We start from the raw sequence: 56,131 nt of genomic DNA, 5'->3' as shown, positions 1-56,131 counted from the left end.
CAAAAGCGGCCAGCAATGCGGCGACGCTGCGATAGAACCGCGCCTGCGGGTGCGCGTTCACTGCATCGCACAATTTCTCGACCCAGGGCTGCAGGTGCCGCGCGTAGAAGCGCTGCTGCTCGCCGAGGTTGGACACCGACAAATCATCGCCTGCCACCAGGAAGCGCATCACCTCGCACACCGTGGCGATGTGGTCTTCGGTCTCGCTTACGCCGTCGTGGCGCTCCAGGCCATAGCGGGCCAGGTCTTCGCGCAGCGCCACCAGGGGGCGCTCGTTGAGAAAGCCGGTCAGGTAGAACGAGCCATAGAGGAACACATCCTGCCGGCCCACGCCGACGAATAGTTGCCGGTATTCCTCCTCAGCCTCAGCCGCCGTGGTCTCGGCTGCTGCGTCGCACAACGCGTTCCACGCCTTGCCCAGTACCGTATCGGCGTCTTCGCCGACGGCGCGGTTAGCCGCGATGTGGTGCAGCAGCGCGGCATCGGGGGGACGATAGAACAGCGTGGCCAGCAGGCCATACAGGTCGGCGCGTGCGGTGTCCTCGGCATCGTCGGCGGGCGGTGCGGCGGTAAGCTGGATCGGCTGGAAATCTGTCATGTCGTGATGAATTGTGTCGATGGCGGCTCAGCGCAGCGTGGCCCCGCTCACAGTGCCCGTATCGTGCTCCATCATGTCGACCACGCGGCAATCCGGGCACATCTTCAGCCGTTCGGCGGCGGCGCCGGCAAACGCCGGGTGGCCGGCCAGCCGGACCAGCATCGATTCCACCATCTGCGCCGTGCCGAACGGCTTGGCGCAGCGCACGCAATGGAACGGCTGGGTCTCGTTGAGCGTGACCGGGTGGCGTGCGGCCTCGCCGGCCAGCAGGCGCGGCACCAGCGTGATCGCATCTTCCGGGCAGGTTTTCTCGCACAGGCCGCACTGCACGCAGTTGCGTTCGATCAGGCTGAGCACCGGGCGCTCGGGGTTGTCGCGCAGGGCTTGCGCCGGGCAGGCGCCGACGCACGCCATGCACAAGGTGCACTTGCCGGTATCGACGGCAATCGCGCCAATCGGCGCGGCCGCCGGCAGCGGCACGATGTCGGCGGGCACCGGCGCGTGGCGCACCAGATGCTCAAGCACGAAGTCCAGCATCTCGCGCTTGGCCGCAACGGCGCCGAACGGCGCCGGCGGCAGCGCATTGCGGCCCGGACGCAACGCGGACAGGCCCGCATCCAGCTTCGGCGTATCGGCCGCCTCGACCAGCGACAGAACTTCGGCGTCGTAGCCCAGTCCCGCCAGCAATGCGCGGCCGACTTCCATCTGTTCACGCAACGCGGTGCGGTACTGCGGCGCCTCATCGCCGGTTAGCAGCACCGCCACGCGGCTGGCGCCCCAGCATAGCGCGGCCAGCCACAGCTCCAGCCCGGCCGCGGCCGGGTGAAACAGCGACAGCGGCATCACATTGGCGGGCACGCCGTCGGCACGACCCGCGCGCGCGGCGCGGCCCAGCGCCAGCAAGGCGGGCGTGCCATATTCCTCGCCGTGCAGCAACACGATCGGGTCGCGTGCGCCGGCCTTCCGGTAAGCGGCCAGCAGCGTACGCAGACGCGTGCCGGTCGTCTCCGGACCGGGATAGCCATAGCTGATGGCACCGCTGGGGCACACCGTGGTGCAGGCCCCGCAGCCCATGCACAGGCTGGGCGTGACTTCGATGCGGCCCTTGCCGTCATGCCAGCGCGACTGGATCGCCCGGGTCGAACAAATGTCGATACAAGCCGTGCAGCCGGTGGTCTGGTTGCGGCCATGCGCGCACAGGCTGTCCTTGTAGCGAAAGAACTTCGGCTTCTCGAACTCGCCTACCAGGCCCGCCAGCGTCAGCGCCAGCGCTTGCTGCCGCGCCGGATCGGCGCCGGCGTGCAGGTAGCCTTGCGGCGGCTGGTGCATGGTGAAGGCCGGTTGGTCGCACAGGTCGAAGACCAGGTCGAAGCGGCCCTGCACGGTGCCCTGCGGCCGGTCGAAATCGATGGCCGCGGCCGCGCCGCAGGCGCGCACGCAGTCGCGGTGCGAGCGGCACCGGGACAGGTCGATTTGATAGCTGAAATCGATCGCATTTTCGGGGCAGGCGTCGATGCAGGCATTGCAGCGGGTGCACAGGTCCAGGTCAATGGGGTTGCTGCGTCCCGCGCCGGTTTCCCAGCTGGCCTCGAAGGCACCAAGCCATCCGGCAAGCGCGGACAGCCGTCCACTATGGACCGGATAAGTACGCCCGAAAGGCTGCGCGGCAGCGGCCTCGCCCGGCGCGCTGCCCGTCAGCAGTACCGTGACTTCGAACTGCATGGACGCAAGCCGTTCGGCCCAGGGCAGCGCGCGCTGCGCGGGGCCCAGCACCAGCACCGAGCCGTCGCAGCGGTAGTCCACCACGGGCACCGGCTCCGGTTCGGGCAACGCAGCCACCGCCAGCAGCGCGGCGATCTTGGCATTGGCGGTACGCGGATCGCGCCGCGCGCCCTGCGACCAGCCACCGGTCTCGCGGATATTGACGAAGCGGACCGGCGCGGTCACCACCGGCCGGCCATCCTGGCCTTGCGCGGTCTGCGCGGCGACTTCGGTAAACAGCGCGCGCTCCTGCGTGCAGGCCACGATGACATCGTCGGTGCCGTCCAGCGCAGCGGTGAAGGCGCCAATTTCGCGCCGGCACAGCAGATGGTGGACCTTAAGCGGACCGTGTTGCGAACCTTGTTGCGGGCCCTGACAGGCTTCCGACAGCGCCGCCCCGTCAAGCGGCATGGTGTCGTTGCAATTGCAGATCAGCGTCGGCATGGCGAATGCGGCTGACCGGTCCGGACGTCCTTCTTGCGAGGATCTGCGGCCCGGCGGATTGTGGGATGCCTATTGTAGGCTGCGCTGCCCGGTCGGGCTACGCGCACTTATCCTGATCTTGCGGGTCTTGCGGGCCCTGTTTTGCGCTTTGACTGGCCACCGGCGGCGGCGTTTCGGAGGATGCGGGTATGTCCGTAGCAACGGCCGGGTCGCTGGCCAAGGCAGGCGCCGCCGGCGGTACATCGTCCGCCTGGGCGTCCGGTTTAGCGTCCGCTTGTGCATCCACGTGGGCATCCGCTGGCGCGTCCGGCTGTGCGGCGGCGGCCGCCTGGGCTGCCGCGCGCTCCTCGTCGGTCGGCTCGAACAACCCCAGCGACTCGGCCTGGCGCAGCTGGCGCAGGATCTCGGGCGGGATCGGGTCGGGCCTGCTGTAGTCGTCGATGTAGGTATCGAGGCCGTCCATCACATTGAAGTGCGGATCGGCAAACAACGTCTTGAGCGCGGCGCGCTTGACCGTTTCATCGACGCCGCGCGCCACGAAGCGCGCAATGTTGTCGCCGGGGTGCAGCGCCGCCACGTCCGCCAGGGTCGGCGGCGGAACTTCCGGCTCGGCCTCCGGCACCGCGGCCGCAGCTTCCGGTGGCACGGGCAACGATGGCGTCTCGGCAGGCTGCGCCGGTTCCGCCGGCACGGCCACACCCTCCCGCACCGCGGCCTTGCGGCGCGACCAGCGTGACAGGAAGGACGAATCGCTCATCGGCTTACGGGGGCTTACGCGGATAGCAGGATCAGTAGCGCGCGCGGTCCTGCGGCGCCTTGAAGGATTCGGGCCGGCGCCGCTGCTTGGGTTCGGGCCGGTAATGCTCGCTGACGTAGGCCTGCAGCCAGTCGCGCTGCTCCGGCGCCAGCGGCACGTTCTCGACGATCTCGCCGGCGTCGAGCCAGCGGCCGGCTTCGTTGTACGACAGCGTGACCGTCATCGGCACCGGATGAGCGTCTTCACCGGTGCCACCGCCGTCCTCGTCCTCGGGCATGCGCCACAGCACGAACCAGCATGGCGTGGTCGAGGTCAGGTTCAGGTAGTAGCCCTCGCCCTGGTCGCGGAACAGTTCGACCTCGAAGCCGGGATACAGCCAGCGCGCGCCGTGTTCATCGTGTTCCAGGCAGACTGCATGCGTGCCGAACTCGCCCAGGTCCGGCAGCACCGCATCGAGCTGCCATTTCCATGGCTGCCAGCGGCTGGCCAGCGCAATTTTACGCATCACCACCGCCATGGTGACGGCGGGACGGGCGCCGGGTGGCGGCGACTTCGGCACGGGCGTGGTTTCGGCTTCCATGGCTCTCTGGCGCGGCAAGCCGCGCGCTCAGGTGTTCTGCACGACGATGCTCGGGAACTTGCTGGTCATGTCGCGCGCCTTGTCGGCGACCTTGATCGCCACCTTGCGCGCGATGCCACGGTACAGCTCGGCCACGGGACTGTCGGGCTCGGCCACCACGGTGGGGCGGCCCGAATCGGCCTGCTCGCGGATCTGCAGGTTCAGCGGCAGGCTGCCCAGCAGCTCCACGCCATAGTCGGCGCACATCTTCTCGCCGCCGCCCTGGCCGAAGATATGCTCGACATGGCCGCAGTTCGGGCAGCAGTACACCGCCATGTTCTCGACGATGCCGAGGATGGGGATGCCCACCTTCTCGAACATCTTCAGGCCCTTCTTGGCATCGAGCAGCGCGATGTCCTGCGGCGTGGTGACGATCACCGCGCCGGTGACCGGCACCTTCTGCGACAACGTCAGCTGGATATCGCCGGTGCCCGGCGGCATGTCGACGATCAGGTAGTCGAGGTCGTGCCAGTTGGTCTGGCGCAGCAACTGCTCCAGCGCCGAGGTGACCATCGGCCCGCGCCACACCATCGGGTTGTCCTGCTCGATCAGGAAGCCGATCGAGTTGGCCTGCACGCCGTGGCCTTCCAGCGGCTCCATGGTCTGGCCATCGGCGGATTCAGGGCGGCCGTCGATGCCGAGCATCATCGGCAGGCTGGGGCCGTAGATATCGGCATCGAGCATGCCCACGCGCGCGCCCTCGGCGGCCAGCGCCAGCGCCAGGTTGACGGCGGTGGTCGACTTGCCCACCCCGCCCTTGCCCGAGGCGACGGCAATCACGTTCTTCACGCCCGGCAGCAGCTTGACGCCCCGCTGCACCGCGTGCGCGACGATCTTCATGGTCACGGCCACGCTGACATTGGTGACGCCCGGCACTTCCCGCACGGCAGCAACCACCAGCTTGCGGATCGGGTCCAGCTGGCTCCTGGCGGGATAGCCCAGTTCGACTTCCAGCGAAACCTCGCCGCCGTCGACCCGGATGTTCCGGGCCGAGCGCGTGGACACCAGGTCCTTGCCCGTGTTGGGGTCGATGACGGTGCGCAGGGCTTCGGTGACCTGCTCAGTGCTGACGCTCAAGACAAACTCCGCTTGGTTTTTCTGAATGTGGGGGATGGACCGTAGGCCGGCGCCACCGGCTGGCCTGGCACCTAATGTATCAAAGTATGAAGCAACGGCCATGGGCAGCCGGAGAAGCGCGGGCAAACCCCTGCACCAGGTGTGGGATTACAGACATTTACAAATCTCACAACCTTGCACTTGTGCGCGGGCCGCCATATCCATATTGTAGTGCGGTTGGGCGGACACGCACCCGGCATTGGCCACCGAGCCGGTCGCGCCGCCGCAAACGCGTACAAAAGGGTTATCCGCGGTATCGCCATGGAGTTACCATCCGCATGCGGTACCAGGAACATTTACGGGATCATCAGAAGGAGAACGCATGAAGATCAAGCTCGTCACCGCCTCGCTCGCCGCCGCCACCCTGCTGGCCGCGGGTTGCGCCACCGAACAGCAGACCCACACGGCGGTCGGTACCGGCGTAGGCGCCGCAGTGGGCGCCGGGCTTGGCAACCTGATCGGCGGCAATACCACCGGCACGCTGGTCGGCGCGGCCGTGGGCGGTGCCGTCGGCGGTGCGACCGGCTATAACTGGAATGCCATCCGTGGCAAGCTGAACAAGGACACCGCCGGCACCGGCACCCAGATCACCGAGCAGCCGGACGGCTCGCTGAAGGTGAACATCCCCAGCCAGGTGACCTTCGATACCGACAGCGCCAGCATCAAGCCGTCGTTCCGCTCCGTGCTCGACCAGGTCGCCCAGACGCTGGGCCAGCACCAGGATGTCAGCGCCAGCGTCGTGGGCCATACCGACAGCACCGGCAACCCCAACTACAACATGCAGCTGTCGCAGCGCCGGGCCCAGAGCGTGGCGAGCTATCTGGGTGACCGCGGCGTCGCACGGAACCGCCTGACGGCCGAGGGCCGGGGCCAGGCCCAGCCCGTTGCAGACAACGCCACCGAGGCCGGCCGGCAACAAAATCGCCGCGTCGAAATTTTTTTGAAACCAATTCAGGGATGACCTAGTCATAGAAACAGGTACCGCTTGCCACCGTTGCTGGCTCGCGATGGGTGGCTGACCTCCCGGGCGGTGCCTGATTTCTCCTCCTTTTCCGTTGTGGAAAGCTGCGCCGGCACTGACCGGCGCTTTTTTTTGACCGCTTGCAGCCAATCCCCCGCGCCATTTCGGAGGATTCCGCCATGCGGAACCGGCGCACCTGCGGCACGACGTTGCTAAAATACCCCTCCCCGGCACGCGCCCGCGCCGCGCGCAGCGCCGTCGCCACTGATATTCCCCGCTCCTGACCGGCCCTCCGTCTATGACCGCACGTCGCATCCTCGTCACATCCGCCCTGCCTTATGCCAATGGCCAGATCCATATCGGCCACCTGGTGGAATATATCCAGACCGATATCTGGGTGCGTTTCCAGCGCATGATGGGCAACGAGGTCTACTACGTCGGCGCCGACGACACACACGGCACCCCGGTGATGCTGCGTGCGGAGAAGGAAGGCATCACCCCGAAGGAGCTGATCGATCGCGTCTGGACCGAGCACAAGCGCGATTTCGACAGCTTCCTGGTGTCGTTCGACAACTACTACAGCACCGACGCGGAAGAAAACCGCGAGCTGTGCGAGAAGATCTACCTGGCCCTGAAGGCCGAGGACCTGATCGCCGAGCGCGATGTCGAGCAGTTCTTCGACCCGGTCAAGAACATGTTCCTGCCGGACCGGTTCATCAAGGGCGAGTGCCCGAAGTGCGGCGCCAAGGACCAGTACGGCGACTCGTGTGAAGTTTGCGGCACCACCTATGTGCCGACCGACCTGAAGAACCCGTATTCAGTCGTGTCGGGCGCCACGCCGGTGCGCAAGTCGTCGACGCACTTCTTCTTCAAGCTGTCCGATCCGCGCTGCGAGACCTTCCTGCGCGAATGGGTGGCCGACCTGGCGCAGCCCGAGGCTGCCAACAAGATGCAGGAATGGCTCGGCGGCGAGGGCGAGGCCTCGACCCTGTCCGACTGGGACATCTCGCGCGACGCGCCCTACTTCGGCTTCGAGATCCCCGGCGCGCCCGGCAAGTATTTCTATGTGTGGCTGGACGCGCCGATCGGCTACTACGCCAGCTTCAGGAACCTGGCGCAGCAGCGCGGCATCGACTTCGACGCCTGGGTCGGCCCGCACTCGACCGCCGAGCAGTACCACTTCATCGGCAAGGACATCCTGTACTTCCACACGCTGTTCTGGCCGGCGATGCTGCGCTTCTCGGGCTACCGCACCCCGACCAACGTGTTCGCGCACGGCTTCCTGACGGTGGACGGCGCCAAGATGAGCAAGTCGCGCGGCACCTTCATCACCGCGCAGAGCTACATCGACACCGGCATGAACCCGGAATGGCTGCGCTACTACTTCGCCGCCAAGCTCAATGCGAGCATGGAAGACCTGGACCTGAACCTGGACGACTTCATCGCCCGGGTCAACAGCGACCTGATCGGCAAGTACGTCAATATCGCCAGCCGTGCGGCGGGCTTCCTGGTCAAGCGCTTCGAAGGCAAGGTCGACGAGGCCGCGCTGGCGCATCCGCTACTGGAGCAGCTGCGCCAGGCCGCGCCGCAGATCTCGCAGCTGTATGAAGCACGCGAGTACAGCAAGGCGCTGCGCCAGGTGATGGAGCTCACCGACACGGTCAACGCCTTCGTCGACACCGAGAAGCCTTGGGAACTGGCCAAGGACGAGAGCAAGCGCGCCGCGCTGCACGCCGCGTGCTCGGTGTCGCTGGAAGCCTTCCGCCTGCTGACGGTGTACCTGAAGCCGGTGGTGCCGAACGTGGCCGCCGGCGTCGAACGCTTCCTGAACGTCGAGCCGCTCGACTGGCGCGCGATCGACAAGCAGCTGTCCGCGGCCAACCCGGTGCAGGCCTACCAGCACCTGATGACGCGCGTCGATGCCAAGCAGGTCGACGCACTGCTGGCGGCCAACCGCGAATCGCTGCAGGCCACGGCGGCGCCCGCCGCCGCGGCACCGTCGATCGAGCCGGTGGCCGAGACCATCACCATCGACGATTTCGCCAAGGTCGATCTGCGTGTGGCGAAGATCGTCGAGTGCCAGAAGGTCGAAGGCTCCAGCAAGCTGTTGCAGCTGACGCTGGACCTGGGCGAGGGCAAGACCCGCAATGTTTTCTCGGGCATCCAGTCGGCCTACACGCCGGAGCAGCTGGTCGGAAAGCTGACCGTGGTGGTGGCCAACCTGGCACCGCGCAAGATGAAGTTCGGCATGTCCGAGGGCATGGTCCTGGCGGCATCGGCCGCTGACGAAAAGGCCGCCCCGGGCCTGTACATCCTGGAACCGCACGGCGGCGCCGTGCCGGGCATGCGCATCCGCTGAAACGGATCGCCAGGGAAAAACGGCGGCGCCTTCGGGCGGCCGCCGTTTTTTTTTAGCCCTGAGGAAGCCTCAGCCGCCCTGCATCTTCGACGGATCGTCGCTGCGCGAAGTCGTCGTCACCGTGCCGTCGCTGTTGAAATGCACATTGAAGAAAGCCTTGTCGGTCGAGGTCTCCATCCAGCGGTAGCCCCACACCTCTTCCTTCTTCAGCGCGAAGGCCTCGACCTTGGTCGGCTTGCCCAGCAGGCGCCGGATATCGTCCTTGCTCATGCCGGCGCGCACGCGCGCGAAGTTCTCCGGCGTCAGCACCTGCTCGATGCGCGCGACCTTGCCATCGGCGCCGATGGTGACCATCCACGTGGTGGTGCCCTCGGGCCCGCGCGGGTATTCCAGCCGGCGGCCGCCGTCGGCCTCTTCCCAGATGATCTCGGGCTTGCCGGCCTGGCGCCGCAGCTCTTCCTCGGTGGACTGGCCGGGCACGATGCCCTTGAACAGCTCGCTGTCGGGCTTGATCGCGTTCCAGGTGTTGCGCGCGGTCTCGCCCGCCTTCTTCATCGCTTCATCGACCTTGCGCTGGTCGCAGCCGAACAGCGCAAGCACAGAGGCAATCAGTCCCATGGCGGCAAGGCGTCGCGGCGACGCGTAGTTGGCTAAGAGGGGCTTGTCGCGCATGTCAGCGGCGCACGGGTTCGGCGATGACTGCCGAAGCGGCCGCCGCCGCACTTTCCGGATCGAGTGTCTGGCCGTCATCCTGGCTCCTGCTGGTGCCGCTGCGGTTCGAGGCGCCCGAGAACAGGATCGCCCAGCTGTCGAAGCGGCGGTTGAACAAGACCGACAATCCGTTGATGGAGCCGCCCTTTGCAATCAGCGACCAGCGCCGCGAGAACTGCCAGGTCAGCTTCACCACGTTGGAAGCCGAGGTCAGGCTCTGTTCGTAGCCCACCGCGATCTGGTCGGTGATGGCCTTGCCCATGCTGACCACCTGCTGGTCGTTCAGGCCAGCGGTGCTGGGCCCGATCGAGAACTCGTCAATGCCGAAATGCGAGACGATACCCTTGCCCGCCTTGCCGCCGATCAGGCCGAGCGCCGCGCCGCCCAGCGCGGCACCGCCCAGTTGGCGCTGCTGCCCCGCGGCGGCGCTTTCGGCGCCGTAGCCGAACATCAGCCAGGACAGCTTGTCTTCGTCGGGCACGTTGGGCTCCGACACCAGCCGCACGCGCGGCAGCCGCACCGTGCCGGTCACCTCGACGCCCGCCTCCACTTCCTGGTTGCGGCGCATGGCCCGGATATTCATGTTCGGGTTGTCGATCGGCCCGTTGAAATTGATGATACCGCGCTCGATGTTCAGCTTGCGGCCGAACGCCTCGTAGGTGCCATCCGTCACGCGCACCGTGCCGACGGCCTTGAGCGGCACCAGCGGTTCGCTCTTGACCCCGAGCTGGCCGGCCAGCAGCAGGTCGGCGCCCGCACCGCGGAAGCGGAAGTCGTTGCCCAGGTCAACGGTCAGGTCGATCACCGGGCTGAACTTGCTCGCCGGCTTGGTCTCGGGCACCACCGGCGTCGCGGCGGTCTTGACCGCGCGCTGGTCCTTGCGGCGGATTACCACCACGTCGTCGCCCAGCACCGGCGCGCCGGCCTTGGGCAGATCGAACAGGCCGCGGTCGACGCGGAATTTGCCGCGGATCACGATCTGCTTGTTCTCGTTGGCGATGCTGGCGTCGCCCGACACCACCAGCGTGCGTTCCGGGCTGGCAAACAGTTGCAGCTTGTCGGCGACGATCTTGCCGGTCAGGTTGGGATCGGCTTCGCCGAGCTTGACGTTGCCGGTGGCGGTGATCTTGCCGTCGCCGCCGTGGAACTCGACGTGCTTCAGCTCCACCGTGTTCTGGTCCAGCGCCACGCGCACGGTGCCATCGGTCAGGCGCAGGCCCAGGTCGTACAGCGTGACGGCGAGGTTGTCGCCATCGACGGTGCCGGCCAGCAGCGGCGCGCCGACCGTGCCGCCCAGCCGCAACGCGGCGGCAAGGCGCCCGTCGAAGGCATACTGCGGCCCGGTCAGCGCCTCGAGCGATTTCAGTCGTGGCACGTCGACCGTGACAGTGCCCGCCAGCGTCGACGCCGGCCCCACCGTCTGCAGGCCCTGCTCCTGCACCAGCCCCGCCGAGGCATCGACCGCCACCTTGCCGATGCGCCCCGACACCATGCCCCCGCGCAGCGCGATGCGGTTGCCGCCCGCTTCGGCGCGCAGGCTGGTCTCGCCCAGGCCCATCGTGGTAAAGCCGCGGCCGGCATTGACCGACAGGTCGCCGCTGCGCCGGCGCACTTCGGCAAACCCGCTCGCGGTCTCGGCCAGCGCCAGGTTCCAGCGGCCGTCGATGACCAGGTCGGAGCGCACCGGCGGCTTCTCGCCGGTGATGGTTTCCATCAGTTCGAGCACGTGGCCGACTTGCAGGCCGTTCAGCGCGCCCTGGCTGCGGATGCGGCCATGGTCCCAGTCGAAGCTGTCGATGGCGAGCGTGGCGTTGTCCAGCACCAGCCGCGTGGCACCGAGGCGCACGCGCTGGTCGGCGACCAGCAGCTGCGTCGGTGCGGCCAGCCGCAGGTTGACGGTGCTGCGCTCTTCGAGCGTGCGGATGGTGCCGTTCCAGCCATCCTTGCCTTTCCACGCGCCCTGCCCCGCCAGCGCCAGCTGCAGCGGCCGGCGGTTCAGCGTGCCGGCCGCCTTGACATCGAAGACGTGGCTGGCCTGGGTGCCGTTGAGGGTGGCATCGAGCGTGCTGAGGCTGGCCTGCGGCCCGCGGTAGTCGCGCGCCGCAAGCTGCACCGACAGCGGTCCCTCCAGCCCGCCGCGCACTTCCGCGCGGCCGCTGGCGCTGGCCACCTTGTGCGGCCCGACCTCAAGCGCCTGCGCGTTGTAGTCGGCCACTACCTCGGGCTTCTTCAGCGTTCCCGTGATGATGGCATCGAGCTTGAGCTTGCCGGCCACGCCGAACTTGAGCCGCTCCAGCTGCGGCGCGTCGACCGCCAGCCTGAGCTGGTCGCCGCGCGCGCCGAAGCTGCCGCGCAGGTTGGCCTGGTTGCCGGCCATGTCGAGCGCGGCCTCGCTCGGCAGCAGCCGCTCGCCGGCGAGCCGGACCTTGCCGCCGCCGGTCATGGGCAGGCCGGCGTATTCGCTCTCGTGCACGGCGAAATCGAGTGCCACGCCAAGCACCGGAGCAATCTCGCCACTGACGCTGAAGTCAGCGTTGATGCGGCCCGCAGCCACCTTGGCCAGCCGCGACGGATCGAACGACGCCAGCTTGCCCTTGAAGCTGAAGGGCTGCTTGTCCTTCAGCCCGAGCTTGCCTTCCGCGCTCAGCACGCCGGGGCCGACGGTCGCGCGCAGCGTGCCCAGCGTGACGGTGTCGGCGTCCATGCTGGCATCGGCGAACAGCTTGAGCGCGGCGCCGGACAGGTCTAGCGCCACGCTCTGCCGGCCGGGCTCCATGCGCAGCACCACCGGGCCGGACAGGCTGGCGCTGGTGAGCGAGCCATGCAGCGCCGCGGGATCGAGCCGCCGCACGTCAAGGTCGAAGCCGCCACGGCCATCGCGCAGCGTGCCGCCGCCGGTGATTTCGGCCTTGCCGGTCAGCGCCACGCGCAGGTCGCTGATGGCCTGCGTCATTTCGCTCAGTTCGACGTGGGCGCGCACCGAATGCACGGGCAGGCGCTCCTTGTCGAGCGGGCCGGCTTCGAGGTTGAGGATTTCGACATCGCCGGCCACGGCAAGCGGCGCGGGCGGCGGCACCGCGGCAGGTGCGGATGCGGGGGGGACGGATGCTGCGGGTGCGGATGCGGGCGCCGCCGGAGTCGCCGCCGCGCCATCCACCGGGCGCAGTTCGGCATGCACCGTCAGGTTGGCCTGCGGCGCGGTGGGGCTGAACAGCCGCGGGTTGATGCGCTCGCCATCGACCAGCAACTGGGTGAACGGCACCTTGCCGAACGGCGTCAGGTCGGCGCCGGCGCGCGCATGGATGCGGTCGCCGTTGGCCTGCAGCTCGGCGCGCAAGGCTTCGAGCGTGCCCCTGGCGGTGGCGTTGACGGCAAAGGATTCCTTTTGCCAGCTCGCTTCCAGCAGCGCCTCGGCGCTGAGCGGGAAGGGCGCGCGTGCGCCGATCTGGGCATTGGCCGCGAGCTTGCCGTACGGCGTCTCCAGCTTGTCCACGCTGACGCGATGGTGCTGGCCGTCGCTGTGCAGCGCGCCGGCCAGGTTGGCGAACACCATCGGCTCGGCAGCAGGCGCCGTGCCCTGCAGCAGCGCCAGCCGGTCCAGCGTCAGCGCGTCGACGTCGATCGCCAGCGGCAGTTCCAGCGACTTCGGCATCTGCGCCGGTTCGGTGCTCGGCTCCGACGGACCCAGCCGGACCTCGGCCTTGCCGATGCGCAGGTATTCGAAGTGCAGGCGGCGCGGCTGCCACGTCATGGCCCAGCTGCCATCGACGCGGTCCACCGTCACGCGGGTCTGGCCGCTGGCGAAGACCACGTCGCGCAAGCGCAAGCCGTGCGCGACCGTGCCGCCCTCGAGCCGGCCGTTGAGCATGCCGGCCGACAGCCGCGTGGCCAGGGTCCACAGGTGGCGCGTGCCGGCCTCGGTGCTCAACGCCGCCACGCCGGCGCCGATCAGCGCGATCACCAGCACCAACAGGATGCCAAGCAACCAGGCTAGCGCGCGCCAAACGCGCCGGCGCTTGCGCGGCGCGGGCGGGTTCGGCTCCTCGGGCGTGCCCTCGCCGGGCACGTCGGGCAGGTCGTGGGCGCTCATGCCGGCATCCCGGGCGCGAGGGCGGCCATCAGAACGCGACCCCCAGCGAGATATGTGGCCGGAACTGCTGTTCCTGGATGCCGTAGCCGACGTCCAGCTGCAGCGGGCCCACCGGCGTGCGCCAGCGCACGCCGACGCCCACGCCGTTATAGATCGTCACGCCGCGCAGGTTGTCGGCGGCCGTGCCCAGGTCCCAGAACACCGCCACGCCCCAATCCGGCTTGAACCAGTACTGGTACTCCAGGCTGCCGGTGCCGAGGTACTTGGCGGGCAGAATGCTGGAACCGCTGGGCGTGCCGATCGACTGGTAGGTGTAACCGCGGATCGAATCGGTGCCGCCGGCGCGGAAGCGCAGCGTTGCCGGGATCTGGCTCGAGCTGTCGCCGGTCAGGTCCGCGCCCAGTTCCAGCCGCGCCACCACCAGGTCGCGCTTGCCTACCGGGATGTACTGGCGGATACGGCCATACAGGCGCAGGAAGGTGGCATCGCTGAGGAAACCCCGCGCGGCCACGCCGATCTGGGTGCTGATCACGTTGCCGCGGCGCGGGAACACCGGGTTGTCGACGTCGCGCCGGGTCCAGGCGAAGGCGGGCACCAGTGCCTTGCTGATCTGGGCGGCCTGGCCCTCGGGCAGCAGCTTGTCGTAGTAGAAGTCGAGCGACGTGGTGACATCGTACTTCTCGCGCGAGCGCGAGCGCTTCAGGCCCGCGCGCAGGCTGGTGGTGTCGGTGTTCTCGATATCGATGGTGCGCTCGTAGCTGCTGTACACGCTGTTGCGGTAGGCGCCGCGGGACGGCGGCATCGCGGCCTCGGCGAACATGTAGGTGCGCTTCTGTTCGATCCGCGCCTGCGAGTCGAAGGTCCAGGCGCGGTTGAACAGGTTGTAGTAGGAATAGCGCCCCTCCACCTGCGCGCCGGTATCGGTGGTAAAGCCGACGCCGCTGCTGAGCCGGTGCACGGGGTATTCGCGCACGCGCACCGACACCGGCGCGGTGACGACGCCATCGGGCGCCTTGTCGGCATCCGGCGGCGGTTCCAGGTCGACCTGCACGTTGGAGAAATACGGCTGGTTCTGGATCGCGCGCTGCAGCTCCAGCAGCCGCTCCACGCGGTACGGCTCGCCCTCGCTGAGCGGATTGACGTTGTAGATGATCTGTTCCGGGTAGCGGCGCGTGCCCTTCACCGTGAGCGGCCCCAGCAGGTAGGCCGGACCGCTGGCGTAGTGCGCGGACAGGTCGGCGCGCAGGTCGTCTGGCTCAACCCGCGCCTGCGACGCGGCCAGCCGCGCGCCATAGTAGTTATGGCTCTGCAAGGTCACCAGCGCGTCTTCCTTGGCCTTGTCCCAGTCCGCCTGGCGGAACGGGTCGCCCACCGGCAAGCCCCACTTGGCCTGCATCTCGGCCACCTGCTCGGGCGAGCGCGTCGCCGCCGGGCCGGTCACCTGGACATCGACATTGCGGATCAGCGTGCGCGCGCCAGGGTCTACCGCCACGTGGACCACGCGCTTGTCGCCTTCGCCCTCGACGCGGGTGGTGGTGGTCGGGTCGAAATAGCCTTCGGTCGAGGTGAACTGGCGCACCTGCTCACCCACGGTCTCTACCATGTAGTCGAACTGGTCCTGCGACAGGTCGGTGCGGTCCTTGTAGCGCGACAGGTCCAGGTGCTCTTCGAGCATCTCCTTGATCGGCTTGGGGGCTTCGACCTCGACCTTGTAGGCGCCCTGAGCCGCGGCCGGCATCAGCAGCATCGCGGCGAGCGCATACGCCGCCGCGCGCGCCCGCACGGGAAGCGGGGCGATGGGGGCGATAGACGCCGGATGCGCCGCATCCGGCATGTCGGGGCGGCCCGGGCGGGCTGTCGTCCTGGCCAGGTCGATCCTCATCCGTGGTTGTCGCCCGGCGCCTCGGGCGCCGGGTCAGCAGTGATAGCGGTGTCTTTCGGCATCGCCCTTTGTCCACACATACGAAGTCGGTATTTGACCACACACCGCACTGTGGCCGGAATCTTCTTACCCCCGGAAAGCGTGCCGGGGTCCAAATGCGACCCCGTGCCGGGCCGATACTGTAAAATCCTGCCCCACTGCATCCATTACACGCCCACGCGGCGCATACGGTTTCACCATGGCCATGTACGAGTCCGAGATCACCCAGTTCCTGAAGCAGCTCAAGCAAGAGCGCCCGACGCTCGAAGCCGAGCAGCGCGACGGCCGCGCCCTGCTGTGGGACAAGGCGCCGATCGACCTGGAAGAGCGCGCCCGCGCCCAGGCTTCGCGCGTGGCCCAGAAGCCGTACGTCTACTCGCAGGACAACTGATCCCCGCCAGCGCGCCCTGCCACCGGCGATGAGCACAGCCGACCAGGACAAGCTGTCGCTGCCCGCCGTGGCTGCCGTCGGCGCCGACAACCCTGCCGCAGCCGCGGGTCCCGCGGACATGGTCGACGGGATGGCCTTCGCGCGCCTGTACGGCGAGCCGCTGTTCAAGCTGCCGCAGGACCTGTACATCCCGCCCGATGCACTCGAAATTTTCCTGGAAACGTTCGAAGGCCCGCTGGACCTGCTGCTGTACCTGATCCGCAAGCAGAACTTCAACGTCCTCGACATCCCGATGTCGCAGGTCACGCGCCAGTACCTGTCGTACATCGAGCAGATCCGCAAGACCAACCTGGAGCTGGCGGCCGAATACCTGCTGATGGCGGCCATGCTGATCGAGATCAAGTCGCGCATGCTGCTGCCGGTCAAGAAGGCCGATAGCGACGAAGACGCCGAAGACCCGCGCGCCGAACTGGTGCGCCGCCTGCTGGAGTACGAGCAGATGAAGCTGGCCGCGCAGCGGCTGGACACGGTGCCGCAGCTCGGCCGCGACTTCCTGCGCTCGCAGGTCTATATCGAGCAGAGCCTGGCGCCGCGCTTCCCGGAAGTCGAGACCATCGACCTGCAGGCCGCCTGGGCCGACGTGCTCAAGCGCGCCAAGCTGAACCAGCACCACAAGATCTCGCGCGAGGAGCTGTCGGTGCGCGAGCACATGAGCCAGATCCTGCGCCGGCTGCAGCATGCGCGCTTCATGGAGTTCTCGGAACTGTTCGAGGACGCGGTCCGCTCGGGCAAGGGCGTGCCGGTGGTGGTGGTCAACTTTATCGCCATGCTGGAGCTGTCACGCGAGTCGCTGGTCGAGATCACCCAGGCCGAGCCGTTCGCGCCAATTTATGTGCGATTGGCGTACAGCCCTTCCTGACCCACCCGTAGGGCAGGGTCCGCCCCCGTCCCACTTGATCTACAATCCGCCGACAGCCGAAACGATACGCCCGGAAGGCAGAACGCCCCGAGGCCCGGCAAGTCACGGCGCCGCCCCCCGGAGACCGGCGCCACGGGTCACACCCTCACGACAGCACACCTAGCCAGATGAAAGTCATTTCCTCCATCCAAGAGCTGCGGGACCAGCTGCGCGGCCAGAACCGCGCTGCCTTCGTCCCCACCATGGGCAACCTGCACGAAGGCCACCTGTCGCTGATGCGCCTGGCGCGCCAGCACGGCGACCCGGTCGTGGCGTCGATCTTCGTGAACCGCTTGCAGTTCGGCCCCAACGAGGATTTCGACAAGTACCCGCGCACGCTGCAGGACGATATCGAGAAGCTGCAGAAGGAAGGCGTCTATGTGCTGTTCGCGCCCTCCGAGCGCGATATGTACCCGGTGCCGCAGGAATACCGCGTCGAGCCGCCGCACGACCTGGGCGACATCCTGGAAGGCGAGTTCCGCCCCGGCTTCTTCAAGGGCGTGTGCACGGTGGTGATGAAGCTGTTCTCGTGCGCGCAGCCGCGCGTGGCCGTATTCGGCAAGAAGGACTACCAGCAGCTGATGATCGTGCGGCGCATGGTGCAGCAGTTCGCGCTGCCGATCGACATCATTCCGGCCGAGACCATTCGCGACGAAGACGGCCTGGCGCTGTCGTCGCGCAACCGCTACCTGAGCCCGGACGAACGCGCCGAGGCGCCGGTGCTGTACCGCACGCTGCATGAGGTGCGCGACACCGTGCTGGGCAGCGACCGCGCCGGGGCCGACCTGCTGGCGGTGGAGGCCAATGCCGTGGCAGCGCTGGCCAAGCGCGGCTGGAAGCCGGACTACGTGTCGATCCGCAAGCAAGCTAACCTGCAGGCGCCGACGCACGAGGAGTTCGTCGCCGGCGAGCCGCTGGTGGTGCTGACCGCGGCCAAGCTGGGCGCGACCCGCCTGATCGACAACCTGGAAATCTGAGCCGGGGCCGCGGGTTCGCGGGTTCAAAAAAAGCAGGCCGCCGGCCTGCTTTTTTCATGCCCGGCGCATGGCCGCGCGCTGCGCCGCTTTCACGACGTGGCGGCGGTGCCCGCGCCGCCGCTTCCACCAGATCAGCACGCCGGTCAGCGCAAAGGCCAGCGGCGCCAGCCCGAACAGCGTGACGAAGATCCGTCCCGGCAGGCCGAACGCCTCGCCGGTATGCAGCGGGAACAGCCAGTTCAGCAGCGTGTCGCCGGCAGGCGCATCGTGCGGGTCCTTCACGCCCAGCCGCGTGCCGGTCCAGGCGTCGAGCCAGAGCCGGGTCGCGCCGCTGTCTTTGCGCACCTCATCCGGCTGGCGCAGCCGGACTTCGAAGGCGTCGCCCGGCTTGCGCGGGAAGCTGATGCGGGTCACCCGAGCGTCGGGATACTGGGACCGCGCCGCCGCCATGATCTGGCCGGCGTCGAGCGGGCGCGCGTCGGACGCGGGCGGCGCCGAAACATGCTTCGCCGGCGGGGTCACTGTCATCACCCCCGCTACGATCGGCGTCACCCACTTCGGCAGGTTCAGATACCAGCCCGAGAAGGCAATGATGGCCAGCACGGGAGCCGCCAGGATGCCGCCGGCCCGGTGCAGCGAATAGTTGAAGCGCGACCACGAGCCGCCATGGCTGATCCGGAACGCCTGCCCCCATGCGCGCAGTTTGGTCTTGGGCCACCACACCACCACGCCCACCAGCGTGGTCAGCAGCAGCAGCATGCCCGCCACCCCGATGACGGTCTTGCCGGTCTCGCCGCTGAGCAGGTAGCGGTGCAGGTGGAACAGCGTCGGCAGCAGCTGCCGGCGCGAAACGCCGGGCTCGCCCCACACGCGCTCGCCCTTCACGGCCAGCGTCACCGGATCGACCATCACCTGCCGCGAGCGGCCCTGCACCACGCCCTCCGGCCCCTTGACGGGATACCAGGCGGTGAAGACGCCGTCGTCGTGGGTCGGCAGCATCAGCAGGTTGGGCCTGCCGTACGGCGGCGCGGCCAGGCGCTCGGTCACCGCCTTGACGGTGGCGGGCGTAACGGGGCCGGCAGCCGGCGCCGAGGCGACCAGCAGATCCGGGTTGAGCCAGGCATCGAGCTCATCGCGCCACGCAATGGCCATGCCCGTCAGGCCCAGCAGGACAAAAAGCAGGCCGAGAGTCAGCCCGATATAGAGATGCAGCTTGACGAGGACGACGCGCAGGCGGCCGGTGACCATGGCTTGAGTTGTGTAGGTGAAGCGCTGCAGCGTGCGGCGATATGACCTGAAAGTCATATCGAGACGGAATGCAAATGGGAAGGATTCGCGATTCTAACAGGGAGATGTTGCGTGGAGTCGGCACGATCCGCGCAATGGCGGATCGGCAACATGCGCTCAGCGTTGCAGCGGTGCGAACATTGCGCCGAGGTCGAGGTGCGCCGCCAGGGTGTCGGCAAGCCGCTCGATCGATGCTTCGCGCAGCGCATCGAGGTCCACTGCCTGCGCGCCATCCAGTCCTGCCCAGCGCAGCAACGCCTGGCAGCCCGCCGGGTCGTCGAACAGGCCATGGACGTAGGTCGCCATGACCTGGCCATCGGCCGAGCAGGCGCCGTCGGGGCGCATGGTGCCGTCGCCGCGGTCGAGCCACACCGCGGGCCGGTCCAGCCCGGCGCCGGAGGTGACGCCGAGATGGATCTCGTAGCCCCGCACTGGCGCGTCCGTATCCGCCAGCCGCCCGCTGACCTGGCGCAGCTGTTTCTCGGCGGCGAGCGTGGTCTCGTAGTCGAGCCATCCCAGGCCCGCGCTGCTGCCGGCAGGGCCTTCGCGGCCATCGGGGTCATGCACCTGCCGGCCCAGCATCTGCATGCCGCCGCAGATGCCGACCAGCTTGCCGCCGTAGCGCAGGTGCCGCTGCAGCGCCGCCTCCCAGCCGTTGGCGCGCAGGAAGGCCAGGTCGGCGCGTACGCTCTTGCTGCCGGGCAGCACCACCAGGTCGGCGGGCGGGACCGGCATGCCGGGACCGATGAACTGCAGGTCCACCTGGGGATGGGCGCGCAGCGCGTCGAAATCGGTATGGTTGGCGATGCGCGGCAGCACCGGCACGATCACGCGCAGCCGCTGCGCTCCGGCCTTCGCAGCCTGCGTGCCGACGATGGCGTCCTCCGCATCGAGGTGCAGGCCGTGCAGGTATGGCAGCACGCCGAACACAGGCTTGCCGGTACGCGCGGTGAGCCAGTCCAGCCCCGGCTCGAGCAGGCCAATGTCGCCGCGAAAGCGGTTGATGATGAGGCCGGTCACGCGCGCGCGTTCGCTGTCCGACAGGCAATCGAGCGTGCCGACCAGGTGCGCGAACACCCCGCCGCGATCGATATCGGCGACCAGCACCACCGGGCAATCGACCCGCTCGGCAAAGCCCATGTTGGCGATATCGCGCTCGCGCAGGTTGATCTCGGCAGGGCTGCCGGCGCCTTCCACCAGCACCACGTCATAGGCCTGCTCCAGCCGCGCGTGCGAGGCCAGCACCGCCTTCATCGCCTCGGGCTTGTAGGCGTGATAGGCGCGGGCATCGAGGTCGAGCCGCGCGCGGCCGTGGATGATCACTTGCGCGCCGGTGTCGCTGCTGGGCTTGAGCAGCACCGGGTTCATGTCGGTATGCGGCGCCAAGCGCGCGGCCTGCGCCTGCAGCGCCTGGGCACGGCCAATCTCGCCCCCGTCCGCTGTCACCGCGCTGTTCAGCGCCATGTTTTGCGGCTTGAACGGCGCCACCCGCGTGCCGGCGCGCGCCAGCACGCGGCACAGCCCGGCGACCACGGTGCTCTTGCCGGCATCGGAGGTGGTGCCCTGGACCATCAGCGTGCCGCGCAGGGCACCCGGCGGCAAGGAAAGCGGGGAATCGGTATGCATCGGCGGATTATCGCATCGGCCTTCATGCGAGGGCGGGATGCGAGGGTGGGATGCGAGGGTGGGATGCGGCGGCTACAATACGCGGATGGAAACCCCGGCCATCGCCCCTGAACCCGCAACCGCCAGCGCGGCGAAGCCGCTTGCGGCCGGCACATCCGGCGCGCGGCAGCTGACGCTGGTGCTGGGCGGCGCGCGCTCCGGCAAGAGCCACTACGCCGAACAGCTGGCGAGCGACCATGCCGGCATCACCGGCGGGCCGGTCACGTACATCGCCACCGCGCGCCAGGATCCCGCACTGGCCGACCAGGAACTCGAAGTCCGCATCGCGCTGCACCGCGCCCGCCGCCCCGTCGACTGGCGCCTGGTGGAAGAGCCGGTGCGGCTGGCCGATGCGCTCTATGCCAACGCGCGCCACGACGGCTGCATCCTGGTGGACTGCATGACGCTGTGGATGAACAACCTGCTGTTCCCCGACGGCCGCAGCTATCCCGATCATGGCGTGATCACGCCGCCCGATGCCTTCACCGAAGAAATCGAGTCGCTGCTGACCGCGCTGCCCACGCTGCCCGGCCACGTGATCCTGGTCTCCAACGAGATCGGCTTCGGCGTGGTGCCGATGGGCGCGATCACCCGCTTCTACGTCGATGAACTGGGACGCCTGAACCAGAAGCTGGCCGCCGCCGCGGACCGCGTGCGGCTGCTGGTGGCGGGCATCCCGGTCCCGGTCAAGGGCGCCGATCCCGCATGCTGATGCAAGCCTGGCCGGCTTGCGTGGCCGCGGCGCTGGCCGGCGTTCTGCTTGACCAGTGGCTGGGCGAGCCGCGCCGCATCCACCCGCTGGTGGGCTTTGGCCGCCTCGCTTCGGCCCTCGAACGACGCTGCAACGATCCCGGGCGCCGCGGCGCGCCATGGCGGCAGCGGGTGGCGGGCCTTGCCTGCTGGTGCGTACTGGTGCTGGCGCCGGCGGCGCTCGCATGGTGGCTGGTCGATGCGGCAGCAAGCTGGCACCCGCTCGCGGCACTTGGGCTGCACGCCATCGCGCTGTACGCCGCGCTTGGCGCGCGCAGCCTGCACCAGCATATCGCCCCGATTGCCGGCGCCCTTGCCGCCGCGGACCTGCCTGCCGCGCGCACGCTGACCGCGCGCATCGTCTCGCGCGATACCGCCGATGCCGATGCCGAAGCGCTCGCGCGCGCCGCCTGCGAATCGGCGCTGGAGAACGGCAACGATGCCATCTTCGGCGCGCTGTTCTGGTTCCTGCTCGGCGGAGCGCCGGCGGTGATCGTGTTCCGGCTGGCCAATACCCTCGATGCAATGTGGGGCTACCGCACGCCGCGGCTGCAATATTTCGGCTGGGCGGCGGCACGCATCGACGATGTGCTCAACCTGGTTCCCGCACGCCTGACCGCGCTGTCGTACGCGCTGCTGGGCGCCACCACACAGGCGCTGCGCTGCTGGCGCACGCAGGCGCCGGCGTGGTCCAGTCCCAATGCCGGTCCGGTGATGGCGGCCGGAGCCGGCGCGGTCGGCGTGCGGCTTGGCGGTCCCGCGCGCTATCACGGCGAGATGGAACAACGCCCGCAGCTGGGTGCCGGCAGCGCGCCGCAAGCGGAACACGTGATGGCGTGCCTGCGGCTGGTCCATCGCACCTTGTGGCTGTGGCTGGCGCTTGCGGGCGCCAGCGCGCTGGCCGTTCTTGCCGTGTCCGCACCGACGTGAGCCCTGCCCTTCCCCCGATCCGCCATGGCGGCAACCTGTTGGCCGCGGTGCGCCGCTACGGCCGCGCTGAAGCCGACTGGCTCGACTTGTCCACCGGCATCCATCCCGACGGCTATCCCGTGCCGGCGCTGCCCGCTTCCGCGTGGCAGCGGCTGCCGCAGGACGAGGATGGGCTTGCCGAGCTGGCCGCCCAGGCATTCGGCGCGCCGCAAGCCTTGCCGGTGGCCGGTTCGCAGGCCGCGATCCGTACGCTGCCAGGCCTGCTGCGGCCGGGGCGCGTCGGGATTGCCGCGCTCGGCTACAGCGAGTACGCACCGGCCTTCGCCGCGGCCGGTCACACGGTGGTGCCGCTGGACGAGGCGGACTTCGCCCGCGCGGACCTGGCCGATGCGCTCGACCATCTGGTCGTCGTCAATCCCAACAACCCGACCGCACGGCTGCTGCCGCCGGCAACGCTGCTGCGCTGGCATGCCGCGCTTGCTGGACGCGGCGGCACGCTGCTGGTCGATGAAGCATTCATCGATTGCCTGCCCGCGGCATCGGTCGCCGCCGACAGCGGCACCGAAGGGCTGGTGGTGCTGCGCTCGATCGGCAAGTTCTATGGCCTTGCCGGTATCCGCTGTGGCTTCGTGCTGGCGCACCAGCCGTTGCTCGATACGCTGCAGGAGCGGCTGGGCCACTGGACCGTCTCGGGGCCGGCGCGCGCCGTCGCCCGGCATGCGCTGGCGGACCGCCAGTGGCAGGCGGCCAACCGGGCGCAGCTAGGCCTGTCCGGCGCGCGGCTCGGCACGCTGCTGGCGCGCCACGGGCTGACCGCCGTGGTCCATCCGTTGTTTTGCTGGGTGCCCCATGCCGAGGCGCTGGCGCTGCACGAAGCGCTGGCGCGCCATGGCGTCTGGACCCGATACTTCGAAGCCGCCGGCGGTTGCCTGCCCAGCCTGCGCCTGGGCCTGCCGCCTGACCGGCCGGCATGCTGGCAACGGCTCGATGCCGCGCTGGCCGCCATGGCCGCTGTAATCGCCTGACCCTTACCATGCACGCCTTGAAGTTCGCCATAGCCCCGGCGCTGGCCGCCACCGCCCTATTTGCCGCACCCGCGGCGCATGCCGCCGTATCGGTGGTCGACGATGCCGGCCAGACCATCACGCTGGCGCAGCCGGCGCGCCGCGTGGTCTCGCTGGCGCCGCACGTGACCGAGATGATCTTTGCCGCCGGCGGCGGCGACCGCATCGTCGGCACGGTCCACTACAGCGACTACCCGCCGCAGGCGCGCGACATCCCGCGCGTGGGCGACAACAAGGCGCTGGACCTGGAGCGCATCGCCGCGCTCAAGCCTGATCTGATCGTGGTCTGGCGCCATGGCAATGCGCAGAAGCAGACCGACCGCCTGCGCGCCCTCGGCATGCCGCTGTTCTATAGCGAGCCGCGCAAGCTGGCATCGATCCCGGAAAACGTGGAGAAGCTGGGCACGCTGCTGGGCACGGAAGCAACCGCGCGGCGTGCCGCCGACAGCTTTCGGCAGCAGGTGGAGACGCTGCGCAAGACCTACGCGGCGCGGCCGCCGGTGACCGTGTTCTACCAGGTCTGGCAGCAGCCTCTGATGACGCTCAACGGCCAGCACCTGGTCAGCGACATGCTGGCGCTGTGCGGCGGGCGCAACCTGTTCGGGGCCGAGACGCCGCTGGTGCCGACCGTGTCGGTCGAGGCGGTGGTGGCCGGCAATCCGGAAGCCATGCTGACCGCGGGCATGGGCGCCACGCGCTCGGACCAGCCGCTGCCCGACTACGCGATGTGGCAGCGCTGGAAGCAAGTCACCGCGGTGGCACGCAACAACCTGTTCGTGATCGACGGCGACCTGGTCAATCGCGCCGGTCCGCGCGTGGTGCAAGGCATCGAGCAGATCTGCAAGGACCTCGACGTGGCGCGCAGCCGGCGTCCGGCGCGCTGACCGGCCGGCGCGGCTTCATCCGCGATTCGGTTCTACTCTCGATTCCACCATTCGAGCCGCGCTCCATCCGGGCCCAGCCGGAAGCGGCAGCTCGCGCCGAAGCCCAGCGCCCAGTTGACCGTCACCGACAGCGGCACGCCGAGCCAGTGCGCGGCCAGCATGCGCATCGGCCCGGCATGGCCGACCACCCATACGCAGCAATCGTCCCGCACATCGAGCGCGTCGGCCCAGCCGACCACGCGCGCCATCGCCTGCGCCGGCGACTCGCCGCCATGCGGGCGCGCATGCAGCAGGTCCGCGGCCCACTGATCCAGCGCGGCGCGGTCGATCGCGTCCCACGCTACGCCTTCCCAGCTGCCGAAGTCCAGCTCGCGCAACAGCGGTTCAGTGGCAATGGCCGGCACGCCGGCCGGCAAGGTTTGCACCAGCGCCTGTGCGGTCCCGAGCGCGCGCGTCAGCGGGCTGCTGACGATGCGCGCAGGCGCCGGCAGGCCCGTCGCGATCTGTGCGGCAAGCGGCATCAGTGGCGACACCAGCGGCAGATCGAGGCAGCCGTAGCAAGTGCCCGCAGCCACCTCCGGCTGCGCATGGCGGATCAGGACCAGGTCCATGCCGATGCCACCAGGTAGATCAGGATCTCCGCGCACTGCTGGGCCATGCCGAGGCAGTCGCCGGTATAGCCACCGATGCGGCGCACGAAGTAGCGGCCGAGCAGCACGCGCAACACCAGCAGTGCCACTACGGCCGCCGCAAGGAACGACGGCGATACCAGCCACAGCGGCACCAACCCGCACAGCAGCGCGAACGCCAGCCCCGCGCCGGCGAGCCGCTGCGCCACCGGCTTGGCCTTGCCTTCCGCGCGCACGTACTGCAGCGTGGCGAGGTAGCTGACCGCCATCGCGCGGCTGGCGGCGTGCGCGCCCACCAGCACCGCCAGCAATATCGCCGGCCCGCCTTGTATGCCGATCGCCACCAGCAGTTGCCACTTGAGCAGCAGCGCCATCACCAGCGCGATGGCGCCAAACGCGCCGATGCGCGAGTCATGCATGATGCGCAGCACGTCTTCGCGCTGCCATGCGCCGCCGAAGGCATCGACGCAGTCGGCCAGGCCGTCCTCATGGAAGGCGCCGGTCAGCAGCAGCGTGGCCGCCATCCCCAGCAGCACCGCCACGCCGATCGGCCACCACTGCAGCGCGCCCCACGTGACCAGCGCACCGGCGCCGCCGACCAGCAGGCCTACCAGCGGGAAATAGCGCGCTGCGGCATGCAGGTAATGCGGCTCGAATCCGACCCATCGTGCCAGCCGGCCCGGCAGCGGCACACGCGTGAAATAGCCCAGCGCGGTAAAAAAGTAGCGCAGCTCGCCACCAGGGCCGGCAGGCGTGGGCGCGGGGTCGGACGGCACAGTCATGCCGAGGCCGTGCTGACGCCGGCGCCGCTGAAGGTCGCCATCTCGTTGAGGAACGCCACCGCGGATGCCAGCAGCGGCCACGCCAGCGCGGCGCCGGTGCCCTCGCCCAGGCGCAGATCCAGCGCCAGCAGCGGCTCGACGCCAAAATGGTCCAGCAGCGCGCGGTGGCCGCGTTCGTGCGAGCAATGCGTGAACACGCAGTACTGCAGCACGTTGGGGTCAAGCCGCTGCGCCACCAGCAGCGCCGCCGAGGCGATAAAGCCGTCGACCAGGATCACCATGCGGCTGGCCGCGGCGGCGAGAAAGGCGCCGGCCATCATCGCGATCTCGAAGCCGCCGAACGTCGCCAGCACATCGAGCGGCGCCTGCGCATCGGCGTGCAGCGCGAGCGCGCCTTCCAGCACCTCGCGCTTGCGTGCGAGGCCGGCATCGTCCAGTCCGGTGCCCCGGCCGATGCAGTCCGCCAGCGGCAGCCCGGTCAGCCGCTGCATCAGGCAAGCGGCGGCGGAGGTATTGGCAATGCCCATCTCGCCGAAGCCGATCACATTGCAGCCTTGCTGGGCATGCCTCAGCACGCGCGCCATGCCCGCGGTCATCGCCGCCGCGGCCTGTTCCGGCGTCATCGCCGGTTCCTGCGCGAAGTTGCGGGTGCCGTCGGCGATGCGGCAGTTGACCAGCCCGGGTGCCGCCGGCAACGGCACGCGCACGCCGGCGTCGACGATTTCCAGCGCAATGCCGTGCTGACGCGAGAACACATTGATCGCCGCGCCGCCGGCGAGGAAATTCCGGACCATCTGCGCGGTGACCTCGGCCGGATAGGCGCTGACGCCCGTGTCGGCCACGCCGTGATCGGCGGCAAAGACGATCACCGTCGGCCGCTGCAGCACCGGCCGCTGCGTGCCAAGGATCAGGCCGAGCTGCAGGCCCAGCGATTCGAGCCGGCCGAGCGCGCCGAGCGGCTTGGTCTTGTCGTCGATGGCGGCCTGCAGCGCGGGACGCAGCGTGTTGTCGAGGGGAGTGATTTCGGGAAACTGCATGATGCTGTGGCTCTGGAAGTCTGTATCGGGGCAACCGGGCTTTACATTTCCACGCCGCGCTGCGCCTTGATGCCCTGTTGGAAGGCGTGCTTGACCGGCGTCATGTCGGTGACGGTATCGGCCGCCTCGACCAGTGCCGGCGGCGCGCCGCGTCCGGTGATGACCACGTGCTGCATCGGCGGGCGCGCGCGCAGGTCGGCGACGACCTGGTCCACATCAAGATAGTGCAGCTTGAGCGCGATGTTGAGTTCGTCGAGCAGCACCAGCCCGATCGCCGGGTCGCGCAGCATGCCGCGGGCCACTTCCCACGCAGCTTCGGCCTTGGCCACGTCGCGCGCGCGGTCCTGGGTGTCCCAGGTATAGCCCTCGCCCATCACGTGGAATGCACATTCGTCGGGGAAGCGGCGCAGGAACATCTCTTCGCCGGTCGGCTGCGCGCCCTTGATGAACTGGACCACGCCGGCGCGCATGCCGTGGCCGAGCGCGCGCACCACCATGCCGAAGCCGGAGCTGGACTTGCCCTTGCCGTTGCCGGTGGTGATGACGATCACGCCGCGCTCGTCCTGCGCGGCGGCGATTTTGGCGTCGATCACTTCTTTCTTGCGCACCATGCGCGCCTTGTGGCGCGCGTCGCGCTCCGGGTCGTCGGTGGCGGGGTTGTGGGAATCGGTCATGGGTTCGGGTCTTGCGTAAAGAGTCGCGGCGCCGGGGCGCCATCGGGAATCAGTGCAGTATGCACGCCGTCGCTGACGCTGACGATGCGGGTGCGCAGCGAGCGCGAGCAATGTTCGGGAGTCAGTACCTGTGCCGCCGGGCCGTGCAGCGCGGTGCCGTCCTCAGCCATCAGCAAGGCGTGCGTGGCGTAGCGCAGCGCCAGCGTCAGGTCGTGCAGGATCACCACAATGGCGTGGTGACCGGCGTGGGCCAGCGCGGCAAGCCGCTCCAGCACCAGGATCTGGTGGCGCAGGTCGAGGTGCGAGACCGGCTCGTCGAGCAGCAGCAGCGGCGCCTGCTGCGCCAGCGCCGCTGCCAGCGACGCGCGCTGCCGCTCGCCGCCGGACAGCGTCAGCACGTCGCGGGCCGCCAGTGCCTCGATATCCATGGCGCGGATCGTGTCGCGCACCACGCGGTCGTCCTCGCTGCCGGTCCAGCCCCAGCCGGACAGGTGCGGGTGGCGGCCTACGCGCACCGCATCGAGCACCGACATGGAGAACGTATCGTGCACTGCCTGCGGCAGGTAGGCACGCTGGCGCGCCAGCGCCGACGGCGCCACCTGCACGGCAGGCTTGCCGTCGATCTCGACAGCGCCGCCATCCACGTGGCGCAGCCCCGCCAGCGCGGTCATCAGCGTGGACTTGCCGGCGCCGTTGGGCCCGGCGATGCACCACAACTGGCCGGGGCCGATGTCCAGCGTCAGGTGCTCGACCAGCACGCGCTGGCCCGTGCGCAGCCGCACCTCGCGCAGCGCCAGCACGGGGCAGGCCGCGAGCGGCTGCGACCAATCGGCGTTCGCGCTCATCGCGGCCTCCGCAACAGCAGATACAGGAAAGTCGGCACGCCCAGCAGCGCGGTGATCACGCCCACCGGCAGCTGCGCCGGGGCGATCACGGTGCGCGCGATCAGGTCGGCCGCCATCAGCAACGCACCGCCCAGCAGCACCGCCGCCGGCAGCAGCAGGCGCTGGTCGTTGCCCCACGCCAGCCGTACCAGGTGCGGCACGACCAGGCCGACAAAGCCGATCGAGCCGGCAGTGGTGATGGCCACGGCAATGCACACCGAGGCCAGCAGGAAGGTCAGCAGCCGCACCCGGCCCACGCGCACGCCCAGCGACTGCGCCACGGTCTCGCCGAGCAGCATCACGTTGAGCGCACGCGCCATCGGCATGGCCAGCAGCAGCGCGACGATCATCGTCGCCAGCGGGCCGCCGTAGCTGGCGGTGCCGCCAAGGTCGCCGGTCAGCCAGAACAGCATGCCGCGCAGCCGCGATTCCGGCGCCACGGCAAGGATCAGCGTGATCACCGCGCCCCACCCTGCGGCGAGGATCACGCCCGTCAGCAGCAGGCGCGCGCCCGCTTCGCGATGGCCGCCCTGCACCTGCGGGTGCAGCAGGTCGCGCCGCGCCAGCGTCGCCACCAGCAGCATCGAGCACAGCGCGCCGACGGCGGCGGCCGTCTGCACGCCCCACCACGGCGCCAGCACCAGCATCGCCAGCAAGGCGCCGACCGACGCGCCGCCGGAGACGCCCAGCACATAAGGCTCGGCCAGCGGGTTGCGCAGCAGCACCTGCATCAGCGCGCCGGACAGCGCCAGCAGCCCGCCGCAGGCAAAGGCCGCAGCCGCGCGCGGCAGGCGCAGTTCGCGCACGATGGCGCCGGCGGTACCGGTGTCGGCGCCGCTGAGCGCCTGCCACAGCTCGCGCGCATCGAGCGAGACGCTGCCAAGCGCAAGGGAGGCCGCGAAGACTGCGGCTGACGCCAGGGCAAGCGCCAGCCACACCGCCAGGGCGCGCCGGAACTCAGACATGGCGCGCCCGTGCGCTCATCGCTGGCGCCAGCCCAGCGTGATGAAGCCCGCGCGCCCCTGCGTGTTGTAGGGGTAGGCGAGCTGGTAGTCCTTGTCGAACAGGTTTTCGACGCGGGCGGCAACGAACCATTGCTTGTCGAGGTTGTAGCGGGCGTTGAGGTTGACGATACCGTATCCGCCCAGGCGGCGCGAGCCGGCATCCATGCGCGACGACGATACCAGCCATTCGCCGCCGAAGCGCCAGTTGCCAAAGTTGCGGCCCACGTCCAGCGCGGCGTGGCGGCGGGCGCGGCGCAGCAGCTGGGTGTTGTTCTGCTCGTCGACCGGATTCTGGAAGGTCACGCTGGCGCCGAGGTCGGTGCCGTAGACGGTGGCGCGCCACGAGGCCTCGATGCCCTGCACCTTGGCCTTGTTGACGTTCTCGGCCAGGAACATGCCGTTGGGCTGCAGCGCCGACACGATCAGGTCGTCGTAGCGGGTCTCGAACGCGGTCACGCGCAGCAGCCCCGCCGTGGCGGTGGTGTACTGCACCCCCGCCTCGACCGACTTGGCGCGCTCGGGCTGCAGGTTGGGCTGGCCGAAATTGGGGAAGTACAGCTCGTTGAAGGTCGGCGCGCGGAAGGCGTTGCTGACGTTGGCGATCAGCTTGAACGCATCGGTCACGTTATAGCCGTAGCCGGCGAAGAAGCTGCCCTGGTTGCCGAAGTCGGAATAGTGGTCGTTGCGCGCGTTGAGCTGCAGCTGGTGCTTGCCGATGCGCCCGTCATAGCCGCCGAACACCGAGAAGACGTTGCGCGTGGGCGCGCCGTAGGCGCTCGAAACCAGCTCCTGCTGCAGGTAGTCGGTACCGAACAGCAGCGTGTGGTTGGCGGCGACCGCGTACTCGTTCTGCCAGTTGAACTGGCGGTTGCGGGTATTGAAGGTGCCGTTGGCGCGCCCGTTCAGGAAGGTGTCGCTGTTGTCCGCGCTCTGCGACAGCTTGAAATGCGTGGTCCAGTCGGCGCCGACCTTGCCGTTGACGAAGGCCGACAGCGCGTACAGCTCGCTGTTGGTGCGGTTGTCGTCGGTCGGGCGGCCGAAGGCGCTGTCGAACGACAGCTTGCTCTTGGAGTAGTAGCCGCTGAAGCCCGCATCCCAGTCGGGCGTGAAGCGGTGCTTCACCTGGCCCGACACGCTCTGGTTTTCGTACGGGTTGTCGTTGGGGTTGGCGCGCGGCGCCTGCTGCGTATTGATCGACGAAAAGCCGTCGGTCTTGAACGCCGAACCGGTCAGGTTGAACGAGGTGTCGCCCACCTGCCCGCCGTAGCCGACCGTGCCCTGGCGCGTGTTGTTGCTGCCATACTCCACCGACGCATTGGCCGCCGGGGCCTGTCCCGCACCGCTCTTGGTAAAGATCTGCACTACGCCGCCGATCGCGTCCGAGCCGTACAGTGCCGACACGTTGCCGCGCACCACTTCGATCCGGTCGATCTGGTCGGGCAGGATGTTGGCCAGCTGCGCGGTGCCGCTGCTGGCCGATGACACGCGCACGCCATCGATCAGGATCAGCGTCTGGTTGGAATTGGCGCCGCGCATGAACAGCGTGGTGTTGCTGCCCATGCCGCCGTTGGCCGAGAATTCCACGCCGGCCTGGTTGCGCAGCAGCGTGCGCAGGTCCGGCGCTTGCGAATTGACGATATCTTCCTGCGTCACCACCGTCGTGTGCGGCAGCGCCTCGGTAATGGATTGCGCGGTGCGGGTGGAAGTCACCACCACCGGGGCCAGCTGTTGGGCGCTGCCGCTGTCGGCGGCTTGCGCGAACGAGGTGGCCGGGACCAGGGTGAACGAGGCAATGGCTGCCGCAATCGCAGACGAGGTTGCGGGCACGAGCGGACGCACCGCCGGGGCTGCCGGGCGGGTCGACCTGTGGAGCGATGAACGCATGATGCAGGACTAGGTAGGAACGGCCGGGCCCGTTCCCCCGCGGACCATATGGCGATGAGGCGTGCCGCGCACGGCGGCAGCCCGCGTTCAGGCCGGTATCCGGGCTGGCGACTCGGAACCGGCGCCTTCCCGAACCTGAGGTTCAGTGGCGTGTGGCCGGTCCTGCGTGGACATGTGGCCGGGATCGGATCCCGGTCGTTGCCGGCGGCCCTTCCGGCAGGCTGGCTGCGGAAGTGGCTGGCGCTGGCGGATGCGCACGCGGTCGCTTACCGTTGCGGGGGCAGCACAGGTTGGCCCTTCCGGCGCGCGGCTGGCAAGGCTCCCTGTTTCCCGTTGAACTGCCCTTTCGCCAGGGACGAAAAGGGCGAGCACCTGGAACGTGCGCGAGTGTAGGGAGTTTCGCTACCTGCGTCAACGCGGCGCCCATAGTGCTTTGTCACAACTCTGCCGGGGTTTTGGGTGCAGAAGGCTGCAACTTCCATGCAGGTACCCGGTCACAAACGCTTTCCTTCGCATTGTGCGCGCCGGCGCATCGGCTAGAATCGCGTTACCTGACTTTTATCCCATCATGACAGGCCCTATGCTCAACGAACTCGAACAACTGGCCGCGAAGATCGGGCGCGTGCTGCACCATGCGGACACCCTGGCGGCGGAAAACCAGCGGCTGCGCGACGAGATCGCCCGGCTGGAGGGTGAAGCCGCGCTGTTGCGCAGCGAGCGCGAGGCCATGGCCGCCGACCGCGAACTGCTCAACATCAAGATCGAGGAAGCGCAACTGCGCATCCAGTCCATCCTTGACAAGCTGCCGACGGCCAGCGACACGCGCCAGCTCGACCTGCTGGGCGAGGGCGCCACGGCAGGCGCAGAGCCGCACAAGGCCTCCGGAGAACACGCATGAGCAACAAGCAAGTCGAAGTCAATATCGCCGGCCAGCCGTACCGCTTTGCCATCGCGCCCGAGAACGAGGCCGCGCTGCTCGAGGCCGTGGCACTGGTCGACACGCAGATGAACAAGCTGCGCAACGGCATGGCCGCCAAAGGCGTCGAGCGCGTGGCGGTGATGGCCGCGATTTCGATCGCGTCCGATCTGCTGGCCTTGCAGCGCAAGCAACAAGCCGAGGGCACGATCCCGGTCGAGGCCATCCACGCTCGCATCCGCGAGCTGAACGACCGCGCCGACGAAGCGTTGCGGCAGTACGCGCACGTGGGTACCGGCACGCGGGGCTGAAGGGGCCGGTTGAAACCCGGCCTGGCAGCCCCATATACCGTGAAAATGGAGGATGTGCAGCGGATGCCGCGCTGTCGCGCAAAATGTAACGATACGCGCGTGTGGACTTGGTAAGGCCTGCGACGCGGTGTATAGTGTAGCCAGACTGCACGAGGCACCACAGAAGTGCAGCTGACTGGCCAGGTTATCGCGCCCGGCCGCCGTTTTCATCCCATCCTAGTTAGAAACGGCAAACGTCTGACATCCCGCAGGCAGGTCACCTACCCGACCGGTCGAAGCGGTTGTAGCGTCAGACGTTTGACAGTTTCCCTGCCTGGTTCGTGAGGGTCATAAACTCCTTGAACCGATATGCATTGCATGGTGCGGGATCATGTCGCGTGGGCGAGCGCGTCGTCGCATTCATAGTCCGGGCCTGGCTTGGACTCCCTGAGTGGATGATGTACCCGAAATGCGACTTCCGCAGCCACTCTGAACCTCACTTGGGTTCAGGATGCCGACCCAGCGGCCGAGGCGGGGACCCCCTAAAAAGGCGGTGGTTTTCTGAACCATCGCCTTTTTTCTTTGCGCACGCGCGCGGCCATGCCCGCGCACCCCGACCCCTTCATCCACGAACCGCGCCGTGAGCCCGAACCAGAACAAACGCGCCCGCCAGTACTGGCTGATGAAATCGGAGCCGGACGAGGCCAGCATCGACGACCTCGCCCGCGAGGGAACGCTGCCGTGGACCGGCGTGCGTAACTACCAGGCGCGCAACTTCATGCGCGACACCATGCAGATCGGCGACGGTGTGCTGTTCTACCACTCGTCGTGCCCCGAGCCCGGCATTGCCGGCCTGGCCGAGGTCTGCTCCACGCCCTACCCCGACCCGACCCAGTTCGATTCCAGGAGCCCGTACTACGACGCCGCGTCGAAGCCCGATGTGCCGCGCTGGCTGCTGGTCGACGTGCGCTTCGAGCGCAAGAGCGCGCTGATCCCGCTGGCGGCGCTGCGCGAGCATGAAGAACTGGCCGACATGGTGGTGCTGCGCCGTGGCAACCGGCTCTCGATCACGCCGGTTACGCCGGCGGAATGGCGCTTCATTACCGGCAAGCTGATGCGCTGAAACCAGCGCGCTGACCCATGCAGCTTGCCACCCTGCCGGTGCTGGTTCCCGCGCTGCTGGCCCTCGGCGCCTTTACCGGCTTCTGCGCCGGACTGCTCGGCGTCGGCGGCGGCATGATGATGGTGCCGTTCCTGACGCTGCTGTTCACCGCGCTGGGCTTTCCCACGGAAGCCATCGTCCATATGGCGATTGCCACGTCGATGGGCACCATCCTGTTCACGTCGCTGTCGTCGGTGCGCGCGCACCACAAGCGCGGCGCGGTGCGCTGGCCGGTGGTGCTGGCGCTGGCACCGGGCATCGTGCTGGGCGGCATGATCGGCGGCGGCAAGGTCTTTGCCGCGCTCAAGACCAGCTGGCTGTCGCTGGCCTTTGCCGTGTTTGTCGGGTTTTCCGCGCTGCAGATGCTGCGCAGCCACCGCCCCGCGCCGAGCCGGCAACTGCCGGGCGCGGCGGGCATGCTGGGCACGGGCGGCGTGATCGGGTTCCTGTCGAGCCTGGTCGGCGCGGGCGGCGCCTTTGTCTCGGTACCGTTCATGACCTGGTGCAACGTGCCGATCCACAACGCGGTGGCGACGTCGGCGGCACTGGGCTTCCCGATCGCCGCCGCCAGCGTGGCGGGCTATGTCTGGAGCGGCTGGCAGATGCCGGGGCTGCCGTCGGGGTCGATCGGCTACATCTACCTGCCGGCGTTGCTCGTCATTGTCGCGGCCAGCATGCTGACCGCGCCGCTGGGAGCGCGCACCGCGCACCGGATGGATGTCGGGCAGCTGCGCAAGGCCTTTGCGGTGCTGCTGCTGTGCCTGGCGTCCTACATGCTGTGGAAGGCTTGGCAGGCGTTCTGACAGCACCGGGTCCGCAACATTCGTTTGCAATCTCGCGGAACGTTTCAGGCGCCGGTTCCGTCTGATAGCCACTACGTTTTTTCGGGAGAACAAGATGAAACAATGGCTTGCCGCCACCCTGCTGGGCACCACCGCCATCGTCGCTTCGGCGCATGGCGGGCCGGCCGAAACGCCGTCCGGCGTGCTGTCACTGTCGGCACAGGCCGTGAGCGAAGTGCCGACCGACATCGTGCACCTGACGCTCGCCGCCGAACAGGAAGGCGCAGAGCCCGCGGCGATTTCGACGGCGCTGTCCACGCGCACCCAGGCCGTGCTGGCACAGGCCAAGCGCACGCAGGGCGTGACCGCGGAATCGGGCGGCTTCACCATCCACCCGAGCACCGACCGCAACGGCCGCATCAGCACATGGCGCGGGCGTTCCGAGGTCATCCTGAAGTCGCGCGATTTCTCGGCGGTGTCGAAGCTGGCGGGTGAGCTGGCCAGCCAGATGCAGGTGCAGAACATCGCGTTCTCGCTGTCGCGTGAAGCGCGCGAAGCGGCCGAGGCCAAGCTGGCCGAACAGGCAGTGGCGTCGTTCCGCAACAAGGCGCAGTCGACCACCAAGCTGTTTGGCTACAACAGCTACACCATCCGGGAAGTCAACGTGAGCGAAAGCGGCGTGGTGCCGCCGATGCCGCGCATGTATGGCGCAGCCAAGGCAATGATGGCCGATGCCGCGGTGCCAGTCCCGGTGGAAGGCGGCAAGACACAGGTGACGGTATCGGTGAACGGGTCGGTGCAGATGCTGAAGTAAGCCGGCGGGGCACCGCTTGCGTGCTGCCTCTCCCGCAAGCGGGAGGGGCAGCAGACCCCGGAACGTCAGAGCGTCGCGAACTGCTGCCGCAACACGTTCTTCTGCACCTTCCCCATCGTATTGCGCGGCAGCTCGTCCACCACATGCACGCGCTTGGGCACCTTGAAGTTGGCGATGCGTCCCTTGAGCGTACCGATCATTTCCGACTCATCGATCTCCGCACCCGGCTTCGTCACCACCACCGCCACCACTGCCTCGCCGAAGTCCGCGTGCGGCACGCCGATCACGGCGCTCTCGGCCACGCCCGGCATCTCGTCGATAAAGCTCTCGATTTCCTTCGGGTAGACGTTGTAGCCGCCCGAGATGATCAGGTCCTTGCTGCGGCCGACGATGGTCAGGTAGCTGTCCGGCACCTGGCGCTCACCCGCCTGGCTGACGATGGCGCCGCCAAAGCGGCCGACATCGCCGGTCTTGAACCAGCCGTCCCCGGTGAACTCTTCCCTGGTCTTCTCCGGCATGCGCCAGTAGCCGTGAAACACGTTGGGGCCCTTCACTTCGACATTGCCGATCTCGCCCGGCGCGCACGCCTTGCCTTCGCCATCGACCACGCGCACCGACACGCCCGGCAGCGGCATCCCGACGGTGCCGCCGATGCGCTCGCCCAGCGCCAGGTCATACGGGTTGGACACCAGCATCACCGTCTCGCTCATCCCGTAGCGCTCCAGGATGGTATGGCCGGTGCGTTCGCGGAAGGCGTCGAAGGTTTCCAGCAGCAGCGGCGCCGAGCCTGACACAAACAGCCGCATGCGGCGGCAGGTGTCGTCGTCGAAGCGCGGCTCCTGCAGCAGGCGCACATAGTAGGTCGGCACGCCCATCATCACGGTCGAGCGCGGCAGGAATTTCAGCACCTGCGCCATGTCGAGCCGGGGCGTCCAGATCATCTTGGCGCCTGCCAGCAGTGCGCCGTGCGAGGCCACGAACAGGCCGTGCACATGGAAGATCGGCAGCATATGCAGCAGCACGTCATCGCTGCGCCAGCCCCAGTATTCGTGCAGCGTCTGCGCATTGGAGGCCAGGTTGCGGTGCGTCAGCATCGCGCCCTTGCTGCGGCCGGTGGTGCCCGAGGTGTAGAGGATGGCGGCGAGATCATCGTCCTCGCGCGCGACGGTGGCAAAGTTGTCGCGCTTGCCGGCGGCGCGTGCCAGCAGCGAGCCGCTGCGGTCATCGTCCAGCGTAAAGACATGGTTGACGCCGTGGCGGAACGCGACCTTGGAGACCCAGGCGAAATTCTTGCTGCTGCACACCACCACCGACGGCTCGGCGTTGCCGACGAAATAGTCGATTTCCGCCTCCTGGTAGGCGGTATTCAGCGGCAGGTAGACGTAGCCCGCGCGCAGGGTAGCCAGGTACAGGAACAGGGCCTCGGGCGACTTCTCGACCTGAACCGCCACGCGCGCGCCTTCGGGCAGGTTCAGCGAGGCCAGCAGGTTGGCCAGCTTGGCGGTGGCGCGGTCGAGGTCGTCCCAGCTGTAGTACAGGCCGTCGTGGGTCTCGATGCAGCAGGCGGTGCGGTCGGCGGGAAAGCGGGTTTCGAACAGGGCGAACAGGTTGGCGTTCATGATGTGGATCGAACGAAAGGCTTGGAACGGTATGGGTCACGCAGGGGCAAAAGCCCCCGATGCCAGATGGTGCAGGCATGGCAACCCCGCATTCTGGCAGATTTGCCGGACTACTCCCCCCGGAATTGCGGCGGCCGGCGCGCCAGGAAGGCGGCCACGCCCTCGGCATGGTCGGCGCCCTCAGCATAGACGAAGTGCGCGTCGAGCTCGGTCGGCGACAGCGGCGCCGGCATCGGCGCCAGGCGGCGGATGGTGGCCTTGTTGATGCGCGCCGCGGCGGGTGCGCCAGCCGTAATGCGACGCACCGTGGCATCGACTTCGGCGGCCAGTGCGCCTGGCTCCACCACGCGCGTCAGCAGCCCCTTGGCACGCGCCTCGGCGGCGTCGAAGACACGGCCTTCCAGCAGGATTTCTAGCGTGGCGGCGCGCCCGGCCAGCGCCAGCAGGCCTTGCAGCTCGCCCGGCGCCATCGGGAAGCCGAGCCGGTTGATCGGCACGCCGAAGCGGCTGTCGGAGGCGGCGATGCGCAGGTCGCAATGGCACGCGATCTCCAGGCCGCCGCCTACGCATACGCCCTCGATCATCGCCACGGTCGGGTGCGGGCATTGCGCCACCGCGGCCAGCGCCGGCGCGATGGTGGCCATGTGGTAGTGCCGCACCGCAGCCTCCTCGCCACGTTCGGCGGGAAACTCGGCGATGTCGGCGCCGGCGGCAAAGTTGCCGTCGGCGCCGCGCACCACCACGCAGCGCAGCGCGGGATCGGCGGCCAGCCGGGCGAAGCCCGCCGCCAGCTCGCGCCACATCTGCGCGGAAATGGCATTGAGCTTGCCGGCGTGCGACAGCGTCACGGTCGCCGTGGTGCCCTGTGTGGCAAACAGGACGATGCCGCTCATCGCGGCGCCCCGGTGCATCGGATCAGCATGGCCTCGCGCTCCGTCAGTCCATCTTGGCGCCGGACTGCTGCACCACCTGCGCCCAGCGGCGGATCTCGGCACGCTGGAACTGCGCGAACTGCTCCTGCGTGAAGACCGGCGTCTCGGAGCCGTTGTTGAGCCAGACTTGTTTGATTTCCGGCGTGTTCAGCGCCTTCTCGGTCTCGGCGTACAGGCGCTCGACGATCTCCTTGGGCGTACCCTTGGGCACCCACATCGCATACCAGGTCGAGACCTCGTAGTTCGGCACCCCGGCCTCGGCCGCGGTCGGCACATTGGGGAAGGCTGCCGAGCGCTTGCTCGATGCCACCGCCAGCGCCTTGATGCGGCCGGCACGGATATGCTGTGCCGACGAGCCCAGGCCGTCGAACATCAGGTCGACCTGGCCCGCGATCAGGTCGGACAGCGCGGGGCCGGCGCCCTTGTACGGGATATGGGTGATGAAGGTCTTGGTCTGGATCTTGAACAGCTCGCCCGCCAGGTGGTGGGCCGAGCCGTTGCCGGCCGAGCCGTAGTTGAGCTTGCCGGGATTGGCCCTGGCATAGGCGATCAGCTCCTGCAGCGTATTGGCCTTGACGCGGTTGGGATTGACCACCACCACCTGCGGCGGCTGGGCGATCACCGTCACCGGGATGAAATCCTTCTCGATGTCGTAGTCCAGCTTCTTGTAGAACGACGGCGCGATCGCATGGTGCGCACCGCCGATGAACACGGTGTAGCCGTCCGGCGCGGCCTTGGCCGCCACGCTGGCACCGACCGTGCCGCCGGCGCCGCCGCGGTTGTCGATCACGAACTGCTTGCCCAGCTGCTTGGACAGCTGCGCGGTCAGCGGGCGCGCAAAGGCATCGGTGCCGCCGCCGGCCGGGAACGGCACGATCACGGTAACCGGCTTGGACGGCCAGGCATCGGCATGTGCGGCGGGTGCCGCGAACAGCGTGGCGGCGCCGATGCCGGCCACACCCAGTGCCATGCCCGCTGCGCGCGCGCAGGCGGCCAGGCTGAACTGACGACGATTCATCTTGCTGTCTCCTCTCTCTCTTTTCTTCGGAAAGTCGATCGAAATTGCCACGAGCAGGCGCCGTGGCATGGGTCTACTGCCAAGTCCCGACAAGGAAGCGCGGCGCGCAGCGTCGCGCTGGCGGGGGCCATCCCCGTGACCGGACCAGGGTCACAGCAGCTTCCCGACGCTACGGCCGATGCGCGGGTTGCCAGCACCCAAGCGTGCCAGATTGTCATCCAGCGCCTCGGGCACGTAAAGGTAATTCACCATCATGCCGCAGCTCTGGCTTCGGCCTTTTCGCGACAGGTCGGCAGCCCAGTTGAGCCGCTCGACACAGGCGCCGTTGCCGAGATGGAAGCGTGCCACCGGGTCCGCCGGCAGCGCCTGGTGGCGCTCGCGCACCAGGTAATGCGCGGCCAGCGCCATCGCGGTATCGCGCGTCAGCGGGTCGGCATCGGCGGGCGCTTCAGGCGACAGCGCCGCCAGCCACCCTGCCCCGTCCGCCGGCGCCTCGCCGTGGCGCTCGCGCCAGCGCGCCAGGCGCTTGTCGCCGAGCGCGCGCGACACCGCATCGGCATCCTGCTTGCGCAGCCAGTCGGCAAACCCGGGAATCGGCGACAGCGTGGCGAACTGCTTGACCTTGGGGAATTCGCGCTGCAGTTCCTCGATCACGCGCTTGAGCAGGAAATTGCCGAAGCTGACGCCGCGCAGGCCGGCCTGCGTGTTGCTGATCGAATAGAAGATGGCCCACTTCACGCGACGCAGGTCTTCCAGCGGCGCGGCCTCGTCGAGCAATGTCTGGACATTGGCGGCCATCTCGGGAACGAACGCGACCTCGACGAAGATCAGCGGCTCGCGCGGGATGCGCGGATGGAAGAAGGCGTAGCAGCGGCGGTCGGAGTCGAGCCGGTTGCGCAGGTCTGTCCACGAGGCGATCTCGTGCACGGCCTCGTAGCGGATCAGCTTCTCCAGCAGCGAGGCGGGCGAGTCCCAGGTGATCGGCTGCAATTCCAGCAGGCCCACGTCGAACCAGTTGGAGAACAGCGCCTCGAGGTCGTCGTCGAGCACGCGCAGCCCAGGCACCCGCCGCTGCCAGCGCAGCATGTCGGCGCGCAGCTGGATCAGGAAGTGCAGCCCGCAGGCGCTGCTGCCGCGCTGGCCGTGGAGAGCGGCCAGACGCTTGAAGAAGCGGATGCGGGCGCTGGACAGGGCGTGGGTAAGCCCGGAATGGCCGCCCTTGCCGTCGGGCTTCGCGTCAGCCTTGGCTTCCCCCTTGGCTTCCCCCTTGGCTTCACCCTTTCCATCACCCTTGCCCTCGCCTTTGGCGTCCGCGGCCTTTTCGCCGCTGCTGCTGGCGACCTCCGCGAGCAGCTCCAGCATGGCACGCCGGGTGGCCTCGCCCGCGGCCTCGTACTCGGCCTGCCATGCCTGCGCAGCGGCATTGGCGGCACCGTCGGTCAGGCGGGCATCGAAGCACAGCCGCAACTGCTCGCGCTGGCGCCGCGCCACGCGCGTTGCCAGCGGCACTCCGCCGTCGGCGTGCGCCACGCCGTTGGCTGCCTTGGTCGCGGCCTCGGCCTCGCCTTTGCGGCCCCACCAGCGGCCCAGCCGCGACAGGAAATTACTGCCGGCCGGCTCGCTCTCGCCCAGCGGCGCGCTGATTTTCTGGTCACCCGTGTCGAAGGAGTTCATGCGGTACCTGCCTTGTGCAACGATCGGAACGTGGAACGTAGAGGACTTGCCATGCTGCGGCGTGAAGCGTGGGCAGCTAGTCGTCGCCGCTGGCCACGCGCAGCGCCGGCGGCGCCCGGGTCGGCTGCGCCGCGCCGGCGGCGTGATCGAGCGCCTGCAGTGCCGCGCGCTGGCGCAGCAGATGGGTCTTCATCATCGCCTCGGCGCCTTCAGGGTCGCGCGCCTTGAGCGCGGCGAACACCGACAGGTGCTCGGCGCAGGACTCGTGGATGCGGCCCGGCAGCTTCAGGCTTTTGTGGCGCGACAACCGCAGCACCTTGCGCAGGTCGCTGATCAATCCCGACAACCAGCGGTTGCCGGCCAGGCGCTGGATCGCCTCGTGGATCTGCGCGTTGGTCTCGTAGTAGGCGTCGATATCGCCGGCCTGCGCATAGCGAGCCAGGTCGGCGTGCAGGCCTTCCAGCGCGTCCAGGTCGGCACGCGTGGCATTGCGCGCGGCCTCGTAGGCGCAGCGTCCTTCGAGCAGCGCCATCAGCGGGAAGATCTCGTCCAGGTCCTGCTCGGACAATTTATTGACAAAGCAACCGCGGCGCGGCTCGAGCCGGACCAGCCCTTCCGCAGCCAGCACCTTCAGCGCTTCGCGCAGCGGCGTGCGCGAGATGCCGAGCGACTCGGCCATCGCGCTTTCGTCGATCCAGGCGCCTGGCGTCAGCGTGTGGGCATCGATCATGGCGCGCAGACGGTCTGCGACCTCGAGGTACAGGGCTTGCTGGACGATACGCATTGCCACCCCCGGTTGAGGAATCCATGGCCGGAACCATGCGTCCCAGTCGCCATAATTCATAATTATGGATTAGGGCGGCGACGAGACAAGGGATTTCGATGTTGCAATGCGGAAGAGGGGATTCAAAACGGAATCAAGCGCTGAATGGACGCGCTCTCGTACCTGCGCGAAAGACGCCGGCATGGCGCGAAGGAGGTGCGGCGGGCGTTTCCATGCCTCCCTGCAAAGAAACGCCCGCGCCTGAAAATGACAACTGAACTGCCTACATCGCCTGCGGATACGCGTTGCATCCACCCGCGTGGGTCATCATGGAAACCTGGCGCTGGCCCGGCGCCCCCCTTGAAACGCGCTTGCGCGCGGATTTTCCCGTTGCCCTGTTCTATAGCGTGAAGCATCCGACCCCAGTGGTCCTGACGGACCCTCCCTGCATGCTTCCGTGGCGGCTGTGGCTTGCCGCTCATCTTGTAACAGTATCGTTAGCGATTACCGTGCCAGTGGATCTAAGTCCTTGAATTCATTGATGACACGCATCCGAAACTTGTTACAGATTACGATCAGTGTAACAGGATGTTTCTCGATTGTTACGAGGGTTTTCCCATGACGCCAACGAGACAAACCCGACTGTCGGCAATTGCATATGCAAAATGTGCCGCGATCTTAATTTATCGATGCGAGAATGTGCACGACACACCGCAATGGCCTGATTTCGATCGGTTGCATATCTGATACAAGCGCGCAGAGATATTTGCCGCATTTCGTTCGCCAAAACGCATTTCCATTTTCCCGGGAGCCTGCCCATGCACGCCGGCAGCAGCGATTTTACGTTCTCCTCGTCCGCGGCCTTTGACACGGCGCCGGCATCGCCGCAGCCTTTGCGGCTGTCCTTCACCGGTTCGGGATCGGAGTATTTCCGTATCTGGATCGTTAACGTACTGCTGACCATCGTCACCTTCGGTATCTATTCCGCCTGGGCCAAGGTGCGCACGCTGCAGTATTTCTATCGCAATACGCGGCTCGATGGGGCCAGCTTCGATTACCACGGCAAGGCCTCCGCCATCCTGAAGGGGCGCGCCATCGTGTTCGGCCTCGCGCTTGCGTTCCAGCTGGCCTCCAATGTATCGCCCTTCCTCGCGCTGGCGATGCTGGTAGCGCTGCTGGCGGTGTTTCCGCTGCTGCTGGTGCGCTCGCTGCGCTTCCGCATGGCCAATTCCAGCTACCGCGGCCTGCGCTTTGCCTTCACCGGCGGCGATGCCGGGGCCTACAAGGTATTCGTGCTGTGGCCGCTGGCAGCAGTGTTCACGCTGGGGCTGCTCGGGCCGCTGGCGCACCAGCGATTCAAGCAATACCAGCACAGCAACACGCGCTTCGGCACGGCGCCGTTCGGCTTTGCCGCCGGCGCCGGCGAGTTCTATGGCGTCTACCTGCGGGCGTTCGGCGTGGTGCTGGCCACGGCTGTCGCCGGCATCGTGCTGAGCTTTGTCCTGGGCGCGGTGGTGGCACCCGGGGCCAAGGGCCTTGCCGCCGCGGTGATCCTCGGCTTCGCGATTGCCGGCTTCTACCTCGGCCTGCTGGCGGTCAGCCCCTACCTGATGGCGCGCCTGCAGAACGTCGTGTGGAGCCACACCACGCTCGCCCCGCACGCGTTCCGCAGCCAGGTCGGTGCGGGCCGCATGATCTTTATCTTCGTCACCAACCTGATCGCCATCGCGCTCACGCTGGGCTTGTACCTGCCGTTCGCGCGGGTCCGCGCCGCGCGTTACCGTGTCGAAAGCGTGACGATGCTGGCCGCCGGCCCGCTCGACAGCTTTGTCGCCGGCGAGGTGCAGCAGGTCGGTGCGCTGGGCGATGCCGCAGTAGACTGGTACGACATCGACATCGCGCTGTGATTGCCGCGCCCGCCAGCCCTGGCACCATGATCCCAGTCACCTATTTCGATGGCCGCACCTCGCGTGCGCACCCCGCGACCCTGGCCGTGGAAGCGCGGCAGGCCGTGCTGCGCGACCCCAGCGGCGCCGAACTGCGCCGCGCCGCGCTGTCCGATGTGCGCGTATCCGAACGCGTACGGCGCGCGCCGCGGCTGGTCACGTTCGCCGACGGCGCCTTCTGCGAAATCAATGACCACGCCGCCTTCGACCACATGCTGGCCGCCACCGGCCACCGCGAAGGGCTGGTGTCGCGCGCGCAGAACAGCTGGCGCCTGGCGGGGATGGCGGTGGCGGCGCTGGTGGCGGTGCTGGTGCTGGGCTACTACGTGCTGCTACCGTGGGGCGCGGGCGTGATGGCGCACACGGTGCCGCCGGAAGTGGAAGCCCATCTGGGCAGGCTGACGCTGGCCAGCCTGGACAACGGCGTGGTCAAGCCGACGCAGCTGCCGCAGGCCGAACAGGAACGCATCCGCCAGGGCTTTGCCGCGCTCAGGCGGCCGCCCGACGCGGGACACGACTACCTGATCCTGTTCCGCCAGGGCGGTGAAATCGGCGCCAATGCCCTGGCGCTGCCAGGCGGCATCATCGTGGTCACCGACGAGCTGGTCGGCCTGGCCGGCACCGGTGCCGGCATGATGGGGGTGCTGGCGCACGAAGCCGGCCACGTGGCGCGCCGCCACGGCCTGCAGCAGGTGATCCAGGCCTCGGCGCTGGGCGCGCTGTCGGCCTACCTGTTCGGCGACATCTCGACGGTTCTGGCAGGAGTGCCGGCCGCCATGCTGACGCTGCGCTACTCGCGCGACCACGAGCGCGAAGCCGACGACTTCGCCATCGAAGTCATGCAGAGCAATGGCCTGCCGCCCGCGGCGCTGGCCGATGTGCTGGTCAGGCTGGAACAGCGTGCGGGCGCCGGTGCGACATCGCCAGCATCGGAAGCGCCACCGGAGCGCGGCCAGGACTTCCTGTCGACGCACCCGCATACGCAGGCGCGCATCGACGCGCTGCGCCGCGCCGGGAGATAGTCCGCCGCGGCGGCCGTGTTCAGGCCGCCGGCTGCGGCGCGCCGGCGCCGGGCTGGCGGCGGTAGGCCCAGATCACCATGGCGATGCCCGCCAGGATCATCGGCAGGCTCAGCCACTGCCCCATCGACATCTTCAGCGCCAGCAGGCCGAGGAAGCTGTCCGGCTCGCGCGCGAACTCGGCGGCAAAGCGAAACGCGCCATAACCGATCAGGAACACGCCCGAGACCGCACCCATCGGCCGCGGCTTGCGCGCGAACAGCCACAGGATGATGAACAGCGCCACGCCCTCGCCGGCGAACTGGTACAGCTGCGACGGATGGCGCGGAATGTTGTCGCCCGCCTGCGGGAAGATCATGCCCCAGGGCAGGTCGGTCGCGCGGCCCCACAGCTCGCCGTTGATGAAATTGCCGATGCGGCCGGCGGCGAGCCCGCACGGGATCATCGGCGCGATGAAGTCGGTCACCTCCATCCAGTGGCGGCGGCGCAGCTTGCCGAACAGCCACATTGCCACGATCACGCCGAGAAAGCCGCCGTGGAAGGCCATGCCGCCCTCCCACACCTTGAAGATCTCCATCGGGTGCGCCAGGTAGTACGTCGGCTTGTAGAACAGCACGTAGCCCAGCCGCCCCCCCAGGATCACGCCCAGCACGCCGAAGAACAGCATGTCGTCGAGGTCGCGCGTGGTCCAGCCCTTGGCGGCCATATGCGGCTGGCGGATGCGCAGGCGCCCGAACCACAGGAACATGATGAACCCGGCCAGGTACATCAGCCCGTACCAGCGGATGGCAAGCGGGCCCAGGTGGATGGCAACCGGGTCGAACTGGGGATGGATCAGCATGTTGGCGTGAATGAAGTTGTCTGGTTGGGCCGGCCGCGCGCTCAGCGCGGCGCCGCTGCGGACTCGTTGGCCTTGTTGGCCTTGTTGGCCTTGTTGGGCTTGTTGGCTTTATCGGCCTCGTTGGCCAGTGCACCGGCAATCTCGATGAACGACCGCAGCACCGGCGCGACGCCGGCGCTGCCGCCGTCGCGCCAGGCCAGCCCGGTTTCGATCTGCGGGCCGGACTCGCGCAATGCCAGGTACGACACGCCGGTGCGCCGGAGGTTGCACAGCGATGCCGGCACCAGCGCCACGCCCATGCCGGCCGACACCAGGCTGACAATGGTCTGCATCTGGATGGCTTCCTGCGCGATCGCCGGCACCAGGCCCTCGCGCGCATAGTAGCCCGTAATGATGTCATAAAACGCCGGCGCGCTTCGGCGCGGGAAGATGATCAGCGGTTCGGATGCCGCATCGCGCAGCGACACCTTGCCGTCCTGCGCGAGCCCGCCCGGCGGCCGCCAGCCGTCGGCAACGGCCAGCACCAGCGGTTCGCTGACCAGCGGCAGGTAGGCCAGTCCGTGCGGCATCGCCGGCAGCTGGGGCCGGATCACCAGGCCCGCGTCGATCGCGCCTTCCAGCAGCGCTTCGAGCTGGACGTCGCTGGTGGCCTCGCGCAGCTGCAGCTGCACCGCCGGATGACGCGCCCGGAAGCGCCGCAGCAGGTCGGGCAGGATGCCGTAGTCGGCCGTGCTGACGAAGGCCAGCGATAACGAACCCAGCTCGCCCCGCGCCAGCCGCTGCGCCAGCCCGGGCAAGGCCGCGGCATCGGCCAGCACCCGCCGCACCTCGGGCAGCCACTGCGCGCCGGCCGGTGTCAGCGCCACCGATCGGCGCGTGCGCACGAACAGCGGCACGCCGAGTTCCTCCTCCAGCGCCTGGATCTGCTGCGACAGCGGCGGCTGCGTCATCGACAGCCGTTGCGCGGCGCGGCCGAAATGCAACTCTTCCGCCACGGTGACGAAGTAACGCAGCTGACGCAGGTCCAAGCCCGCCTCCTGATATGTTTTTCGACTCAATAAAGGGCAAATAATATATTTGACACTCCAAAATGCAAGGGGCATGCTTTGCGGCACAACATCGGCGGCCCGCGTGACAACGCGCGACTTCTCGGCCCCGGACATTCCCCCGGAGACCCACCATGGCATTCAACAAACGCTCGCAGAACATCACGCAAGGCGTGGCGCGTTCACCCAACCGCTCGATGTACTACGCCCTCGGCTACAAGAAGGAAGACTTCGACAAGCCGATGGTGGGCATCGCCAACGGTCACTCGACGATCACGCCCTGCAACGCCGGCCTGCAGCGCCTGGCCGACGCGGCGATCGACGCAATCAAGGCGTCCGGCGCCAATCCGCAGGTGTTCGGCACGCCCACCATCTCGGACGGCATGTCGATGGGCACCGAGGGGATGAAATACTCGCTGATCTCGCGCGAGGTCATTGCCGACTGCATCGAGACCGCGGCGCAGGGCCAGTGGATGGACGGCGTGGTGGTGATCGGCGGCTGCGACAAGAACATGCCCGGCGGCATGATCGCGCTGGCGCGCACCAACGTGCCGGGCATCTATGTCTACGGCGGCACCATCAAGCCGGGCAACTGGAAGGGCAAGGACCTGACCATCGTATCGTCGTTCGAGGCCGTGGGCGAATTCACCGCCGGGCGCATGAGCCAGGAAGACTTCGAGGGCGTGGAACAGAACGCCTGCCCTTCGACCGGATCGTGCGGCGGCATGTACACCGCCAACACCATGAGCTCGTCGTTCGAGGCGCTGGGCATGTCTCTGCTGTACTCGTCAACCATGGCCAACCCGGACCAGGAGAAGGTCGACAGCGCGGCCGAATCGGCGCGCGTGCTGGTCGAGGCGATCAAGCAGGACATCAAGCCGCGCGACATCATCAACCGCAAGTCGATCGAGAACGCGGTCGCGCTGATCATGGCCACCGGCGGCTCAACCAATGCGGTGCTGCACTACCTCGCCATCGCGCACTCGGCCGAAGTCGAATGGACCATCGAGGACTTCGAGCGCATCCGCCGCAAGGTGCCGGTGATCTGCAACCTGAAGCCTTCCGGGCAGTACGTGGCCACCGACCTGCACCAGGCGGGCGGCATCCCGCAGGTCATGAAGCTCCTGCTCAAGGCCGGCCTGCTGCATGGCGACTGCCTGACCATTACCGGCCGCACGCTGGCCGAAGAACTCGAACACGTGCCGGACACCCCGCGCGCCGACCAGGATGTGATCCTGCCCATCGAAAAGGCGCTCTACAAGGAAGGCCACCTCGCCATCCTGAAGGGCAACCTGGCCGAAGAAGGCGCGGTCGCCAAGATCACCGGCCTGAAGAACCCGGTCATCACCGGTCCGGCGCGCGTGTTCGAGGACGAGCAGAGCGCGATGGAGGCCATCCTGGCCGACAAGATCAACGCCGGCGACGTGCTGGTGCTGCGCTACCTCGGTCCCAAGGGCGGCCCGGGCATGCCGGAAATGCTGGCGCCGACCTCGGCCATCATCGGCAAGGGGCTGGGCGAGTCGGTCGGCTTTATCACTGACGGCCGCTTCTCGGGCGGCACCTGGGGCATGGTGGTCGGCCACGTGGCGCCTGAGGCGGCAGTGGGCGGCACGATCGCGCTGGTGCAGGAGGGCGACTCGATCACGATCGATGCGCACAAGCTGCTGCTGCAACTGAACGTGCCGGAGGAAGAGCTGGCGAAGCGGCGTGCCGGCTGGAAGGCACCGGCGCCGCGCTATACGCGGGGTGTGCTGGCGAAGTTTGCGCGCCTGGCGTCGACGGCCAGCAAGGGTGCGGTAACGGACTGACGGCGTTCGTCAGAGCTGGAAAAGCCTGCGATCTCTCGCAGGCTTTTTTTACTTTGGCAGAAGGCGTCGGAATAAAACCCTCAATCCCCACCCGGCGTCCGCTCGATCTCCTCCAGCGTCGCGTCCAGCCACTCCACCAGCCTGGCCTCCAGCGACTGTGTCAGCTCGCTGGCCAGCTGCGCCGTCAGCGGCGCCAGCCGCGCCTGCAGCGTGGCTTCGGTATGGGCCTCGACCACCTGCGGCCATTCGGTGCGGAAGCGCAGCATCACGCGCGACAGCAGCTCGCTGCGCATGGCGCGCAGGTCGTCCTCGCCGGGATCGGCCACCGGCGCCGGGGCTTGCGGCGGCGGTGCTTCGGCCTGCGGCTCCCCGGTATCGCCCACCTGCATGACCATGCCGGATTCGGCCATGCCGAAGGTATCGATGACGCCTTCCTGCGACGCGGCCGGCGGCTGCGCCGCCGATTCCGCGTCCGGCAGTTCGACCACTTCGGTCAGCAGCGGAATGCTGTCATTGGGCCCGGGCCGCGGGATCACCCGCGATGTGGTGCGTTCGCTCATGTTGCGTCTCCCTTGGGCTGGCCGATATCGTGATGCGTCAGCGGATAACCGCGTTCGCGGTAGAAGCGGTAGCGCTGGCGGCCGGCTTCGCGGGCGGCGTCGCCCGATCCCACCACTTCGATCAGGCGTTCGAAACTGGCGAATTGCGCCGGCGGCTGGTCAGACAGGTTGATCAGCAGCTGGTGGTGCGGCACGCCTTCAGTGGTGGCGGCCAGCAGGATCGGCGTGACCGCCGCATTGGGATGCTCCAGCCCGCAATGCGGCAGGAAATCCAGCGCCGAGAAGGTCCACAGGCGCGCATCCAGGTCCGCCAGCTGCGCCGGCGTGCCGTGGATCACGACCTTCTGGCCGGCGCCGTAGGCCTTGCGGACCAGCCGGCAGACATAGCCGAGCAGGTCCGGCACGTTGCTGTGGAAGTCGATGCGCGTCATGGAAGTTTGCTGCTTGCGTGGCCGGGGTGGCTGACTGCGGCCGTCAGGCCGCGCGGTCCATCAGGAACTGCGTCAGCAGCGGCACCGGGCGGCCGGTGGCGCCCTTGGCCGCACCGCTCTTCCAGGCCGTGCCGGCGATATCCAGGTGGGCCCAGTCGTACTTCTCGGTAAAGCGCGACAGGAAGCAGGCCGCGGTCACGCTGCCCGCCGGGCGCCCGCCGATATTGGCCATGTCGGCGAAATTGGACTTTAGCTGGTCCTGGTACTCGTCATCGAGCGGCATGCGCCAGGCGGTATCCATGGCATGGCGGCCGGCCTGCAGCAGCTGGTCGGCCAGCATGTCGGAGCGCGAGTACAGGCCGCTGTTCTGGTGGCCCAGCGCGATGATGCAGGCGCCCGTCAGCGTGGCCACGTCGATCACCGCGGCCGGCTTGAAGCGCTCGACGTAGGTCAGCGCGTCGCACAGGATCAGGCGGCCCTCGGCGTCCGTGTTCAGGATCTCGATGGTCTGGCCCGACATGCTGGTGACGACATCGCCCGGCTTGGTGGCGATGCCGCTGGGCATGTTCTCGCAGGTCGGCACCACGGCCACGACATTGAGCTTCAGGCCCATCTCAGCCACGGCCTGGATGGTGCCCAGCACCGAGGCGGCGCCGCACATGTCGTACTTCATCTCGTCCATGCCCTCGCCCGGCTTGAGCGAGATGCCGCCGGTGTCGAAGGTGATGCCCTTGCCGACCAGCACCACCGGCGCCTGCTTGGCGCCGGCGCCGTCGTAGCGCAGCACGATGAACTGCGGCGGCTCCTCGCTGCCCTTGGTCACGGCCAGGAAGGCGCCCATGTTGAGCGCCTCGATCTGCTTGCGGCCCAGCACTTCGGCCTTGAGCTTGTGGCGCTTGGCGATGCTGCGCGCCGCATTGGCCAAGTAGGTCGGGGTGCAGATATTGGATGGCAGGTTGCCCAGGTCGCGCGTGACCTCCATGCCGTTGGCGATGGCCGTGCCGCGCACCGCGGCCTGGGTGGCGGCGCGGGCGTCGCTGCTGTCCACCGCGATCACGACCTTGCGCAGCGACGACTTGTCGGCGCCGTTCGGCTTGCCGTTGGCGTTGGCACGCTTCAGGCCGGGGTGGCGCTCGAGCAGCCGGTAGCCAGCGTCGCGCACCAGCGTGATGGTGCTGATGATGGCCCACGAAACGTCGCGCTGATGCGGCGCCTGCTGCGCCAGGCACCACAGCGCGGAGGTGGCGCGCGTGGACGACAAGGCACGCACCGCGGTGCGCACGGCGTCGGCGAAAGCCTTGTCCGAGAACTCGGCTTCCTTGCCCAGGCCCACCAGCAGCACGCGGGCGGCGCCGACGCCGGCCACTTCGTGCAGCATCAGGTGGGTGCCGCGCTTGCCTTCGAAATCGCCCTGCTTGACCAGGCGCGCCACCAAGCCCTTGGTGGCCGTGTCCAGCGCCTTGGCCACGCCGGCAAGGTTCTGGCCCTCGAACAGGCCGACCACGAGGCAGTCAGTCTTGGTCGCCATGAAACCATTTTGGCCGGCTTTGCTCAAATCCAGGGCTTTTGTGCTAAATTCCATCGCGCTTCCTTCCAGGGGCTCGTTAGACACGAAAGCCTCCATTATCCGCGATTTTTACCCCGCGACCTGCCGCCGCTGATACGCCCCGGTCACGCTGACAGCCAGTTGTGCTGCCAGCCCGCTGTTCTGCCAGGCACCTCGCACGGCACATCGCCCGCTCCGGCCGGCAGCCCGGAACCGAACCCGCATGATCCTTCAACAAGCCCTGCGACGCGAGCTCGCCTACACCGCCGGGGCGGTGTTCCTGGTGATGCTGACCTTCATGCTCACGTCGCTCGTGATCCGCATCCTGGGACTGGCTGCCAACGGCAAGGCCAGTCCCAACGACGTGCTGATGCTGATCGGCCTGGCCACCATCGGCTACCTGTCCATCCTGCTGTCGGCCACCCTCTTCATCTCGACCCTGATCGTGCTCACGCGCTGGTACAAGGATTCGGAGATGGTGGTGTGGTTCTCGGCCGGCATCTCGCTGCGCGACCTGGTCAAGCCGGTGCTGCAGTTCGCCGCGCCGTTCATCCTGCTGGCGCTGCTGCTGGGCATCTTCGCCTGGCCGTGGGCCAACCAGCAGAGCGCGCTGTTCCGCGACCGCTTCGAGCAGCGCGGGGTGATGTCGATGATCGCCGCCGGCCGCTTCATCGAGCCTGCCAAGGCCAACTACGTGCTGTTCATCGAGGGCATGGACCCCGACATTAAGTATGCGCGCAATGTCTTCGTCGCCAATGCCGAGGCCGACAAGATCGGCGTGGCGCTGGCGCACCAGGGCAAGTTCGAGACCATGCCCAATGGCGACCGCCTGGTGGTGATGGAAAACGGCCGCCGCTATTCCGGCACGCCCGGCCAGATCGACTACCGCATCGTCGAGTTCGATCGCTACGCGGTCAAGGTGGACAGCAAGCCGCCCGAGTCGGAAGCCAAGCTGCCGCCCAAGAGCCGCGACACCATCGAGCTGATCCGCAACCCGACGCGCGAGAACCTGGGCGAACTGATCTGGCGCATCTCGCTGCCGATCCTGGCCTTTAACTTCGTGATGATCGCGATCCCGCTGGCCTACGTGAACCCTCGCCTGGGCCGCTATACCCCGCTGGTGTTCGCGGTGCTGATCTACCTGACGTACAGCAACCTCGTCAATCTGACGCAGTCCTGGGTGCGCAATGGCTCGGTGCCGTTCTGGCTCGCCTGGTGGCCGATCCACCTGACAGTGTTCCTGGCGGCGCTGATGCTGTTCCGCTACCGGCAGAACCGCAGCCTCGGCGGCTGGCGCGCCGTGTTCGGCCTGAAACGGCGTGATACCGCCACCAGCGGGAGCCAGGCATGAGGATCCTGCGCGTCTATGAACGCTACTTCGGGCGGCTGGTCTATGGCGTGTTCGCCTTCATCCTGTTCGCGGTGCTGTCGCTGTTCGTGTTCTTCGACATGCTCAACGAGCTGGAGAACGTCAACGCCCAGTACACCTCGCTGGTGGCGCTGTTCCACGTGCTGCTGCAGGCCCCTACCCGGGTCTACGAGGTGCTGCCGATCGCGGTGCTGATCAGTGCGATCTACGTCTTCTCGCAGCTCGCCAGCCAGTCCGAGTTCACCATCTTCCGCGTCGCCGGCCTGAATACGCGGCAGGCGCTGTTCTCGCTGTTCAAGCTGGCGGTGCCGCTGGCGATCGTGACCTTTATCTTCGGCGAGTTCATCGGCCCGCGCGCGGAGCAGTACGCGCAGAAGATCAAGCTCGAGGCGATCGGCGCGACGGTGTCGGCGGGCTTCCGTTCCGGCGTCTGGGTCAAGGACCGCGACCAGGACCCGGCCGGCGGCGGCGAGATCACCCGCTTCGTCAACGTGGCGGGGCTGCGCCCGGACCAGACCATCACCGGCATCACGATCTATGAGTTCGACCCGCAATACCGCCTGCGCGTGATCCGCGTGGCCCAGGAAGGCCGCTACCAGGGCGGCCAGGCGTGGGAACTGCAAGGGGTCAGCGAGACGCGCTTCACCGAGCTGATGCCGCAGGCCGATCCGGCAAAGCCCGCGCCGCCGCGCGATGCCCTGGCGCCGGATTTCCGCGCCGAGCAGCTGAAATTCCCACGCGTGGCGATGCACTCGGAGCTGACGCCGCAGATCCTGTCGGTGCTGCTGGTGACGCCGGAGCGGATGTCGACGCTGGACCTGTTCCGCTATATCCGCCACCTGCGCGACAACAAGCAGGACACGCAGCGCTACGAGATCGCGTTCTGGAAGAAAGTGATCTACCCGCTGACGCTGTTCGTGATGGTGGCGCTGGCCCTGCCTTTCGCCTACCTGCACGCGCGTGCCGGGGCGGTGGGTGTGAAGGTGTTCGGCGGCATCATGCTGGGGATGTCGTTCCACCTGTCGAATACGCTGTTCTCGCATGTCGGCCTGCTGCACACCTGGCCGCCCATCATCTCCGCGCTGGTGCCAGGCACGCTCTACCTGACGGTGGCGCTGCTGGCGCTGCGCTGGGTCGACCGGCACTGAGGACGGCCATGGCAGCTCCCAACCGTGCCCTGGTCCTGTTCGCGCATGGCGCGCGCGATGCGCGCTGGCGCGAGCCGTTCGAGCGGCTGCAGCAGAAGCTGGCCACAGCCCTGCCCCAGTGCGAGGTGCGGCTGGCGTTCCTGGAGCTGATGTCGCCGCTGCTGCCCGATACGCTGGCGGAACTCGCCGCGCGCGGCGTGGGCGAGGTCACGGTGGTCCCGGTGTTCTTCGGCCAGGGCGGCCATATCCGGCGCGACCTGCCGGCGCTGCTCGACCAGTGCAGGCAGGCTTATCCCGGCCTGCGCATTCATTGCGCTGCCGCGGTGGGCGAATCTGATGCGGTGCTGGATGCGATTGCGGCTTACTGCGTTGCGTCGCTGCCGGGGGCTGCTGCGCAGTCCTGAAGACTTCAAAACCCTAACGAAAAAACCCCGTGCCGGAATCCCGGCACGGGGTCATTATTTCGACAAAGCTCAATGCCGCTCGGTTTGCTCCCCTCTCCCATCAATGGGAGAGGGGAGACAACTCGCATTTCCAGCGCCGCGCCCCTGAAAAATCAGGCAGCGTGCTGCGCACGCACTTCAGTCACGCCTGCATCCTCCCGCGGCGCCTCAGTCGCGCGCGCGGCCAGCGCCGCGCCGATCATCAGCAGGCTGGGCTGCACCGGGTCGATCCAGGCCGCGGCCTCGCCCGACGCCATCTGGCCGAGCGTGAACTCGCGGCTGCGCTGGCGCGGCGTGGTGGCGGCTTCCACCACCCATGCCGGCGTCGACGCGGGCTTGCCATGCGCGATCAGCTGCGCGGCAATGGTGGCGGCCTGGTCGCGGCCCATGTAGTAGACCAGCGTGTCGGCCTTGACCGCGGCTTCGATATCCGGCGAGCCATCGCCGTCCGCCGCCTTGGCCTGCGTGGCAAACGCCACGCTGCGCGACACGCCGCGCTTGGTCAGCGGCTTGCCGATGGCCGACGCGGCCGCCAGCGCGGCGGTGATGCCGGGCACCACCTCATACTCGATGCCGGCCGCTTCCAGCGCCTGCAGTTCCTCGTCGGCACGGCCGAACAGCATCGGGTCGCCGCCCTTCAGGCGCACCACGCGTTCATACTTGCTGGCCAGGTCGACGATCTGGCGGTTGATGAACAGCTGCGCGGTAGAGCGCTGGCCGCAGCGCTTGCCGACCTCGACCAGCTCGGCCTGCGGACACCAGGCCAGCATCTCCGGCGACACCAGGGCATCGTGCAGCACCACCTGGGCTTCGCCCAAAAGCCGTGCACCACGCACCGTAATGAGGTCTGCCGCACCGGGGCCCGCCCCGATGAGGAACACCTTTCCGTAAGTCTTGCGCGCCTGCTTGTCCATCTGTTGCCCCTTGTCCGCTCGTTCCTGTTCGTTACCGCTCAGGAGAACGCACGGATCATGCCTGCGGCCACCGTGTGGTTGGTCGCTTCGTCGATCAGCACGAAGGCGCCCGTTGCCGGATTGTCGCCGTAGGCATCGCACACGATCGGCTTCTGCAGCGAGATCTGCACCGAACCGATGTCGTTCAGGCGGATGTCGTGGCGGCCGGTCTCGTGCGACAGCGTGTGCACGTCCAGCACGCGGTCCACCGCCGACACGCGCGCGAATACGCTGGCCGTGGTGTGCTTGAGCACGTACTTGCGCGACGGGTTCAGCGACTCGTCATCGAACCAGCACAGGTCGGCCTGCAGCTTCTTGGCGGATGCCGCCGTCGCATCGGCGGCGACGAACATGTCACCGCGCGATACATCGACGTCCTCGGCGAGGCGCACGGTGACCGTGTCGCCGACGTTGGCCGATTCAGCGGCGCCGTTCGGGGTCAGCACTTCGGCCACCAAAGCTTCGCGGTTGGCGGGCAGCACGCGCAGCTTCTGGCCGACGCGCACAGTGCCGGCTTCCACGCGGCCGGCATAGCCGCGGAAATCGTCCGACTGCGAACCGTCCTGGCGGATCACCAGCTGCACCGGGAAGCGCAGCGCTGCGTCGTCTTCGGGCGCGGCTTCTTCCACCGGCAGCTCTTCCAGCAGCGGCAGCAGCGGCTCGCCCTGGTACCACGGCATGGCGTCGCTCTCGTGCACGATGTTGTCGCCGCGCAGCGCGGAGACCGGCACGTAGCGCACGTCCTTCAGGCCCAGCTGCTCGGCCAGTTCGGCGTAGGCGGCACGGATCTCGTTGAAGGTCTGTTCGCTGAAGTCGACCAGGTCCATCTTGTTGACGGCCACGATCACGTGCTGGATTTCCAGCAGCTTGAGGATCGCCGAATGGCGCTTGGTCTGCGCCAGCAGTTCGGCGCGGCCGTCCTTGACGGTGACGCGCGTGGCATCGACCAGCACGATGGCCGCGTGCGCGGTCGACGCGCCGGTAACCATGTTGCGGGTGTACTGCTCGTGGCCCGGCGTATCCGCGATGATGAACTTGCGGCGTGCGGTCGAGAAGTAGCGGTACGCCACGTCGATGGTGATGCCCTGCTCGCGCTCGGCTTCCAGGCCGTCGGTCAGCAGCGAGAAATCGATCTGCTCGCCGGCGGTGCGCTTGTTCTTGGCATTGGCCAGCGCGGTCAGCTGGTCCGACAGCACAGCCTTGCTGTCATACAGCAGGCGGCCGATCAGCGTGCTCTTGCCGTCGTCGACGGAGCCGGCGGTGATGAAGCGCAGCAGGCCTTGATGGGTTGCTTGGTGAGTCATGTCTGGATCCTTTGCTGCGTGCGGCTTAGAAGTAGCCTTCCTTCTTGCGGCGCTCCATCGAAGCTTCGCTGGTCTGGTCGTCCATGCGGGTGGCGCCGCGCTCGGTGATCTCGGTCACCGCGGTTTCGGCGATGATCGCTTCCGGCGAATCGGCAACGCTGGCCACCGGGCAGGTGCAGCTGATGTCGCCGACGGTGCGGAAGCGGACCGACAGCACTTCGCTGACGTCGCCGTCCTGCTTGGGCGTGATCGGCGTGACCGGCACCAGCAGGCCGTTCTTGCGCACCACTTCACGCTGGTGCGCGTAGTAGATCGGCGGCAGCGCCAGGTTCTCGCGGGCGATGTACTGCCACACGTCCAGCTCGGTCCAGTTGGAGATCGGGAACACGCGCATCTGCTCGCCCTGCGCCATGCGGGCGTTGTACAGGCTCCACAGCTCGGGACGCTGGGCCTTCGGGTCCCACTGGCCGAACTCGTCGCGGAACGAGAAGATGCGCTCCTTGGCGCGGGCCTTCTCTTCGTCGCGGCGGGCGCCGCCCATCAGCGCATCGAACTTGTGCGCCTCGATGGTTTCCAGCAGCGTCACGGCCTGCGCGGCGTTGCGCGAATC

The 56,131-nt window shown here is 68.1% G+C and carries 50 protein-coding genes and 1 other RNA gene (2 of these 51 only partly in view); 21 read left to right on the top strand and 30 right to left on the bottom strand.

All coding sequences use genetic code 11. The features are described from left to right. The 5 genes from J8I82_RS15890 to apbC form a co-directional block, all read right to left on the bottom strand. On the bottom strand, positions 1-598 hold the 5' portion of the coding sequence (locus J8I82_RS15890; RefSeq protein ID WP_209759068.1) for a TorD/DmsD family molecular chaperone. It extends 35 nt beyond the left edge of the window; 598 of the gene's 633 nt are visible here — the first part of the coding sequence; its start codon is at positions 596-598; the stop codon falls past the left edge of the window. 27 nt (positions 599-625) lie between these two features. Then, complete coding sequence (locus tag J8I82_RS15885; RefSeq protein ID WP_209759066.1) at positions 626-2,803, bottom strand: 4Fe-4S binding protein; 2,178 nt, start codon at positions 2,801-2,803, stop codon at positions 626-628. A 97-nt stretch (positions 2,804-2,900) separates the two neighbouring features. Further along, a complete protein-coding gene (locus J8I82_RS15880) occupies positions 2,901-3,560 on the bottom strand; it encodes a DUF3306 domain-containing protein (protein WP_209759064.1) in 660 nt (219 codons plus the stop codon). A gap of 31 nt (positions 3,561-3,591) precedes the next feature. Beyond that, complete coding sequence (locus tag J8I82_RS15875; protein WP_209759062.1) at positions 3,592-4,140, bottom strand: DUF3305 domain-containing protein; 549 nt, start codon at positions 4,138-4,140, stop codon at positions 3,592-3,594. 27 nt (positions 4,141-4,167) lie between these two features. After that, positions 4,168-5,256: an iron-sulfur cluster carrier protein ApbC gene (apbC, locus tag J8I82_RS15870; protein ID WP_209759060.1), complete on the bottom strand. Its 1,089-nt coding sequence runs from the start codon at positions 5,254-5,256 to the stop codon at positions 4,168-4,170. Positions 5,257-5,617: 361 nt separating this feature from the next. Between apbC and J8I82_RS15865 the strand changes: the two genes are divergently transcribed. Further along, positions 5,618-6,256 carry a YiaD family glycine zipper/OmpA-like lipoprotein gene (locus J8I82_RS15865; protein WP_209759058.1) on the top strand — a complete coding sequence of 213 codons (639 nt, stop codon included), beginning with the start codon at positions 5,618-5,620 and terminating at the stop codon, positions 6,254-6,256. Positions 6,257-6,554: 298 nt separating this feature from the next. Continuing rightward, positions 6,555-8,615: a methionine--tRNA ligase gene (metG, locus tag J8I82_RS15860; RefSeq protein ID WP_209759056.1), complete on the top strand. Its 2,061-nt coding sequence runs from the start codon at positions 6,555-6,557 to the stop codon at positions 8,613-8,615. Between the two features lie 69 nt (positions 8,616-8,684). On the opposite strand, the gene bamE is transcribed toward metG, so the two are convergent. From bamE to J8I82_RS15845, 3 genes are read right to left on the bottom strand one after another with little or no spacing between them, the layout of a single operon-like run. After that, on the bottom strand, positions 8,685-9,233 hold the full coding sequence (gene bamE / locus J8I82_RS15855) for an outer membrane protein assembly factor BamE domain-containing protein (RefSeq protein WP_209759206.1): 549 nt from the start codon (positions 9,231-9,233) through the stop codon (positions 8,685-8,687). A gap of 55 nt (positions 9,234-9,288) precedes the next feature. Next, a complete protein-coding gene (locus tag J8I82_RS15850) occupies positions 9,289-13,416 on the bottom strand; it encodes a translocation/assembly module TamB domain-containing protein (RefSeq protein ID WP_209759048.1) in 4,128 nt (1,375 codons plus the stop codon). Positions 13,417-13,444: 28 nt separating this feature from the next. Then, a complete protein-coding gene (locus J8I82_RS15845; protein WP_209759204.1) occupies positions 13,445-15,250 on the bottom strand; it encodes an autotransporter assembly complex protein TamA in 1,806 nt (601 codons plus the stop codon). Positions 15,251-15,536: 286 nt separating this feature from the next. On the opposite strand from J8I82_RS15845, the gene J8I82_RS15840 reads away from it, so the two are divergent. The 3 genes from J8I82_RS15840 to panC all read left to right on the top strand — a co-directional run bounded on the left by J8I82_RS15840 (position 15,537) and on the right by panC (position 17,663). Beyond that, a complete protein-coding gene (locus tag J8I82_RS15840; protein ID WP_029046065.1) occupies positions 15,537-15,728 on the top strand; it encodes a DUF3460 family protein in 192 nt (63 codons plus the stop codon). Positions 15,729-15,756: 28 nt separating this feature from the next. Further along, on the top strand, positions 15,757-16,647 hold the full coding sequence (locus J8I82_RS15835) for a segregation and condensation protein A (RefSeq protein ID WP_209759046.1): 891 nt from the start codon (positions 15,757-15,759) through the stop codon (positions 16,645-16,647). Between the two features lie 167 nt (positions 16,648-16,814). Then, positions 16,815-17,663 (top strand): pantoate--beta-alanine ligase, encoded by an 849-nt coding sequence (gene panC, locus J8I82_RS15830; RefSeq protein WP_209759044.1) that lies wholly within the window; start codon positions 16,815-16,817, stop codon positions 17,661-17,663. Between the two features lie 54 nt (positions 17,664-17,717). Here panC and J8I82_RS15825 read toward each other — a convergent pair whose 3' ends face one another. Further along, the gene (locus J8I82_RS15825) at positions 17,718-18,911 is read right to left on the bottom strand and encodes a PepSY-associated TM helix domain-containing protein (protein ID WP_209759203.1); all 1,194 of its coding nucleotides are present in this window, start codon (positions 18,909-18,911) and stop codon (positions 17,718-17,720) included. Positions 18,912-19,067: 156 nt separating this feature from the next. Then, the gene (locus J8I82_RS15820) at positions 19,068-20,576 is read right to left on the bottom strand and encodes a cobyric acid synthase (protein WP_209759042.1); all 1,509 of its coding nucleotides are present in this window, start codon (positions 20,574-20,576) and stop codon (positions 19,068-19,070) included. An 85-nt stretch (positions 20,577-20,661) separates the two neighbouring features. Here J8I82_RS15820 and cobU point away from each other — a divergent pair, with 85 nt between their 5' ends. The 4 genes from cobU to J8I82_RS15800 are packed head-to-tail and all read left to right on the top strand — an operon-like array spanning position 20,662 to position 24,243. Beyond that, on the top strand, positions 20,662-21,327 hold the full coding sequence (gene cobU, locus J8I82_RS15815) for a bifunctional adenosylcobinamide kinase/adenosylcobinamide-phosphate guanylyltransferase (protein ID WP_209759040.1): 666 nt from the start codon (positions 20,662-20,664) through the stop codon (positions 21,325-21,327). Beyond that, positions 21,321-22,295: an adenosylcobinamide-phosphate synthase CbiB gene (cbiB, locus tag J8I82_RS15810; RefSeq protein WP_209759038.1), complete on the top strand. Its 975-nt coding sequence runs from the start codon at positions 21,321-21,323 to the stop codon at positions 22,293-22,295. The genes cobU and cbiB overlap by 7 nt, the downstream gene beginning before the upstream one ends. After that, positions 22,292-23,320 carry a threonine-phosphate decarboxylase CobD gene (gene cobD / locus J8I82_RS15805; protein ID WP_209759036.1) on the top strand — a complete coding sequence of 343 codons (1,029 nt, stop codon included), beginning with the start codon at positions 22,292-22,294 and terminating at the stop codon, positions 23,318-23,320. Before cbiB ends, cobD begins: the two co-directional genes overlap by 4 nt. A gap of 8 nt (positions 23,321-23,328) precedes the next feature. Then, complete coding sequence (locus tag J8I82_RS15800) at positions 23,329-24,243, top strand: cobalamin-binding protein (RefSeq protein ID WP_209759034.1); 915 nt, start codon at positions 23,329-23,331, stop codon at positions 24,241-24,243. A gap of 32 nt (positions 24,244-24,275) precedes the next feature. Here J8I82_RS15800 and J8I82_RS15795 read toward each other — a convergent pair whose 3' ends face one another. From J8I82_RS15795 to J8I82_RS15765, 7 genes are read right to left on the bottom strand one after another with little or no spacing between them, the layout of a single operon-like run. Further along, complete coding sequence (locus tag J8I82_RS15795) at positions 24,276-24,854, bottom strand: histidine phosphatase family protein (RefSeq protein WP_209759032.1); 579 nt, start codon at positions 24,852-24,854, stop codon at positions 24,276-24,278. After that, complete coding sequence (locus J8I82_RS15790) at positions 24,839-25,654, bottom strand: adenosylcobinamide-GDP ribazoletransferase (protein ID WP_209759030.1); 816 nt, start codon at positions 25,652-25,654, stop codon at positions 24,839-24,841. Before J8I82_RS15790 ends, J8I82_RS15795 begins: the two co-directional genes overlap by 16 nt. Then, positions 25,651-26,691: a nicotinate-nucleotide--dimethylbenzimidazole phosphoribosyltransferase gene (gene cobT, locus J8I82_RS15785; RefSeq protein ID WP_209759028.1), complete on the bottom strand. Its 1,041-nt coding sequence runs from the start codon at positions 26,689-26,691 to the stop codon at positions 25,651-25,653. Before cobT ends, J8I82_RS15790 begins: the two co-directional genes overlap by 4 nt. 41 nt (positions 26,692-26,732) lie before the next feature. After that, the gene (gene cobO, locus J8I82_RS15780) at positions 26,733-27,365 is read right to left on the bottom strand and encodes a cob(I)yrinic acid a,c-diamide adenosyltransferase (protein ID WP_209759026.1); all 633 of its coding nucleotides are present in this window, start codon (positions 27,363-27,365) and stop codon (positions 26,733-26,735) included. Next, positions 27,362-28,210 (bottom strand): ABC transporter ATP-binding protein, encoded by an 849-nt coding sequence (locus tag J8I82_RS15775; protein ID WP_209759024.1) that lies wholly within the window; start codon positions 28,208-28,210, stop codon positions 27,362-27,364. The genes cobO and J8I82_RS15775 overlap by 4 nt, the downstream gene beginning before the upstream one ends. Then, on the bottom strand, positions 28,207-29,214 hold the full coding sequence (locus J8I82_RS15770) for a FecCD family ABC transporter permease (RefSeq protein ID WP_209759022.1): 1,008 nt from the start codon (positions 29,212-29,214) through the stop codon (positions 28,207-28,209). Before J8I82_RS15770 ends, J8I82_RS15775 begins: the two co-directional genes overlap by 4 nt. A gap of 15 nt (positions 29,215-29,229) precedes the next feature. Next, positions 29,230-31,137: a TonB-dependent receptor domain-containing protein gene (locus J8I82_RS15765; protein WP_209759020.1), complete on the bottom strand. Its 1,908-nt coding sequence runs from the start codon at positions 31,135-31,137 to the stop codon at positions 29,230-29,232. A gap of 580 nt (positions 31,138-31,717) precedes the next feature. Between J8I82_RS15765 and J8I82_RS15760 the strand changes: the two genes are divergently transcribed. The 6 genes from J8I82_RS15760 (at position 31,718) to J8I82_RS15735 (ending at position 35,101) form a co-directional block, all read left to right on the top strand. Then, positions 31,718-32,035, top strand: a complete 318-nt coding sequence (locus tag J8I82_RS15760) for an MreC domain-containing protein (protein WP_209759018.1) — start codon at positions 31,718-31,720, stop codon at positions 32,033-32,035. Further along, entirely contained in the window at positions 32,032-32,364 is a 333-nt protein-coding gene (locus tag J8I82_RS15755; RefSeq protein WP_209759016.1) for a cell division protein ZapA, read from the top strand. Before J8I82_RS15760 ends, J8I82_RS15755 begins: the two co-directional genes overlap by 4 nt. A gap of 303 nt (positions 32,365-32,667) precedes the next feature. Next, positions 32,668-32,885: non-coding RNA, 6S RNA (gene ssrS / locus J8I82_RS15750), on the top strand. A 140-nt stretch (positions 32,886-33,025) separates the two neighbouring features. Next, positions 33,026-33,466, top strand: a complete 441-nt coding sequence (locus J8I82_RS15745) for an EVE domain-containing protein (protein ID WP_209759201.1) — start codon at positions 33,026-33,028, stop codon at positions 33,464-33,466. 17 nt (positions 33,467-33,483) lie between these two features. After that, positions 33,484-34,308 carry a sulfite exporter TauE/SafE family protein gene (locus J8I82_RS15740; RefSeq protein WP_209759014.1) on the top strand — a complete coding sequence of 275 codons (825 nt, stop codon included), beginning with the start codon at positions 33,484-33,486 and terminating at the stop codon, positions 34,306-34,308. A 94-nt stretch (positions 34,309-34,402) separates the two neighbouring features. Further along, positions 34,403-35,101, top strand: coding sequence for an SIMPL domain-containing protein (locus J8I82_RS15735; RefSeq protein WP_209759012.1), 699 nt, complete (start codon positions 34,403-34,405; stop codon positions 35,099-35,101). 65 nt (positions 35,102-35,166) lie between these two features. Here J8I82_RS15735 and J8I82_RS15730 read toward each other — a convergent pair whose 3' ends face one another. The 5 genes from J8I82_RS15730 to J8I82_RS15710 all read right to left on the bottom strand — a co-directional run bounded on the left by J8I82_RS15730 (position 35,167) and on the right by J8I82_RS15710 (position 41,128). Then, the gene (locus tag J8I82_RS15730; protein WP_209759010.1) at positions 35,167-36,720 is read right to left on the bottom strand and encodes a malonate--CoA ligase; all 1,554 of its coding nucleotides are present in this window, start codon (positions 36,718-36,720) and stop codon (positions 35,167-35,169) included. 110 nt (positions 36,721-36,830) lie between these two features. Continuing rightward, entirely contained in the window at positions 36,831-37,613 is a 783-nt protein-coding gene (locus J8I82_RS15725) for an enoyl-CoA hydratase/isomerase family protein (RefSeq protein WP_209759008.1), read from the bottom strand. A 43-nt stretch (positions 37,614-37,656) separates the two neighbouring features. Beyond that, positions 37,657-38,670 (bottom strand): Bug family tripartite tricarboxylate transporter substrate binding protein, encoded by a 1,014-nt coding sequence (locus tag J8I82_RS15720; protein ID WP_209759006.1) that lies wholly within the window; start codon positions 38,668-38,670, stop codon positions 37,657-37,659. 150 nt (positions 38,671-38,820) lie between these two features. Then, positions 38,821-40,344, bottom strand: coding sequence for a malonyl-CoA decarboxylase domain-containing protein (locus tag J8I82_RS15715; RefSeq protein WP_209759004.1), 1,524 nt, complete (start codon positions 40,342-40,344; stop codon positions 38,821-38,823). Positions 40,345-40,420: 76 nt separating this feature from the next. Next, positions 40,421-41,128, bottom strand: coding sequence for a GntR family transcriptional regulator (locus J8I82_RS15710; protein WP_209759002.1), 708 nt, complete (start codon positions 41,126-41,128; stop codon positions 40,421-40,423). 797 nt (positions 41,129-41,925) lie between these two features. On the opposite strand from J8I82_RS15710, the gene J8I82_RS15705 reads away from it, so the two are divergent. Further along, the gene (locus J8I82_RS15705) at positions 41,926-43,014 is read left to right on the top strand and encodes a YjgN family protein (RefSeq protein ID WP_209759000.1); all 1,089 of its coding nucleotides are present in this window, start codon (positions 41,926-41,928) and stop codon (positions 43,012-43,014) included. 26 nt (positions 43,015-43,040) lie between these two features. Beyond that, entirely contained in the window at positions 43,041-44,075 is a 1,035-nt protein-coding gene (locus J8I82_RS15700) for a M48 family metallopeptidase (RefSeq protein WP_209758998.1), read from the top strand. Between the two features lie 19 nt (positions 44,076-44,094). Here J8I82_RS15700 and lgt read toward each other — a convergent pair whose 3' ends face one another. Then, complete coding sequence (gene lgt / locus J8I82_RS15695) at positions 44,095-44,913, bottom strand: prolipoprotein diacylglyceryl transferase (RefSeq protein WP_029046037.1); 819 nt, start codon at positions 44,911-44,913, stop codon at positions 44,095-44,097. Between the two features lie 41 nt (positions 44,914-44,954). Next, on the bottom strand, positions 44,955-45,941 hold the full coding sequence (locus J8I82_RS15690) for a LysR family transcriptional regulator (RefSeq protein ID WP_245179794.1): 987 nt from the start codon (positions 45,939-45,941) through the stop codon (positions 44,955-44,957). Between the two features lie 152 nt (positions 45,942-46,093). On the opposite strand from J8I82_RS15690, the gene ilvD reads away from it, so the two are divergent. Next, positions 46,094-47,767 (top strand): dihydroxy-acid dehydratase, encoded by a 1,674-nt coding sequence (gene ilvD, locus J8I82_RS15685; RefSeq protein WP_209758996.1) that lies wholly within the window; start codon positions 46,094-46,096, stop codon positions 47,765-47,767. An 80-nt stretch (positions 47,768-47,847) separates the two neighbouring features. Here ilvD and J8I82_RS15680 read toward each other — a convergent pair whose 3' ends face one another. Genes J8I82_RS15680 through J8I82_RS15670 form a run of 3 tightly spaced genes read right to left on the bottom strand, consistent with a single transcriptional unit; the run spans position 47,848 to position 50,340 of the window. Next, positions 47,848-48,327 carry a hypothetical protein gene (locus J8I82_RS15680; protein WP_209758994.1) on the bottom strand — a complete coding sequence of 160 codons (480 nt, stop codon included), beginning with the start codon at positions 48,325-48,327 and terminating at the stop codon, positions 47,848-47,850. Beyond that, a complete protein-coding gene (locus J8I82_RS15675) occupies positions 48,324-48,758 on the bottom strand; it encodes a DNA polymerase III subunit chi (RefSeq protein WP_029046033.1) in 435 nt (144 codons plus the stop codon). Before J8I82_RS15675 ends, J8I82_RS15680 begins: the two co-directional genes overlap by 4 nt. A 43-nt stretch (positions 48,759-48,801) precedes the next feature. Continuing rightward, positions 48,802-50,340 carry a leucyl aminopeptidase gene (locus tag J8I82_RS15670; protein ID WP_209758992.1) on the bottom strand — a complete coding sequence of 513 codons (1,539 nt, stop codon included), beginning with the start codon at positions 50,338-50,340 and terminating at the stop codon, positions 48,802-48,804. Positions 50,341-50,527: 187 nt separating this feature from the next. Between J8I82_RS15670 and lptF the strand changes: the two genes are divergently transcribed. Genes lptF through J8I82_RS15655 form a run of 3 tightly spaced genes read left to right on the top strand, consistent with a single transcriptional unit; the run spans position 50,528 to position 53,225 of the window. Further along, the gene (gene lptF / locus J8I82_RS15665) at positions 50,528-51,655 is read left to right on the top strand and encodes an LPS export ABC transporter permease LptF (RefSeq protein WP_209758990.1); all 1,128 of its coding nucleotides are present in this window, start codon (positions 50,528-50,530) and stop codon (positions 51,653-51,655) included. Beyond that, complete coding sequence (gene lptG, locus J8I82_RS15660) at positions 51,652-52,821, top strand: LPS export ABC transporter permease LptG (RefSeq protein WP_209758988.1); 1,170 nt, start codon at positions 51,652-51,654, stop codon at positions 52,819-52,821. The genes lptF and lptG overlap by 4 nt, the downstream gene beginning before the upstream one ends. A gap of 8 nt (positions 52,822-52,829) precedes the next feature. After that, on the top strand, positions 52,830-53,225 hold the full coding sequence (locus tag J8I82_RS15655) for a sirohydrochlorin chelatase (RefSeq protein ID WP_209758986.1): 396 nt from the start codon (positions 52,830-52,832) through the stop codon (positions 53,223-53,225). Between the two features lie 152 nt (positions 53,226-53,377). Here J8I82_RS15655 and cobA read toward each other — a convergent pair whose 3' ends face one another. The 3 genes in view from cobA to cysD are tightly spaced (at most 38 nt apart) and all read right to left on the bottom strand, a layout consistent with a single transcriptional unit that may run on beyond the window. Next, positions 53,378-54,178: a uroporphyrinogen-III C-methyltransferase gene (gene cobA, locus J8I82_RS15650; protein WP_209758984.1), complete on the bottom strand. Its 801-nt coding sequence runs from the start codon at positions 54,176-54,178 to the stop codon at positions 53,378-53,380. Between the two features lie 38 nt (positions 54,179-54,216). Further along, positions 54,217-55,521, bottom strand: coding sequence for a sulfate adenylyltransferase subunit 1 (locus tag J8I82_RS15645; protein WP_209758982.1), 1,305 nt, complete (start codon positions 55,519-55,521; stop codon positions 54,217-54,219). Between the two features lie 25 nt (positions 55,522-55,546). Further along, positions 55,547-56,131 carry the 3' portion of a sulfate adenylyltransferase subunit CysD gene (gene cysD, locus J8I82_RS15640; RefSeq protein ID WP_209758979.1) on the bottom strand. Its footprint extends 381 nt past the window's final position, so only the last 585 of its 966 coding nucleotides appear in the window; the start codon falls outside the window, past its right edge; the stop codon is at positions 55,547-55,549.

Source organism: Cupriavidus consociatus (assembly GCF_017814975.1).
GTDB lineage: Bacteria > Pseudomonadota > Gammaproteobacteria > Burkholderiales > Burkholderiaceae > Cupriavidus > Cupriavidus consociatus.
Note: the sequence above shows the minus strand (reverse complement) of the source record. Positions and strands in the feature narration are given on the sequence as shown.

Excerpts from the sequence above, each read along its gene's own strand:
- J8I82_RS15825 (WP_209759203.1), bottom strand. The coding sequence starts at position 18,911 with ATGGTCACCGGCCGCCTGCGCGTCGTCCTCGTCAAGCTGCATCTCTAT.
- ilvD (WP_209758996.1), top strand. The coding sequence starts at position 46,094 with ATGGCATTCAACAAACGCTCGCAGAACATCACGCAAGGCGTGGCGCGT.
- J8I82_RS15820 (WP_209759042.1), bottom strand. The coding sequence starts at position 20,576 with ATGCATACCGATTCCCCGCTTTCCTTGCCGCCGGGTGCCCTGCGCGGC.
- J8I82_RS15715 (WP_209759004.1), bottom strand. The coding sequence starts at position 40,344 with ATGAACTCCTTCGACACGGGTGACCAGAAAATCAGCGCGCCGCTGGGC.
- J8I82_RS15725 (WP_209759008.1), bottom strand. The coding sequence starts at position 37,613 with ATGAGCGGCATCGTCCTGTTTGCCACACAGGGCACCACGGCGACCGTG.
- cobA (WP_209758984.1), bottom strand. The coding sequence starts at position 54,178 with ATGGACAAGCAGGCGCGCAAGACTTACGGAAAGGTGTTCCTCATCGGG.
- J8I82_RS15850 (WP_209759048.1), bottom strand. The coding sequence starts at position 13,416 with ATGAGCGCCCACGACCTGCCCGACGTGCCCGGCGAGGGCACGCCCGAG.
- J8I82_RS15730 (WP_209759010.1), bottom strand. The coding sequence starts at position 36,720 with ATGAACGCCAACCTGTTCGCCCTGTTCGAAACCCGCTTTCCCGCCGAC.
- J8I82_RS15710 (WP_209759002.1), bottom strand. The coding sequence starts at position 41,128 with ATGCGTATCGTCCAGCAAGCCCTGTACCTCGAGGTCGCAGACCGTCTG.
- lgt (WP_029046037.1), bottom strand. The coding sequence starts at position 44,913 with ATGCTGATCCATCCCCAGTTCGACCCGGTTGCCATCCACCTGGGCCCG.
- J8I82_RS15645 (WP_209758982.1), bottom strand. The coding sequence starts at position 55,521 with ATGACTCACCAAGCAACCCATCAAGGCCTGCTGCGCTTCATCACCGCC.
- J8I82_RS15745 (WP_209759201.1), top strand. The coding sequence starts at position 33,026 with ATGAAATCGGAGCCGGACGAGGCCAGCATCGACGACCTCGCCCGCGAG.
- J8I82_RS15800 (WP_209759034.1), top strand. The coding sequence starts at position 23,329 with ATGCACGCCTTGAAGTTCGCCATAGCCCCGGCGCTGGCCGCCACCGCC.
- J8I82_RS15765 (WP_209759020.1), bottom strand. The coding sequence starts at position 31,137 with ATGCGTTCATCGCTCCACAGGTCGACCCGCCCGGCAGCCCCGGCGGTG.
- panC (WP_209759044.1), top strand. The coding sequence starts at position 16,815 with ATGAAAGTCATTTCCTCCATCCAAGAGCTGCGGGACCAGCTGCGCGGC.
- J8I82_RS15875 (WP_209759062.1), bottom strand. The coding sequence starts at position 4,140 with ATGGAAGCCGAAACCACGCCCGTGCCGAAGTCGCCGCCACCCGGCGCC.
- J8I82_RS15835 (WP_209759046.1), top strand. The coding sequence starts at position 15,757 with ATGAGCACAGCCGACCAGGACAAGCTGTCGCTGCCCGCCGTGGCTGCC.
- J8I82_RS15740 (WP_209759014.1), top strand. The coding sequence starts at position 33,484 with ATGCAGCTTGCCACCCTGCCGGTGCTGGTTCCCGCGCTGCTGGCCCTC.
- J8I82_RS15880 (WP_209759064.1), bottom strand. The coding sequence starts at position 3,560 with ATGAGCGATTCGTCCTTCCTGTCACGCTGGTCGCGCCGCAAGGCCGCG.
- cobU (WP_209759040.1), top strand. The coding sequence starts at position 20,662 with ATGGAAACCCCGGCCATCGCCCCTGAACCCGCAACCGCCAGCGCGGCG.
- J8I82_RS15790 (WP_209759030.1), bottom strand. The coding sequence starts at position 25,654 with ATGACTGTGCCGTCCGACCCCGCGCCCACGCCTGCCGGCCCTGGTGGC.
- J8I82_RS15680 (WP_209758994.1), bottom strand. The coding sequence starts at position 48,327 with ATGAGCGAACGCACCACATCGCGGGTGATCCCGCGGCCCGGGCCCAAT.
- metG (WP_209759056.1), top strand. The coding sequence starts at position 6,555 with ATGACCGCACGTCGCATCCTCGTCACATCCGCCCTGCCTTATGCCAAT.
- cobO (WP_209759026.1), bottom strand. The coding sequence starts at position 27,365 with ATGACCGATTCCCACAACCCCGCCACCGACGACCCGGAGCGCGACGCG.
- J8I82_RS15705 (WP_209759000.1), top strand. The coding sequence starts at position 41,926 with ATGCACGCCGGCAGCAGCGATTTTACGTTCTCCTCGTCCGCGGCCTTT.
- J8I82_RS15675 (WP_029046033.1), bottom strand. The coding sequence starts at position 48,758 with ATGACGCGCATCGACTTCCACAGCAACGTGCCGGACCTGCTCGGCTAT.
- lptG (WP_209758988.1), top strand. The coding sequence starts at position 51,652 with ATGAGGATCCTGCGCGTCTATGAACGCTACTTCGGGCGGCTGGTCTAT.
- J8I82_RS15775 (WP_209759024.1), bottom strand. The coding sequence starts at position 28,210 with ATGAGCGCGAACGCCGATTGGTCGCAGCCGCTCGCGGCCTGCCCCGTG.
- J8I82_RS15795 (WP_209759032.1), bottom strand. The coding sequence starts at position 24,854 with ATGGACCTGGTCCTGATCCGCCATGCGCAGCCGGAGGTGGCTGCGGGC.
- J8I82_RS15755 (WP_209759016.1), top strand. The coding sequence starts at position 32,032 with ATGAGCAACAAGCAAGTCGAAGTCAATATCGCCGGCCAGCCGTACCGC.
- J8I82_RS15720 (WP_209759006.1), bottom strand. The coding sequence starts at position 38,670 with ATGAATCGTCGTCAGTTCAGCCTGGCCGCCTGCGCGCGCGCAGCGGGC.
- J8I82_RS15760 (WP_209759018.1), top strand. The coding sequence starts at position 31,718 with ATGCTCAACGAACTCGAACAACTGGCCGCGAAGATCGGGCGCGTGCTG.
- J8I82_RS15770 (WP_209759022.1), bottom strand. The coding sequence starts at position 29,214 with ATGTCTGAGTTCCGGCGCGCCCTGGCGGTGTGGCTGGCGCTTGCCCTG.
- bamE (WP_209759206.1), bottom strand. The coding sequence starts at position 9,233 with ATGGGACTGATTGCCTCTGTGCTTGCGCTGTTCGGCTGCGACCAGCGC.
- lptF (WP_209758990.1), top strand. The coding sequence starts at position 50,528 with ATGATCCTTCAACAAGCCCTGCGACGCGAGCTCGCCTACACCGCCGGG.
- J8I82_RS15700 (WP_209758998.1), top strand. The coding sequence starts at position 43,041 with ATGATCCCAGTCACCTATTTCGATGGCCGCACCTCGCGTGCGCACCCC.
- J8I82_RS15845 (WP_209759204.1), bottom strand. The coding sequence starts at position 15,250 with ATGCCGGATGCGGCGCATCCGGCGTCTATCGCCCCCATCGCCCCGCTT.
- J8I82_RS15885 (WP_209759066.1), bottom strand. The coding sequence starts at position 2,803 with ATGCCGACGCTGATCTGCAATTGCAACGACACCATGCCGCTTGACGGG.
- J8I82_RS15840 (WP_029046065.1), top strand. The coding sequence starts at position 15,537 with ATGGCCATGTACGAGTCCGAGATCACCCAGTTCCTGAAGCAGCTCAAG.
- J8I82_RS15655 (WP_209758986.1), top strand. The coding sequence starts at position 52,830 with ATGGCAGCTCCCAACCGTGCCCTGGTCCTGTTCGCGCATGGCGCGCGC.
- J8I82_RS15735 (WP_209759012.1), top strand. The coding sequence starts at position 34,403 with ATGAAACAATGGCTTGCCGCCACCCTGCTGGGCACCACCGCCATCGTC.
- cbiB (WP_209759038.1), top strand. The coding sequence starts at position 21,321 with ATGCTGATGCAAGCCTGGCCGGCTTGCGTGGCCGCGGCGCTGGCCGGC.
- J8I82_RS15670 (WP_209758992.1), bottom strand. The coding sequence starts at position 50,340 with ATGGAATTTAGCACAAAAGCCCTGGATTTGAGCAAAGCCGGCCAAAAT.
- cobT (WP_209759028.1), bottom strand. The coding sequence starts at position 26,691 with ATGCAGTTTCCCGAAATCACTCCCCTCGACAACACGCTGCGTCCCGCG.
- J8I82_RS15865 (WP_209759058.1), top strand. The coding sequence starts at position 5,618 with ATGAAGATCAAGCTCGTCACCGCCTCGCTCGCCGCCGCCACCCTGCTG.